The 57,671-nt window shown below is 62.8% G+C and carries 53 protein-coding genes (1 of these 53 running past the window's edge); 41 read left to right on the top strand and 12 right to left on the bottom strand.

Translation table 11 applies throughout. The features are described 5' to 3' along the window. From FZI91_RS05160 to FZI91_RS05030, 27 genes are all read left to right on the top strand, one after another. A protein-coding gene (locus tag FZI91_RS05160; protein WP_155937573.1) for an MlaD family protein crosses the window boundary here: on the top strand, nt 1-611 show its 3' portion. The gene continues 610 nt to the left of window position 1, outside the view; the window shows 611 of its 1,221 coding nt (coding positions 611-1,221); the start codon falls outside the window, past its left edge; it ends in the stop codon at nt 609-611. Next, on the top strand, nt 608-1,861 hold the full coding sequence (locus FZI91_RS05155) for an MlaD family protein (protein WP_155937572.1): 1,254 nt from the start codon (nt 608-610) through the stop codon (nt 1,859-1,861). The genes FZI91_RS05160 and FZI91_RS05155 overlap by 4 nt, the downstream gene beginning before the upstream one ends. A 43-nt stretch (nt 1,862-1,904) precedes the next feature. Then, nucleotides 1,905-2,369 (top strand): SRPBCC family protein, encoded by a 465-nt coding sequence (locus FZI91_RS05150; protein WP_155937571.1) that lies wholly within the window; start codon nt 1,905-1,907, stop codon nt 2,367-2,369. Nucleotides 2,370-2,643: 274 nt separating this feature from the next. Further along, on the top strand, nt 2,644-3,099 hold the full coding sequence (locus FZI91_RS05145; protein WP_155937570.1) for an SRPBCC family protein: 456 nt from the start codon (nt 2,644-2,646) through the stop codon (nt 3,097-3,099). Nucleotides 3,100-3,165: 66 nt separating this feature from the next. Continuing rightward, entirely contained in the window at nt 3,166-4,497 is a 1,332-nt protein-coding gene (gene mshA / locus FZI91_RS05140; RefSeq protein ID WP_162526679.1) for a D-inositol-3-phosphate glycosyltransferase, read from the top strand. Next, nucleotides 4,494-4,997, top strand: a complete 504-nt coding sequence (locus FZI91_RS05135; protein ID WP_155937569.1) for a YbjN domain-containing protein — start codon at nt 4,494-4,496, stop codon at nt 4,995-4,997. The genes mshA and FZI91_RS05135 overlap by 4 nt, the downstream gene beginning before the upstream one ends. Nucleotides 4,998-5,097: 100 nt before the next feature. Then, nucleotides 5,098-6,675, top strand: a complete 1,578-nt coding sequence (locus tag FZI91_RS05130) for an AMP-binding protein (protein WP_155937568.1) — start codon at nt 5,098-5,100, stop codon at nt 6,673-6,675. 53 nt (nt 6,676-6,728) lie between these two features. Next, complete coding sequence (locus tag FZI91_RS05125) at nt 6,729-7,283, top strand: pyridoxamine 5'-phosphate oxidase family protein (protein ID WP_155937567.1); 555 nt, start codon at nt 6,729-6,731, stop codon at nt 7,281-7,283. Nucleotides 7,284-7,409: 126 nt separating this feature from the next. Next, nucleotides 7,410-8,294 carry an SDR family NAD(P)-dependent oxidoreductase gene (locus FZI91_RS05120; protein ID WP_155937566.1) on the top strand — a complete coding sequence of 295 codons (885 nt, stop codon included), beginning with the start codon at nt 7,410-7,412 and terminating at the stop codon, nt 8,292-8,294. Then, nucleotides 8,295-10,316: an alpha/beta hydrolase fold domain-containing protein gene (locus tag FZI91_RS05115; protein WP_155937565.1), complete on the top strand. Its 2,022-nt coding sequence runs from the start codon at nt 8,295-8,297 to the stop codon at nt 10,314-10,316. Nucleotides 10,317-10,328: 12 nt separating this feature from the next. After that, entirely contained in the window at nt 10,329-11,258 is a 930-nt protein-coding gene (locus FZI91_RS05110) for a ferritin-like domain-containing protein (protein WP_155937564.1), read from the top strand. After that, nucleotides 11,255-12,823 carry an NAD(P)/FAD-dependent oxidoreductase gene (locus tag FZI91_RS05105; protein WP_155937563.1) on the top strand — a complete coding sequence of 523 codons (1,569 nt, stop codon included), beginning with the start codon at nt 11,255-11,257 and terminating at the stop codon, nt 12,821-12,823. Before FZI91_RS05110 ends, FZI91_RS05105 begins: the two co-directional genes overlap by 4 nt. 356 nt (nt 12,824-13,179) lie before the next feature. After that, entirely contained in the window at nt 13,180-13,677 is a 498-nt protein-coding gene (locus FZI91_RS05100) for an MmpS family transport accessory protein (RefSeq protein WP_313884531.1), read from the top strand. Between the two features lie 14 nt (nt 13,678-13,691). Further along, nucleotides 13,692-16,577 (top strand): RND family transporter, encoded by a 2,886-nt coding sequence (locus tag FZI91_RS05095; RefSeq protein ID WP_166548228.1) that lies wholly within the window; start codon nt 13,692-13,694, stop codon nt 16,575-16,577. Between the two features lie 21 nt (nt 16,578-16,598). After that, nucleotides 16,599-17,075, top strand: a complete 477-nt coding sequence (locus FZI91_RS05090; RefSeq protein WP_155937562.1) for an SRPBCC family protein — start codon at nt 16,599-16,601, stop codon at nt 17,073-17,075. A gap of 38 nt (nt 17,076-17,113) precedes the next feature. After that, the gene (locus FZI91_RS05085; RefSeq protein ID WP_155937561.1) at nt 17,114-17,884 is read left to right on the top strand and encodes a phosphoglyceromutase; all 771 of its coding nucleotides are present in this window, start codon (nt 17,114-17,116) and stop codon (nt 17,882-17,884) included. 150 nt (nt 17,885-18,034) lie between these two features. Continuing rightward, on the top strand, nt 18,035-19,351 hold the full coding sequence (locus tag FZI91_RS05080) for a cell wall metabolism sensor histidine kinase WalK (protein WP_162526680.1): 1,317 nt from the start codon (nt 18,035-18,037) through the stop codon (nt 19,349-19,351). After that, nucleotides 19,348-20,034: a response regulator transcription factor gene (locus FZI91_RS05075; protein WP_155937560.1), complete on the top strand. Its 687-nt coding sequence runs from the start codon at nt 19,348-19,350 to the stop codon at nt 20,032-20,034. The genes FZI91_RS05080 and FZI91_RS05075 overlap by 4 nt, the downstream gene beginning before the upstream one ends. Nucleotides 20,035-20,156: 122 nt before the next feature. Continuing rightward, complete coding sequence (locus FZI91_RS05070) at nt 20,157-21,485, top strand: TetR/AcrR family transcriptional regulator (RefSeq protein WP_155937559.1); 1,329 nt, start codon at nt 20,157-20,159, stop codon at nt 21,483-21,485. Nucleotides 21,486-21,559: 74 nt separating this feature from the next. Then, nucleotides 21,560-22,915 (top strand): AarF/ABC1/UbiB kinase family protein, encoded by a 1,356-nt coding sequence (locus FZI91_RS05065; RefSeq protein WP_162526681.1) that lies wholly within the window; start codon nt 21,560-21,562, stop codon nt 22,913-22,915. Between the two features lie 98 nt (nt 22,916-23,013). Next, nucleotides 23,014-24,015: an alpha/beta hydrolase gene (locus FZI91_RS05060; RefSeq protein WP_155937558.1), complete on the top strand. Its 1,002-nt coding sequence runs from the start codon at nt 23,014-23,016 to the stop codon at nt 24,013-24,015. A gap of 34 nt (nt 24,016-24,049) precedes the next feature. Then, entirely contained in the window at nt 24,050-24,907 is an 858-nt protein-coding gene (locus FZI91_RS05055) for an SDR family NAD(P)-dependent oxidoreductase (RefSeq protein ID WP_155937557.1), read from the top strand. Then, complete coding sequence (locus tag FZI91_RS05050; protein ID WP_162526717.1) at nt 24,907-26,454, top strand: NAD(P)/FAD-dependent oxidoreductase; 1,548 nt, start codon at nt 24,907-24,909, stop codon at nt 26,452-26,454. The genes FZI91_RS05055 and FZI91_RS05050 overlap by 1 nt, the downstream gene beginning before the upstream one ends. A gap of 22 nt (nt 26,455-26,476) precedes the next feature. Next, complete coding sequence (locus tag FZI91_RS05045; RefSeq protein WP_162526682.1) at nt 26,477-27,040, top strand: SRPBCC family protein; 564 nt, start codon at nt 26,477-26,479, stop codon at nt 27,038-27,040. A 184-nt stretch (nt 27,041-27,224) separates the two neighbouring features. After that, the gene (locus tag FZI91_RS05040; protein WP_155937555.1) at nt 27,225-28,796 is read left to right on the top strand and encodes an NAD(P)/FAD-dependent oxidoreductase; all 1,572 of its coding nucleotides are present in this window, start codon (nt 27,225-27,227) and stop codon (nt 28,794-28,796) included. 14 nt (nt 28,797-28,810) lie between these two features. After that, the gene (locus FZI91_RS05035; RefSeq protein ID WP_155937865.1) at nt 28,811-29,377 is read left to right on the top strand and encodes an SRPBCC family protein; all 567 of its coding nucleotides are present in this window, start codon (nt 28,811-28,813) and stop codon (nt 29,375-29,377) included. Between the two features lie 4 nt (nt 29,378-29,381). Further along, entirely contained in the window at nt 29,382-30,227 is an 846-nt protein-coding gene (locus FZI91_RS05030; RefSeq protein ID WP_155937554.1) for a metal-dependent hydrolase, read from the top strand. Between the two features lie 84 nt (nt 30,228-30,311). On the opposite strand, the gene FZI91_RS05025 is transcribed toward FZI91_RS05030, so the two are convergent. From FZI91_RS05025 to FZI91_RS04980, 10 genes are all read right to left on the bottom strand, one after another. Beyond that, the gene (locus tag FZI91_RS05025) at nt 30,312-30,974 is read right to left on the bottom strand and encodes a hypothetical protein (RefSeq protein ID WP_239001950.1); all 663 of its coding nucleotides are present in this window, start codon (nt 30,972-30,974) and stop codon (nt 30,312-30,314) included. Between the two features lie 154 nt (nt 30,975-31,128). Further along, nucleotides 31,129-31,893, bottom strand: coding sequence for a hypothetical protein (locus FZI91_RS05020; protein WP_155937552.1), 765 nt, complete (start codon nt 31,891-31,893; stop codon nt 31,129-31,131). Next, nucleotides 31,890-32,978, bottom strand: coding sequence for an MlaD family protein (locus FZI91_RS05015; RefSeq protein WP_155937551.1), 1,089 nt, complete (start codon nt 32,976-32,978; stop codon nt 31,890-31,892). Before FZI91_RS05015 ends, FZI91_RS05020 begins: the two co-directional genes overlap by 4 nt. Next, a complete protein-coding gene (locus FZI91_RS05010; RefSeq protein ID WP_155937550.1) occupies nt 32,975-34,012 on the bottom strand; it encodes an MlaD family protein in 1,038 nt (345 codons plus the stop codon). The genes FZI91_RS05015 and FZI91_RS05010 overlap by 4 nt, the downstream gene beginning before the upstream one ends. Beyond that, a complete protein-coding gene (locus tag FZI91_RS05005; protein ID WP_162526684.1) occupies nt 34,009-35,238 on the bottom strand; it encodes an MlaD family protein in 1,230 nt (409 codons plus the stop codon). Before FZI91_RS05005 ends, FZI91_RS05010 begins: the two co-directional genes overlap by 4 nt. 1 nt (nt 35,239) lies before the next feature. Beyond that, nucleotides 35,240-36,265: an MlaD family protein gene (locus tag FZI91_RS05000; RefSeq protein ID WP_162526685.1), complete on the bottom strand. Its 1,026-nt coding sequence runs from the start codon at nt 36,263-36,265 to the stop codon at nt 35,240-35,242. Beyond that, a complete protein-coding gene (locus tag FZI91_RS04995) occupies nt 36,256-37,272 on the bottom strand; it encodes an MlaD family protein (protein WP_239001951.1) in 1,017 nt (338 codons plus the stop codon). Before FZI91_RS04995 ends, FZI91_RS05000 begins: the two co-directional genes overlap by 10 nt. Continuing rightward, nucleotides 37,269-38,363 (bottom strand): MlaD family protein, encoded by a 1,095-nt coding sequence (locus FZI91_RS04990; protein ID WP_155937549.1) that lies wholly within the window; start codon nt 38,361-38,363, stop codon nt 37,269-37,271. The genes FZI91_RS04995 and FZI91_RS04990 overlap by 4 nt, the downstream gene beginning before the upstream one ends. 3 nt (nt 38,364-38,366) lie before the next feature. Further along, on the bottom strand, nt 38,367-39,245 hold the full coding sequence (locus FZI91_RS04985) for an ABC transporter permease (protein ID WP_155937548.1): 879 nt from the start codon (nt 39,243-39,245) through the stop codon (nt 38,367-38,369). 2 nt (nt 39,246-39,247) lie between these two features. Then, nucleotides 39,248-39,982, bottom strand: coding sequence for an ABC transporter permease (locus tag FZI91_RS04980; protein ID WP_375234397.1), 735 nt, complete (start codon nt 39,980-39,982; stop codon nt 39,248-39,250). Nucleotides 39,983-41,225: 1,243 nt separating this feature from the next. Here FZI91_RS04980 and FZI91_RS04975 point away from each other — a divergent pair. Both FZI91_RS04975 and FZI91_RS04970 read left to right on the top strand, forming a co-directional pair. Beyond that, on the top strand, nt 41,226-42,155 hold the full coding sequence (locus FZI91_RS04975; protein ID WP_155937860.1) for a metal-dependent hydrolase: 930 nt from the start codon (nt 41,226-41,228) through the stop codon (nt 42,153-42,155). Between the two features lie 53 nt (nt 42,156-42,208). Continuing rightward, nucleotides 42,209-43,279: a PDR/VanB family oxidoreductase gene (locus FZI91_RS04970; RefSeq protein WP_162526718.1), complete on the top strand. Its 1,071-nt coding sequence runs from the start codon at nt 42,209-42,211 to the stop codon at nt 43,277-43,279. Between the two features lie 16 nt (nt 43,280-43,295). Here FZI91_RS04970 and FZI91_RS04965 read toward each other — a convergent pair whose 3' ends face one another. Beyond that, nucleotides 43,296-44,051, bottom strand: a complete 756-nt coding sequence (locus FZI91_RS04965; RefSeq protein ID WP_309224205.1) for a class I SAM-dependent methyltransferase — start codon at nt 44,049-44,051, stop codon at nt 43,296-43,298. Between the two features lie 254 nt (nt 44,052-44,305). Between FZI91_RS04965 and FZI91_RS04960 the strand changes: the two genes are divergently transcribed. From FZI91_RS04960 to mca, 8 genes are all read left to right on the top strand, one after another. After that, nucleotides 44,306-45,862 (top strand): NAD(P)/FAD-dependent oxidoreductase, encoded by a 1,557-nt coding sequence (locus FZI91_RS04960; RefSeq protein WP_155937546.1) that lies wholly within the window; start codon nt 44,306-44,308, stop codon nt 45,860-45,862. Next, the gene (locus FZI91_RS04955) at nt 45,852-46,397 is read left to right on the top strand and encodes an SRPBCC family protein (protein WP_155937545.1); all 546 of its coding nucleotides are present in this window, start codon (nt 45,852-45,854) and stop codon (nt 46,395-46,397) included. The genes FZI91_RS04960 and FZI91_RS04955 overlap by 11 nt, the downstream gene beginning before the upstream one ends. A 123-nt stretch (nt 46,398-46,520) precedes the next feature. Next, nucleotides 46,521-47,288 (top strand): TetR/AcrR family transcriptional regulator, encoded by a 768-nt coding sequence (locus FZI91_RS04950; protein WP_155937544.1) that lies wholly within the window; start codon nt 46,521-46,523, stop codon nt 47,286-47,288. A gap of 186 nt (nt 47,289-47,474) precedes the next feature. Continuing rightward, nucleotides 47,475-48,356 (top strand): metal-dependent hydrolase, encoded by an 882-nt coding sequence (locus FZI91_RS04945; RefSeq protein ID WP_155937543.1) that lies wholly within the window; start codon nt 47,475-47,477, stop codon nt 48,354-48,356. Nucleotides 48,357-48,398: 42 nt separating this feature from the next. Further along, the gene (locus tag FZI91_RS04940; protein ID WP_155937858.1) at nt 48,399-49,262 is read left to right on the top strand and encodes a metal-dependent hydrolase; all 864 of its coding nucleotides are present in this window, start codon (nt 48,399-48,401) and stop codon (nt 49,260-49,262) included. Between the two features lie 9 nt (nt 49,263-49,271). Further along, nucleotides 49,272-50,849 carry an NAD(P)/FAD-dependent oxidoreductase gene (locus tag FZI91_RS04935; RefSeq protein WP_155937542.1) on the top strand — a complete coding sequence of 526 codons (1,578 nt, stop codon included), beginning with the start codon at nt 49,272-49,274 and terminating at the stop codon, nt 50,847-50,849. Then, a complete protein-coding gene (locus tag FZI91_RS04930) occupies nt 50,846-51,796 on the top strand; it encodes an SDR family NAD(P)-dependent oxidoreductase (RefSeq protein WP_155937541.1) in 951 nt (316 codons plus the stop codon). The genes FZI91_RS04935 and FZI91_RS04930 overlap by 4 nt, the downstream gene beginning before the upstream one ends. A gap of 33 nt (nt 51,797-51,829) precedes the next feature. After that, entirely contained in the window at nt 51,830-52,717 is an 888-nt protein-coding gene (gene mca / locus FZI91_RS04925; RefSeq protein WP_155937540.1) for a mycothiol conjugate amidase Mca, read from the top strand. 58 nt (nt 52,718-52,775) lie between these two features. Here mca and FZI91_RS04920 read toward each other — a convergent pair whose 3' ends face one another. After that, the gene (locus FZI91_RS04920) at nt 52,776-53,591 is read right to left on the bottom strand and encodes a hypothetical protein (protein ID WP_162526687.1); all 816 of its coding nucleotides are present in this window, start codon (nt 53,589-53,591) and stop codon (nt 52,776-52,778) included. Nucleotides 53,592-53,625: 34 nt separating this feature from the next. Between FZI91_RS04920 and FZI91_RS04915 the strand changes: the two genes are divergently transcribed. From FZI91_RS04915 to FZI91_RS04900, 4 genes are all read left to right on the top strand, one after another. Beyond that, nucleotides 53,626-54,573, top strand: coding sequence for a Ppx/GppA phosphatase family protein (locus tag FZI91_RS04915; protein ID WP_162526688.1), 948 nt, complete (start codon nt 53,626-53,628; stop codon nt 54,571-54,573). A gap of 27 nt (nt 54,574-54,600) precedes the next feature. Beyond that, nucleotides 54,601-55,830: a hypothetical protein gene (locus tag FZI91_RS04910; protein ID WP_155937539.1), complete on the top strand. Its 1,230-nt coding sequence runs from the start codon at nt 54,601-54,603 to the stop codon at nt 55,828-55,830. Between the two features lie 16 nt (nt 55,831-55,846). Continuing rightward, a complete protein-coding gene (locus FZI91_RS04905; protein WP_162526689.1) occupies nt 55,847-56,692 on the top strand; it encodes a sugar phosphate isomerase/epimerase in 846 nt (281 codons plus the stop codon). 155 nt (nt 56,693-56,847) lie between these two features. Then, entirely contained in the window at nt 56,848-57,627 is a 780-nt protein-coding gene (locus FZI91_RS04900; protein ID WP_155937854.1) for a thioesterase family protein, read from the top strand. Nucleotides 57,628-57,671: the final 44 nt, after the last annotated feature.

The following is a 57,671-nucleotide window of genomic DNA, read 5'->3' as shown; positions in this document are numbered from 1 at the left end:
TGCGGCAGATATCGCAGCTTGCCACCGAGATCGACGGTCAGCATGTCGAGATCGCTGACCTGCTGGCTGCCGCCGGCCCGGCTACCGACACTTTGGCCACAAACTCCGCTCAGATCGCGGATCTCGCCGACCAGGTGGGCGCGGTCGCCGTACAGCTGTCCAAGTTTCCGTCGATTGCGGGTACCGACAAAGAGTCTCGCAGTGTGTTCGCCGACGTCAATGCGCTCTCAAAATCCCTCAACGACGTCGTGCTCAGCCCGAATGTCAGTCTGCGTGACCTTAACCGGCTCCTGCCCTCCGTCCTCAAAAGCCTGTCCAGCTCGAATGTTCGAGGCAAGGGGTCGATTGACCAGTTGGCGCTCGGGTCTATTCCGGACATCGGATACCAGGGTGACCCGGGATTTCATGGTCCAAAGCGATACGACTGGGCGAAGCTTGTCGGTTCCCTCAAATACCAGCTGTGGCGTCTGCAGGAGCGCGTCGTGGGACAGGGGCCTGATGCCGATCAGCCTCCGATGCACCCCAGCCTGACCGAACCCGGTGTGATCGAGCCGGTTTTACCATCCCCGGCCGCGGCACCGGCATCTGAGGTACCCGGGCAGGGCCGATGATCGAGGTCGTTGCGAGAGGAATTGTCTACGTTGTCAAATTGGGCCATCGCCACAGGGCTTGGCTGTCAGGTTTCGCGATTGCCACCACGCTCGTAATTGCGAGCGCGTATCTGGGTTTCGGCGCATTGCGGATGGGCTCGATGGCCTCGCGCTACCGGGTTTCGGTGCAACTGGCCGAGTCGGGCGGATTGATTCCCAACCAGGATGTCACCTTGCGTGGATTGCGAATCGGGAAGGTGGATTCGGTAACCCCGTCCGACGAGGGACCTGTTGTTGTCGTCCTCGTCGAGTCGGACGCCAAGATCCCGGCATCGAGCGCCGTCAGCGTGTCCGCGCTGTCCGCGGCCGGTGAACAGCATCTCGATTTCGAGCCGGACGGCATGGTCGGGCCATTTCTCGCCGAGGGCGCTGTCGTCGCGCGGGACCGCACCTCGACGCCGGTATCACTTGCCTCCATGCTCGCCGATGCCGACGGTGCACTCGCACAACTGGATCCGAAGAAGCTGGCGACAATTGAGAAGGAACTCAGTCTTTCCCAGGGAGCTCCGCAGAAGCTCACCGATATCGTGGACGGAGGGGTCTTCCTGCTCTCGACTCTGGATTCGGTTCTGCCCGAGACCGTGAGTCTCCTCAAGAACAGTCGAGTGGTCCTGTCGAGTGCCGCGGACATGAATAGTGGGCTGGCAGACACGTCAGCTCGCTTGCGGCGGACTTTGGGGGGAGTGCGCCGGATGGACGGCGGCTATCGCACACTGGTGGATCAGGTTCCGGAGGCGTTGGCCAATGTCGATACGTTGTTCACCGACAACTCCGACACCATGGTTCAGCTTCTCGGCAACCTCACTACCGTCGCCAAACTGTCGTACCTGCGGGTACCGGCACTGAATGCCCTGTTCCCGTCCTATCGAGGGTCGGCCTTGGAACGCCTCAGTGGCATCCTGCGTGACCATGGAGTCTGGGCGATCGCGGACGTCTATCCGCGGTACGGATGCGACTACGGAACGAAGCGACTCGTACCATCGGCGGCGGACTACCCCGAGCCGTACATGTATGGAACCTATTGCCAGGACCAGGATCCCGCGGTCTTGATCAGGGGCGCCAAGAACGCGCCCCGACCGGCCGGAGACGATACGGCGGGGCCGCCTCCGGGCGCGGATCCGGCAGCCGTCACCGATCCGACGCCACGGGGCCGCTACACAATTCCCACGCCATACGGCGGGCCAACCCTTCCGATCGAGCCGCCCAAGTAGCCGGTGACGCCATCGGCTCTTGGTTTGAATTGAGGAGAAAGTAATGGTTCATGTCTGCCATCGCGTCATCGTGGACGTGTCGCTGGAGCATGCGTTTGAATACGTTGCCGACTATCGCAATTTGGCCGACTGGATGTTCGGGATACAGAAAGTACGGCTGGTGGCCGGAACCGCTAATGAGCCAGGCTCCCGATACGACATGGCCGTAAGGCTCGGCACCACGATTCAGAGCACCATCGAAGTGACCAAGCGGGAGCCGAATGCACTCTTTGCAACCGAGTCGCGCGCGGGATTCGTCAGTCGATCAACATGGAACTTCCGTCAAATCTCTGATGACACAACCGAAATCGAATTTAACGTCGAGTATGAGCTTCCAGGGGGGCTGGCAGGCCGCATGCTAGGAAAGGTGATCGAGCCCTTCGTCTCGATCGCGCTCAACCACTCTGAGGAGGCTCTCGGCACCGCGCTGGGGGACAGATACCGTCATACGTTGGGTGAAGGCCGATGATGTCATCTGTGAAATCTCGGGCAACCGTGTGATCGACGACGAGCGCTGACGCAACGCCTACGCGCCGCGGATGGCTTAGGTGGTGCGTGCCCTGCGGCGCATCACGGCATTGCCCGGCGTGCCGAGGGTGAAGCCATTGCGGGTTTCCGGTCGATTTCTCGCAGTTGCTTCACGCTCGGCGAGATGGGAGCGGAGGGTCCGCATCGTCTCGGGTGGCAAACCTGCCATCATGGGGCCCACTGTTGCTGCACCCAATGCGCAAGGAGACTCCGACATGGTTCACGTCCATCACAACGGCGTTGTGGACGCCCCGCTGGCATATGTGTTCGATTACGTCGCCGATTACCAGAATCTCGCCGAGTGGATGTTCGGCATTCAGAAGGTCAAGCTGGTCAGCGGGGATGCGAACGAGGCCGGGTCGCGCTACGACGTCGCCATCAAGATCGGCGCAACGATCAAGTCGACCCTGGAAGTCACGGAGAAGAACGTCAACAGCCTGTTCGCCACCGAGTCGCGGGCCGGATTCTCGAATCAATCCTCGTGGCGGTTTCGCGAGATTTCCGAGGGATCGACCGAGATCACGATCGACGTGGAGTACCAACTCCCGGGAGGTTTGGCGGGCCGGGTCATGGGTAAGGCGATCGAGCCTTTCGTGTCTGTCGCGGTGTCGCATTCGGATGACAAGCTCCGCTCGATCCTGCAGCGTCGGTACCAGGAGTCCATCGCCTAGCCGGACAAAAATGCAGGTGGAGGTGCTGCGCGCCGATCGCTTCGCAGGGGATGACAGTATGGACACGTGCTAGTTGGCGAGGAGTTCGGGCGCCGGGCGGTTGCGGCGTCGAAGCCGCGCCGTATCGCCGTCCTTTCTGTGCATACCTCCCCGTTGGCTCAGCCGGGCACCGGCGATGCCGGCGGCATGAACGTCTACGTGCTGCAGACGGCCCTTCAACTGGCCCGCCGCGGCGTCGCCGTCGATATCTTCACCCGCGCCACCGCGTCATCCGACGCACCGGTGGTGGCCGTCGCGGACGGGGTGACGGTGCGCAACATCGTCGCCGGGCCGTTCGAGGGCCTCGACAAATACGATCTGCCTACACAGCTGTGTGCCTTCACCGCTGGGGTGCTGCGCGCCGAGGCCAACCATGAACCGGGGTACTACAACCTGGTGCACTCGCATTATTGGCTCTCTGGCCAGGCGGGCTGGTTGGCGCGTGACCGCTGGGGCGTTCCGCTGGTGCACACCGCGCACACCCTCGCCGCAGTCAAGAACAAGACCCTCGCCGAGGGAGATCGCCCGGAGCCCGCGCTACGCGCGGTGGGTGAGCAGCAGGTCGTCGACGAGGCCGATCGGCTCATTGTAAATACCGAAGACGAAGCCGAGCAACTGGTTTCGCTCCACCACGCCGACGCGGGACGCATCGACGTGGTGCATCCCGGCGTGGATCTTGACGTGTTCACGCCCGGCGACAAGGCCGCCGCTCGCGCCGAGCTCGGCCTGCGCGCCGAGGAACAGATCGTCGCGTTTGTTGGTCGCATTCAGCCGCTCAAGGCCCCCGATCTGTTGGTCCGCGCGGCCGAAAGGCTGCCCGGAGTACGCGTTCTCATCGTCGGCGGGCCCTCCGGCAGTGGTCTTGACGAGCCGACCGCCCTGCAGGACCTCGCCACGGACCTTGGGATCGCCGACCGGGTCACCTTCCTGCCGCCGCAATCACGCGAGCGCCTGGCGCAGGTGTACCGCGCCGCCGATATCGTTGCCGTGCCGAGCCATTCGGAATCCTTCGGCCTCGTGGCCATCGAGGCACAGGCCTGCGGCACCCCGGTGGTGGCCGCGGCGGTGGGCGGCCTGCCGGTTGCGGTCGTCGATCAGCGCACCGGGCTGCTGGTTCCTACACATCGCACCGAGGACTGGGCGGACGCCATCGGGAAGCTGCTGGCCCGCACCGGATCCGCGCTTAGCCTCGCTGCCGTCGAACATGCCGCCGGGTTCTCTTGGTCGGCCACCGCGGATGCGCTACTGGGCAGCTACGGCCGTGCCATCGCTGATTACCGTGCGCCGCAACGGCCTTCACCGCAGCGCGCCGCGCGCTCGCGCTTCCGTGCGCGTCGCTTGTCCGGACTGCGGCGATGACCACCGCTGCGGAGGCCTACGCCACCATCATGCGGACCCTCGTAGAACGAGACATCACCTTCACCGAGCATCACGGCCCCGACGGTAAGCCCGCACTGATCGTGGAGCTGCCCGGCGAACGCAAACAGAAGATCACCACGATGCTCAGCCCGGGGGAGCATGCCGTGCGTATCGAGGTGTTCGTCTGCCGTCATCCGGACGAGAACACCGAGGGCGTCTACCGGTACATGCTCAAGCGGAACCGCCGTTTGTACGCGGTCGCCTACACGATCGACAACATGGGCGATATCTACCTGGTGGGCCGGGTGCCGCTGCCGGCGATCACGCCGGAGGAGATCGACACCATCCTCGGCCAGGTGTTGGAGGCCGTGGATAACGACTTCAATGTCTTGCTGGAGTTGGGATTTAAGACCTCCATACAGAAGGAATGGGCGTGGCGGACCTCGCGGGGAGAGCCGCTGAAGAATCTCGAGGCGTTCGAGCACCTCATCGAGGACTGACTGCGACGGACCGGTAACAGCGCGGGGTCACATCGATGCCTGCCGAGAATGGGCGCGAAGCCATAACGCTGGGCCGCGGGCGCATGACAAACTATCGGACATGACGTTCAGAAGCCCGCTGGCCGATGTATCCATCCCGGACTGCTCGGTCTACGAGTACGTGTTCGGTGATGATGCGCAAGACGACGATCGCGTTGCGCTGATCGACGGGCTTTCGGGTGCCCAGACCTCGTTTGGCGGGTTGCGTACACAGATCGACGCGTTAGCAGCTGGGCTGGCCGATCGAGGATTCGGACTCGGGGATGTCGCGGGAGTCTTTCTACCCAACTGCTCTTCCTTCGCCGTGGTGCTGCACGGCGTCCTGCGCGCGGGCGGTACCGCCAGCACTGTCAACGTGCTGTACACCGCCGAGGAATTGGCCAAGCAGCTGATCGACTCCAAGGCGCGGCTCATCTTCACGGTATCGCCGCTGCTGCCGCGGGCACTGGAGGCCGCCGAGTTGGCCGGCATCGATCCGGCCAATGTATTCACCGTCGACCCCGTCGAGGGCCGGCTCTCCTTGGCAGACATCACCCGCCCCGACCTGGCGCCGCCACAGGTTTCTTTCGATCCGGCAACGCATTTGGCGGTGCTGCCGTATTCGTCGGGTACCACCGGCAAGGCCAAGGGCGTCATGCTCACCCACCGCAACCTGGTGGCCAACATCGCCCAGGCCAAGCACCTCTACGGAGTGGAGCAAGGGGATCGGGTGCTGGCCGTCCTCCCGTTCTTTCACATCTACGGACTGGTGGTACTGCTCAACGTGCAGCTCAAACTGGGCGCCGAGCTGGTGATCCTGCCGCGGTTCGAACTCGACACTTTCCTGGGCGCCATCGCCAACTACCGGGTGGACCATGTGTTCGTGGCGCCGCCGGTGGCGGTGGTACTCGCCAAGCACCCGGATGTCGACAAGTATGACGTCTCCTGCCTCCGTTCGGTGTTCTCCGGTGCTGCTCCGCTGGACGAGCAGTTGGGCAATGCCGTTGCGGCGCGGCTTAATTGCCGCGTCAGTCAGGGATACGGCATGACCGAACTCAGCCCCGTCAGCCACCTCATCCCGCCGGGTCGCCCCGACATTCCACTCAGCTCGGTCGGTATTCCAGTGCCCAACTCGGAGAACAAACTCATCGACACCGAGACCGGGGCCGAGATCGAAATCCCGGACGAGGGGGAGAGTGCGCCAGGAGAGTTGCTGGTGCGCGGCCCCAATGTGATGGCCGGGTATCTCGGCAACGCGGAGGCCACCGCCGCCACCATCGAACCCGACGGGTTCCTGCACACCGGTGATATCGCCGTCGTGCGGGCCGACGGGGTGGTGACGATCGTGGACCGGCTCAAGGAGCTGATCAAGTACAAGGGCTACCAGGTGCCGCCCGCCGAGCTGGAGGCGCTGCTGCTGACGCATCCCGGTATCGGTGACGTCGCCGTGATCGGGGTGCCCGACCCGTCCAGTGGTGAGATCCCCAAGGCCTTCGTGGTGCGTACCGACGACAGCCTGACCGATGAGGCCGTGATGAGCTTCGTTGAGCAGAAGGTGGCTCCGCATAAGCGGATTCGCCTGGTGGAGTTCATCGACGCGATTCCCAAGAGTGCGGCCGGGAAGATCCTGCGCAAGGACCTGCGGGCTCGCATCATCTAGGTGCACCGAAATCGGGTGGCGGGTTGTCGGTCCCGAGTGGCAACCTGGACCGTATGGGTCAGGTGTATGAGGAGATCGACGACAAGCTCGCCCATTGGCTGATCGAGCAGCCGGTGTTCTTTGTGGGCACGGCGCCGAGTGGTTCGGACGGGCACGTCAACGTCTCCCCCAAGGGGATGGCCGGGACATTCGCGGTGCTCGGGCCCAACCAGGTGGGCTACCTGGACTACTTCGGCAGTGGCGCGGAAACCATTGCGCACGCGCGAGATAACGGCCGCATCGTGCTGATGTTCTGCTCGTTCGACAAGCGGTGCCGCATCATCCGGCTGCACGGCCGCGCCAGGGTGGTGCAATTCAACGAGCCGGAGTATCTGCCGCTGCGCTGTCATTTCTCGAAAGAGCTCGAAAAGGGAGTCCGCTCAATCATTTTGGTTGACGTGACCCGGGTGGCGGACTCCTGCGGGTACTCGGTCCCGCTCATGGAATTTGTGGAACACCGCGACGTGTACGACAAGCACGTCGAGAAGGCGCCGCCGGAGAAGCTCACCTTTGAGAGCGCGCTGGACAAGAACGGCACGTCCATCGACGGTCTGCCCGCGATTCAGTAGCTCGCGGCGTGGGACGACTCCCCTGACATTGATCTCACGCATGCCTTGACAACCGGCGGGCCATGTCACACCCTTGTTTTACGTTTTCGTATGATGCGTAAGCGGAAACCCAGAAGGGTGATGCCAATGACGGCACCCGACGCGGGAGCCTACCCGCGCCGACGTCCGAAGATCAGCCACGGGGCAAGCGCGGTGGTGACCGGCGCAGGCAGCGGAATTGGCCGGGCCTTCGCCGAGACTCTTGCTTCCCGGGGCGGACGGGTCGTGTGCGCGGATATCGACCTCACCCGTGCGCAGGAAACCGTTGACATCATCGGTGGCGGCAAGGCACGCGCCGTGGCCTGCGACGTTACCTCCTACGAGCAGGTCAGCGCGCTGGCCACGGTATCCGAGGAGTGGCTGCGCCAACCTGCCGACCTGGTGATCAACAACGCCGGCATCGGCACCGGCGGCCTCCCAGTCGGCACCATGTCGATGGCCGACTGGGAGAGCACCCTGGCCATCAATTTGTGGGGCGTCATTTACGGCTGCCAGGTGTTTACCCCGATCCTGCGCGAGCAGCGGTTCGGCGGCATCATCAATGTCGCCTCGGCCGCCAGTTTCGCGGCGGCCCCGATGATGGCCGCCTACAACGTCAGCAAGGCCGGGGTGCTTGCGCTCTCGGAGACCCTGTCCGCCGAGCTGAGCGGCTCTGGGATCAAGGTGACGGTGCTATGCCCCACCTTCGTCAAGACCAATATCGTCGCCGACGGACGTATCCCGGGCTCCACCGGAAGCCTGGCGGCTTCGGTGATGAAGTACACCGGCGTATCACCCGAACGGATCGCCCGCGGCACCCTCGACGCGCACGACCGGGGACGTTTCTACGTCGTGCCGCAGCTCGACGCCAAGCTCGTCTGGCAACTTAAGCGGCACGCTCCGAACCCATACCGCTGGGGCGCCGGGCTCATCGGTCGGATGCTGCCGACGCCGGTGGACGCGAGAGAACTCTTGGAACCGGAGGTGCGGTGAATGCGCACGCATACGGATGTCGCGATCATCGGAGCCGGGTTCACGGGGTTGAGCCTGGCGGCCCGCCTTAAGCGGTCGGGTGTACACAACTTCGTGCTTCTCGACACGACCGTCCCGGAAGTCGGAACGTGGCGCGAGGACACCATCCGACTCTTTCATCTCGGAAAGCATCTGCGCCTCGGGCACGAGGTCGCCGGCGTCGCCTACGACGAGGTAGAGGGCCGGTGGAACGTTGACATCGTTGGGGGAGAAGACCTGTCCGTGAAATCGGTGGTATTGGCCACCGGCTCGCGATCGGACGCAGATCCAGACGTTCCCGGTGTGGAGGCCTATACCGGGAACGTCGTGCGGGGCCAGGAATACAGGGATGTTGCCCTGGCCGGCAAGCGGGTAGCTGTGGTCGGCAACGGCGCCGCCGCAGCTACCCTGCTTCCCGAAATTGTGCGGGAAGCCTTCTCCGTCAAGCTGTTTCAGAGCTCTCCCGACTGGGTGCTGCCGCGTGAATCGAGTCGGATCGGACGATTCCTTGAGGGAGTTCCGATGGTGCGGGACGCCGCCCGGCAGGCCTGGTTTGCCGGACGCCGTCCTCGACGAGCCGGGATTCTGGAGCTGCTCGCGCGTAACAACCTGCGCCGTCACGTGGAGGACCCGTGGACCCGGCGCCAACTGACGCCGTTGCCGTTGACCGGTCGGCCGAATGTGGTGGTGACCGACGAGTTCTACACCGCACTGCAGGCGCCGAACTGCAAGCTCGTCACCTGGCCGATCGCGAGATTCAGCCCGATGGGTATTCGCACCGTCGAGGGCATCGAACACCAATGCGACATCATCGTTTTCGCCTCGGCCCCGGACGAATCCGACGCGCGACAGATTCCGGTGACGGGTGTCGGAGGCGCGGTACTGCCCGAGTCGGCCGCGATTTCGGTGGCCGGATTCCCACATCTGTTCCAGGCGGATCCGCCGACCGGTCGCCCCGGACGCGATGCGGTGCATCGTGCGCACAGCCGGGTGCAGAAGGTGGCGGTGCGGGTCACAGACGAGGTACGGGGTGGGCCGCTTGGCGGAGTCCAGCCGGCCTCCGGCCGAACCAAGGCCGTGGCCGCGATCAGCGCTGCCGGACTGCGCCCGGTATTCAACCGGGTGCGGCTCAACCAGTTTGGGGTCAGGGCGTCACGTCAGGTGGTCGCCGGCGTGATGGCGGCAGGCAGCCCGATGCCCGCCGACATCAGGATCGCGCGCATCCGCGAGCGGGATGTGCGCGGTGAATGGGTGCACACCGCAAACGGCGACCCCGAGGGCCCGATCATCTTCTACATTCACGGCAGCGGGTACGTGGTGTGCTCACCCCGGACACATCGTCGGCTGGTGGCGCGGCTGTCCGAGGCGGTTGGGCTTCCCGCGTTCTCGCTGGACTATCGGTTGGCTCCCGAACACCCGTTCCCGGCTGCGGCCGAGGATGTGCGCGCCGCATATTCGTGGCTGCTGAAAAGCGGTCGCGACGCCAAGGACATTGTGATCGCGGGTGATTCGGCGGGCGGTCACCTGGCCGTGGATCTTATCGCCGAGAACCATCGGCTGGGTGTGCCTCAGCCGGGCGCGCTGGTGGTGTTCTCACCGCTGATAGACCTGACGCTCGGGCTGTCGGCCGAGCGTGAACGGGACGCCCCGGACCCGCTCATCTCGGCAGCCGCGGCCCGGCGCCTCGTCGACCAGTACACCCGCGGAGTTCCCGAGGGCGACCCCCGGCTTCGGGTGACTCTTGACCCAGGAACAGTGGTGCCGCCCACGCTGATTCAAGTCGGCGGACGGGAAATGATGGTCGCCGACGCCGAGCACCTGGAACTCATGATCGCCCGCGCCGGCGGTGCCTGTGAGCTGCAGGTGTGGCCCGGACAGGTGCATGTATTCCAGGCGTTGCCTCGGTTCAGCACTGAGGCTTCGGCGGCCGTGCGAGAAGCAGCACGGTTTGTCACCCGAGCTCTCGCCAACCAATCACACACCACCGCAGCGCAGTCCGCATAGGGAGGAAAGACCATGGCTGTCGTTCTGGAAGACATGTTGCAGACCATCAAGGACAAGCAGTGGGCGCTGGCCGACGTCGATTGGGAGGCGCCAGGAGCCGACACCATCAGCGCCGAGCTGTGGCCCAAACTCAAGGACTTCATGGCCGACCTGGTGTGGATCGAGAACATCGGCGCTCGGGGATTCTCCGCGCTGGCCAAGAAGGCGCCGGACCCTACGCTCGCCGAGATCTACCGGTACTTCCACGCCGAGGAGCAGAAACACGCCAATGCCGAGCTGGCGCTGATGCGGCGCTGGGGAATGCTCAAAGAAGATGAGATCCCGGAACCGAACATCAACGTGCGTCTGGCCATCGAATGGCTGGACAGGTATTCGGACGGATTGTCGCTGACCGTGTTGGGGACCGTGATCCCTCTCCTAGAGGTGGCACTGGACGGCGCGCTGCTCAAGTTCCTGTTGGAAGAGGTGCAGGACCCCATCTGCCATGAGGCGTTCCGGCACATCAACTCCGATGAATCACGACACCTGGCAGTCGATTTCCACGTACTGGACATGATGGGTCAGGGGCCGGTTCGCCGTGCCGTCATCGAGAACGTCGGCACGCTGCTCAGCCCGGGCTTCCTGCTCGCCGGACTGGTGGGGCTGGGCACCGGTATTCCGCTGATCAACCGGATCCGTAACAACATCGTCGCGATGGGCCTCAGCGAGCAACGGTTGTACGACGCGATGAATCGGTTCTCGAACATCGGCGATCGCGGCAAGGGCACCCGGCTCCTCATCTACCGGTTCCTCAAGAAGGGTTCCAAGTGGGTGGTCAACCCCGATCATCCGTACCACTATCTGGCCAACTCGATGGTCAAGGCATCCGACTACATTCCGCGCACATGGCTTCCGTCGCAGCCGAGTTGGACCAAGGAACTTACCTACGAGGCGACCGCATGAGCAGTCGCCGCCGCAAGGCCCCGTTGGGACCCGATCATCAGGTCGTCATCATCGGTGCCGGGCTCTCCGGCATCGGCGTCGCCCGCGATCTGTCGCGAGCCGGCGTCCAAGACGTCACCATCTTCGAGCGCGCTTCCGGGGTGGGCGGAACCTGGCGGGACAACACGTATCCGGGTATCGGCGTTGATGTTCCGGCCCAGGCCTACCAGTTTCGCGATGCCTGCAACCCGGACTGGTCCCGGTTCTACGCCAAGGGGCCGGAGGTGCTCGCCTACGTCGAGCGGCTCACCGACGAATTCGGAGTTCGTGACCTCATTCGGTTCAACAGCGAAGTGGGCGAGCGTCATTGGGATGACGAAGCCGACGTTTGGCGGCTCAAGGTTAACGGTAGGGACGTGACGGCGCGTTTCGTCATCGTCGCCGCCGGGCCGTTCCCCGAGCCCAAACCCGCCGAGCTTCCGGGTCTCGATGACTTCACCGGCACCGTCGTGAAGTCGGCATCCTGGGACCAGACCGTTGACCTCAAGGGTCAGCGGGTCGCCATCATCGGCACCGGAGCCAGTGCCGTACAGATCATTCCGGAGATCGCGCGCGAGGTGGGCCACCTCGATGTGTACCAGCGCACCCCGATCTGGATCTTCCCAAAGTTTGACCCGACCACACCCGGCCCCGTCAAGAGCTTCTTTCGGCGGGTGCCGTTCGCGCAGCGCGTGTTGCAGGAGAGTTTGGAACTGGTCTACGCCGGGGTGCTGGTCTATGGAGTCATGTACTACGCCAACGTCAAGGTCATCCCGCAGGCCGTCTCCGGGTTCCTGCGCAACGTCACTTATCGGATGGCGGTGCCGGACAAGGAGCTTCGGGCCAAGCTCACCCCCGACTACGACTTCGGGTGCAAACGTCCCGCCGTGTCGAGTGCGTATCTGCAGACCTTCAACCGCGACAACGTGGACCTGATCACCGACCCCATCGAGACCATCACCGCGACCGGGATCCGAACGCGCAGCGGCACCGAGCGGAAGATCGACGTCCTGGTGCTTGCGACCGGGTTCCGGTTGTTCTTCGACCCGCAGATCTACCGGGACACGCCGGTGATCGGACGCGACGGGTTCAACCTCGCAGATTTCTACCAAGACCATCAGCCGTGGAGCTATCACGGCATCTCCACTCCGGGGCTGCCCAACTACTTCCAGGTGTTTGGGCAGTACGGGTGGACCGGCGGCACCTGGCACAGCGTCGTGGACACCGCAGCTGCCCACATCAGCCGCGTCATCGCCGAGGCGCAGCGCCTGGGTGCTACTGATGTCGAGGTGCGTAAGGACGCCACCGACGCCTGGACCGAGAAGGTCCGCGGCAGGTACGCCACCTCGCTGTTCCAAGTAGGCAACTGCTCGACCGCCAACAGCTACTACTTCGACCACAACGGCGAGTCGGCGTACATCCGGCCGATGACCACCCAGGCGGCCCGGCGATCGTCCCGCACCTTCCCGCTGCACGACTACGCGTTCGAGGGACACGTGACGCCGGGGCCGAGGCTCGCCGGGTTGGTCGACAGCCGATTTGGGTGACCGCCATGGGGTAGGGCAGCTCAGCGGAGAGACCCGCGGAGATGCCCTGTTGGTGCTCGCAAAGATGCCAATGTCCGGGTGGACGGCCTCCCGGCGCGGCTAGATCGCTTGCGGTGCGGTGCATGGCGTTGCCCCTGAGGCGACTTGCCGTAACACTAAGTACTAGTTACACTCAGTAACGCATCGAGTCACCTGTGCTGGTGGGGCTAGGTCAGGGGCCCACCAGCACAAGTGAAGTCGGTTTCGGCCGCGCTCGATGGATCGGTCAACGTCGATGCGAGGAGCGAAGTGCCAATGGTTGCTGCGGCCTCGAACTGGGAAGTCGCCGCGGTATCCGGGCGGGTGCGGTCTCGGGCGTGAGGACGAGTAACAACCGCTTGTCCGGACCCTCCCTGTCGCGAAGGTTCTGGGATGTGTTCGTGGAGCGGCAGGGATGGGTTTTCGCACTCATCGCGGTGTTGTGGATGGCCACGGGAACGTATGTGCTCGGCTCGCCGAAGCTGGCGCTGCCGAACAGGTCCGAAACGCCCAAACCCGCCGTCAATGCCGGGTTTTCGATGCCCAAACCCAAAACGGTCACCTACCAGGTGACCAGTACGGGCGGCGCTCCGGTGACGGTGTCGTACCTGGACGACGCCGGGCAGTCGCGTCTGTATTCGGGCGACGCGCCATGGCAGACGACGGTCACCACGAATGACTTTGCTTTCGCCGCTGGCGTCACCGCCATATCGGCGAACAACAAGGTCACCTGCCGTATCGATGTCGAGGGAGAAGTGGCCGACGAGAAGTCCGAGTCTGGCTCGCACCCGACCGTCAGCTGCAATCTGCTCGCATTCCGGAAAATCGTTAGGTAGGGCTCCGGTGGACCGTGCATAACAGCGCTGTATTTGGCAGGCTGGCGGGGCTGATCAGCCGGTACGCCTTCTTGGTTATCGGGGCATGGTGCCTTGTCGGTGCTTGTCTGGCAGCGGTCGCTCCCAATCCCCAAGAGCTGATCCTGACCCACAGCCGACCCATGATGCCCACCGACAGCAAGTCCGGTGAGGCTGCCAGGAGGATCGCCGCGGCGTTCGACGAGTCCTCGAGCAACAACAACAGCGTGATCATCGTCGAGAAGGACACGCGTTTCGACGACTCGGACCGGCAATTCCGGGCCGAGCTGCTGAGCAGACTGCAGGCCGACAAAAAGAATGTCGAGTCGATTTTCGATACCTGGTCAGACCCGCAGATGAGCGCCATGGCCGAAAGCCCCGACAAACAACTGACATTCCTGCAGCTGCAGTTGGCCGGTGACATCGGCACACCACAAGGCATGGAATCGGTTAAGGCCCTGAAGAACATTCTGGACTCGGCGAATAAACCTGCAGGAACCCATATTTACGCCACCGGAACCAGCCAGGCGATAGTGGATCAGCTCTCGGCCATCATGCAGGACGAGGTGGTTATCGGCTCGGTCTCGATCTTCCTCGTCGGCGCATTGCTGCTGCTCGTCTACCGCTCTATGTTCGTGGCATTGCTGCCCCTGCTCACGGTGGGGCTCGCGTTTTCCGTTGCCACACCGCTCGTGGGATACCTGGTGCAGGCCGACTTAGCGCCTATGACCATGATGACCACCGCCCTGATGGCTGCGCTCATGCTGGGAGCAGGCACCGATTACTCGGTCTTCTTTATCGGCCGTTACCAGGAAGGCAGGCGCAGCGGCCTCTCGATCGAAGAAGCGTTCACGGCGAGCTACCGGGGAGTGGCTCCGGTGGTCATCGCCTCAGGGCTTACCGTCGCGGGTGCATTGCTGTGCATGAACTTCACGCAACTGGACATGTTCCAGGCGATGGGCACACCCGCGGCGCTGGGAATGGTCTTTACCGTTTTTTCGGCGGTCACCGTGACACCGTCGGTGCTGCTCATCGGTGCGCGCCGCTTCGGATTATTCGAACCGAGAAGATCCGCCGCCAGCAGTACATTCTGGCGGCGGATCGGGATCCGTGTTGCGCGGTGGCCTAAGCCGCTCTTCGTCAGCAGCTTCGTGCTGTTGCTGCTGTGCATGCTCGCGCTCCCCACGGCGCAGTACAACTACGACGAGCTCCAGTTCGTCCCTCAGAAGCTGCCGAGTTCTGCCGGGCTTGCCGCGGCCAACAGGCACTTTCCGCAAGGCCAGATGTACCCGGACATGGTCTTGATCGAATCAGACCACGATCTGCGCAACTCGACCGATATCGCCATCCTGGAGCGCGCCGCCCAGCACCTCAGCCGGCTGTCGGACGTCAACGCGGTTCAGTGGCTGACCCGTCCCCTCGGTACACCACTCGACCAGGCCTCGCTGAGCTACGGGGTGGGCTACGCCGGCACCATGGCCTCGCAGAACTCTGTCGTGTTCAGCGAGCGGGCCGGCCGGTTGCACACACTGACCAGCAACCTCGGCACGATGATTTCGACGATCGAGGGGCTCCAGGGGCAACTCAAGGCCGCGCAGCAAGGGGCCCAGCAACTCAACGCGGCCTCGGTGCCCATCCAGCGCGGCTTACAACAACTCAATTCCGGTATGAAAGACCTGAATGCCGTCATCGCGCCGGTTCGGGCATCCGTGAGCGCCGGCCGCGAATGCGCGCCGGAGCCTGTGTGCGCCAGCACGCGTACCGCGCTGTCGAACTTCGACAGCCTCGGATCGCTCACTACGGGTATGCACCAGATCGTTCGCACCACCACCAACCTGAGTGCCAGTCTGGCAAAGTCCGCCGACAGCATCCCGCTTATGGTGGACTCGCTGACCCAAATGCATGACATGGCCATAGAGACCGACCGCATGCTGTCGCAGATGACAACCCAAATGGACACGTTGACCGCATTTATGCAGGATTTCAGCAAAAGCACAGCCGGCTCGGGGGAGTACTTCTACTTTCCGGCACGTCTGCTGTCCGATCCACAGTTCGAGCCGTTCATACACCTACTGTTCTCGAAGGACGGCACTAAAACTCGCATGATCGTGATGGGTGCCACCAGCAGTTTTGACGTATCGGGGCAACAGCGGGCTCGGGATTTGGCGGTCGCCATGAAAGCCGCGCTCAAAGGCACCGCGCTGGCCGGCAGTGTCGTCAGCATTGGCGGGCCGGGCGCGATGATTGACGATATGCACACCATCTTGGGCCGCGACGAGCAAATCGTTGCGATCACTGCGCTGACCCTAATATTCACCGTGGTGCTGCTGTTGCTTCGCAGTCTGGTCGCATCGGTTGTAGTGGTTGCCTCGGTGCTGGTGTCCTTAGGGTCCACGCTTGGCCTGAGCCTGCTGATCTGGCAACACCTGTTAGGCACTCAGCTGCACTGGTCGATCCCCGCCGCGGTGTTCGCCATCCTGATATCCGTCGGCGCCGACTACAACCTGCTGGTGGCTGCCCGCTTCAAAGAGGAGATGGGGGCCGGGATCAAGACCGGTGTCATCCGGGCGATCGCCGGCACCGGCGGTGTCGTCACCACTGCAGGCATGGTGTTCGCGATGACCATGTTCGCCATGATGGGCGGCAGCTTGCTCAACACTGCGCAGCTCGGTTCCACGATCGGGCTGGGTCTGGTACTGGACACGCTTGTCGTCCGCACCTTCACCGTGCCGACACTGGCGGTGATCCTCGGCAAAACGTTCTGGTGGCCCATCAAACCCGCCACGCTTGGCCGGCGGACACAGGTTGTCGCCCCATTGCCCCACACCACATGCGACATCCGCCAGGTTCAGGACCGTCAAGAACAGCCTGTTCACGCATAAGAATCGCTGGAAAGGGCGGATATGCCAGAAGAGCGCCACGTTTTCGATATCGCTGCACGGCCAGAGACCGTCTACGAAGTGTTGACAGACGTCGAGTCCATCAACGATTGGTTGTCGCCCCACCTGCCGGCGTGGCCGACGATTACGAGCCGGACCACCATCGTTGAGACGTACGACGACGGTATGCCGTTGCTGGTCAGGACAAGGAGCTCAGTTCTCGGTATCTCCGATGACATTCTCACCGAATACAACTGGTCGCCGACTGGGTGCACCACAACCCTGCGCCGTAGTAGTGCGCTTCGGCACCATGTCGCGCGATACACCGTGGTTCCTCGCCCACCCGGAACACAGCTCATCGTCGATTCGGATGTCGACCTCAAGATCAAATTGCCATGGCTCCTCGAACGGCACTTGCTGCGAGCGCAAACCCTCGTCCTGCGCGGGATACAGCGGGCGCTGGCCGTCGAATCGGCGCGGCGGGAAGCCGCGCCTGGCTAGCGCCGCCGCACCGGCACCCGCGTGAGAGACTTGCGCCCATGAGCGGCGAGACCTCCCGTCAGACAAACGGAGCCACCCTGATCCTGCTGCGCCACGGCGAGAGCCAGTGGAACGCGAAGAACCTCTTTACCGGCTGGGTCGACGTCGATTTGACCGAAAAGGGCAGGTCAGAGGCGCAGCGTGGTGGCGAGCTGATGGCCCAGCAGGGCGTGCTGCCGGACATTCTGTTTACCTCGCTGCTGCGTCGCGCCATCAACACCGCACATCTGGCCCTGGACACCGCCGACCGGCTGTGGATCCCGGTGGTGCGCGACTGGCGGCTCAATGAGCGGCACTACGGCGCGCTGCAGGGCCTCGATAAGGCCGAAACCAAGGCCAAGTACGGCGAGGACCAGTTCATGGCCTGGCGGCGCAGCTACGACACCCCGCCGCCCCCCATCGAGCGGGGCAGCCACTACAGCCAGGACCAGGACCCGCGGTACGCCGATATCGACGGCGGCCCGCTCACCGAATGCTTGGCCGACGTGGTGGCGCGGTTCGTGCCGTACTACGAAGAGGCAATCGTGCCGGAGCTTCGCGCGGGTAAGACGGTTCTGGTTGCCGCCCACGGCAATTCGCTGCGTGCTCTGGTGAAGTATCTCGACGGGATCTCCGATGAGGAGATCGTCGGCCTCAACATCCCCACCGGCATTCCGTTGCGGTACGACCTCGATGAGAACCTCAAACCGGTAGCCAAGGGCGGGGTTTACCTGGACCCCGAGGCCGCGGCCGCTGGAGCCGCCGCGGTGGCTAGCCAGGGTGCGAAATAACGCCGTATTGGTCTGCTCGCCACTAAGAGTTCGCCAATTGGCGAATACTCGGTGAACTCAGGCCTAACTCCTGTGCTGGACTATGTGACTTGCTCGGCTTTTAGCCGCACGCTGCTGGGGTGACGTTCACCGAATGCGTACGCTTTTCGCGTGACCGTCGCATCGGCCCTTCTTGTCGCGACCGCCGCAGTCGCGGCGCTTGCTGTGGGCGCTGCGCTCGGGGCGTGGCTTTCGCGTCGCTCCTCCGGGAGTCGCGCGGCCCGGAAAACTTCGCAGGTAGCCCAGACCGGTCTGACCGTTGCGCAGATGCTGGACCTCATCGTCTCCATCGCACCGACCGGAATCGTCGTCGTCGACAAGCACCAGGACGTGGTCCTGGTCAACGCGCGTGCCAGGGAACTGGGACTGGTCCGCGACCGTCAGCTCGACGAGCGCGCATGGAATGCCGCGCAGCGGACCCTGGCCACCGGTGAGGACGTCGAAGTGGACCTGACCACCAAGCCGAAGGCGCCCGGCCGCGCGGGATTTTCGCTGCGCGGGCACGTTCGCAGACTCAGTGATGCCGACACCCGCTGGGTGGTCATTTACGTCGACGACGACTCCGAGCACGTCAAGATGGAAGCGACTCGGCGGGATTTCGTGGCCAACGTCAGCCATGAACTCAAGACACCCGTCGGCGCCATGGGGGTTCTCGCGGAGGCGCTGCTGGAGTCCTCGGATGACCCGGACACCGTGCAGCACTTCGGTGAGCAGGTGCTCGCCGAATCACGGCGCCTGGGCAATATGGTCACCGAACTCATCGCGCTATCGCGCCTGCAGGGCGCTGAGAAGCTACCGGACCTGGACGTCGTCGACGTCGACCATGTGGTGTCCGAGGCGTTGACTCGCTCCAAGGTGGTCGCCGAAAACGCTGACATCGCCGTCACTACCGACGCCCCCAGCGGATTAGAGGTCCGCGGCGACGCCACCCTGCTCATCACTGCCATCACCAACCTGGTGGCCAACGCCATCGCCTACTCGCCGCCGGGATCGCCGGTGTCGATCAGCAGACGCCGCCGGGGCGACCAGATCGAGATCGCTGTCACCGACCGCGGGATCGGGATCGCCAAAGAGCATCAGGAACGTGTCTTCGAACGGTTCTTCCGGGTCGACAAGGCGCGCTCCCGCGACACCGGCGGCACTGGCCTGGGGCTGGCGATCGTCAAGCACGTCGCTGCCAACCACAATGGCGTCATCAAGCTGTGGAGCCAGCCAGGCACGGGATCGACCTTCACGCTGTCCGTGCCGGTCTACGAAGACGACGACACGGAAACACCGACCGAACAGTCCAGAACCCGCAACGGTGCGGCCAACGAGACCGCACCATTAGCCGATGGGCTTCGCGCCAGCGGTTCATCCCCAGTACCTACCAGCCGCTTACGTGAAGAGCACAAAGCGACTACTCGAGAGGAACATGTACGTCGATGACCAGTGTCTTGATTGTTGAGGACGAAGACTCGCTGGCCGATCCACTGGCCTTCCTGCTACGTAAGGAGGGCTTCGAGGCGACCATCGTCAACGACGGTCCCTCGGCACTCGCCGAATTCGAACGGTCCGGCGCCGATATCGTGCTGCTGGATCTCATGCTGCCGGGCATGAGCGGCACCGACGTCTGTAAGCAGCTGCGCGCCAAGTCCAGCGTTCCGGTCATCATGGTGACCGCGCGCGACAGCGAGATCGACAAGGTCGTCGGGCTTGAGCTGGGTGCCGACGACTATGTGACCAAGCCCTACTCGGCACGTGAGCTCATCGCGCGCATTCGGGCGGTGCTGCGCCGCGGATCGGACGGCGAGGAGACCAGCGCCGGTGACGGGGTGCTTGAGGCCGGGCCCGTCCGCATGGACGTCGACCGGCACATCGTGTCGGTGAACGGCGATGCCATCACCCTGCCGCTCAAGGAATTCGACCTTCTGGAATACCTGATCCGCAACAGCGGCCGGGTGCTTACTCGCGGCCAGTTGATCGATCGGGTCTGGGGCGCGGACTACGTCGGCGACACCAAGACCCTCGACGTGCATGTCAAACGTCTTCGTTCGAAGATCGAGGCTGATCCCGCCAACCCCGTGCACCTGGTTACCGTGCGTGGATTGGGCTACAAGCTCGAGGGATAGTCATGAGGCGCGGGCACGAAATCCGAGGATAGGTCGGCCCGGATCCTCGGCGACGTGTTTACACTCAACCGTCAACGAGGCGTGTGCACCCGCGCGCGCCGTCTAACCGGTCAGGCCCGTCGATGGAGCAGCTAGTGGCGCAGGAGACTCCTCGCCGTGGGCGGCCACCGGTATCCGGGCTTGCCGACAAACGACGTCAGCAGATTGTGGACGCGGCGTTCGCGGCGTTCACCGAGAACGGCTACGAACAGACCAGCATGGCCGACATCGCGACTCGGGCCGGGATGGGGCAGGGCACCGTCTACCGATACGTCGAGGGGAAGCGTGAGGTGCTCGACCTGGTCTTCGACACTGCCGTCGAAAGACTCTTCGAAACCCTCGCGCTCGACGACCTGCTCGACGTTGTCGGAGGGAATGCCGGTATCGATGAGCGAAACGACATCATCATGGAGGGCGGTCGCCGACTCTACGCTCTGGTGGACCGCGAACCCGCGCTGTTAAAGCTCCTCACTGTCCAGTCTGCCGCTGCCGACAAGGAACTCAAGCAGCGCGTCGTCGGTATCCAGGCGATGCTCGACTCGTATGTCCAGCGTGGCCTTGAACTCGGCCGCGAGGCCGGATGGATGCCCGAGGATTCCCAGGACTATGCCGTACTGGCCCGACTGCTGCCCTCTTTGGTGGTCCCTGGGTTCGTACTTTCGTTGAGTCGACACGATAATCCCAGTACCAGAGAGCGATTCGTGAGTTCGGCCTCCCAGATCGCTATGGCGGGAATCCTGCGGGAGGGGGTTAGTGCGGACAACGGCCCGGAACGCGTGGCGGACGAATCGGTTGAACTGCAACGTGTTCCAGTGGCAACTGTGGCTGATCGGCGTAACGAACTGCTCGACGCGGCGCTCGAGTGCTTTATGCGTGACGGCTACCATGCCGTCGGCGTGCATGAGATCGTGGAAAAGCTCGGAGTCAGTCACGGCACCTTCTACAACTATTACCAGAACAAGCGGGACTTGCTTGATGCATTGATCGTCCGCGAAGTTTCGTCGTTGGAACCGGCGCTTCCCCGGTCAGTCGCCAGAATCGAGAGTTTTCAGGGCGTCGAATCCGCACTCGTGCAAGGGTTTCAAGGCGCGTTAGAGGCTGTGGCGGGGCGGCTGCCTGTGTTGATCTTCGTCAGTACTGAGGCATCCGGCGTGGATCCGGAAGCGCTGCAATCGATTACCCAGTTCTTCCGGTACGCGGCCGTGCGGTGCGAACAGAATGTGTATTCGATGATCGGTGCTGATCGGATCAATCCGGCCATCGACACCGAGTTCCTCGGTCAGGCCTTTGTATCGCTTTTGGTCGGTGCTGTCACGTTGATGGTTGACGACGAGGAGCGGGTCGACAATATTGGCGAGTACGCACGGACCATTACCCGATTTTTGCTCTACGGCGTCAACTCGGCGTCGTAAAGCCGCGGGGGAGACGAAGGAGCACGTCCATCGGTGATCCAGTTGATAACGAGATCAACGTAACTCGAGGTGGCGTGCCCTTGCGCGCCAAGCGGGCAACGGCACTCGGAAAGGTCGTTGCCAGTCACGCCGTGCGTTCGGCGATCACGACGGCCATCAAGCCCCTCTCGGCGGATATTGCCGCCCGGCGCGATGCCGACATCCTTCGTTTCGCCGACCAATTGGTCACCGTCGCCGGATCCATGAAAGGTGCCGCGCAGAAATTGGGGCAGATGCTGTCAGTCGTAGACGTGGGTATCACATCCGCCTCGGCCAGGGATGAGTTCACCAGACGGCTCGCACCGCTATTTGACAGCGCACCAACGTTTCCCGACGAAACCATGCATGCCGCGTTGGAACAGGAGCTGGGCAGTCTGCGTGATCGGATCGTGAGCATCGAGGACGGCGCCATCGCCTCGGCGTCGATAGGGCAGGTGTATCGCGCCCGCCTCGATGACGGCAGGCTCGTCGCGGTCAAGATCCAGTACCCGGGCATCGGGTCCAAGGTCCGTGCGGACCTGAAGAATCTACAGCTGGTTGCCAAGCTGGCCGCCAAGAAGCTACCGGCAAGCAACACCCAGGCCATCGTCGCGGAAGTTCAGCGGCAGATACTCAAAGAAGTGGACTACCGAACGGAGCTGGCCAACCATCGGCGGCTGGCTGACGAGTTCCGTCACCATCCGGTGTGGCGCATCCCCGAGCCCGTGACCGAGTTGTGCACCGAACACGTCCTGGTCACCGAGTATCTCGATGGCCTGCCCTTCGACACCATTGCCGCCGACCAGGATCAGGCGGTCCGCGATTACGTTGGCGAGGCGATCTATCGTTTCTATTGCGGAGAGATGTACCGCACCGGGTTTTTTTGCGCCGACCCCCATCCCGGCAACATCATGCTGCTTACCGACGGCCGGATCGGGTTCATCGACTTCGGATTGTGCGCCGACATGCCACCGGAGGATGCGGAAGTTCAGCGTGCGGTGTTCCGTGCACTGCTGAACGGGGAGGATGATGCCGCCTACGATCTCGCACAGGCGGCGGGATTCGTGGAAGACCCCGAGAGCCTCGGCAGGCGAGAGGGTGTCGAATACATCCGGGCGGTGAGTAGTTGGCACCTCGGGGAGGGATATCTGCGGATGACGCCGGAGATTGCCAGGCTGTCCGTGGCCAATGCGGTATTGCCCGGTTCCAGGTTCTATGACGGAATTCGGAACCAGCGGTTGGTGGAGACGCACACGATGGCGCGCCGTACCGAGATGTGCGTGGCCGCGCTCCTCGGCCGGATAGGGTCCGGGGCTCCCTGGTCGGATATCGCTCGTCAATACCTTGGCTTGTCTGCTGTCACCACCCCGATGGGCGAGGCCATAGAAAGCTGGTATCACCAGCAACAATAGTGCTTTTCACACTCTTGATGGTCGACTGTTGCAATTTACCGAATGGCATGTCAGTCTATTAAAGACAGTCCCGTGTTCGAGATCGCCGAGGAGTGCTGATGACGGCCAACGTGGTGCCGCTACATCCGAACCGTGTGGAAGTCACGCGCGTCGAGCGGGGATCGCCGACGGTGCTGCTGCGTTTGGCGAGGTTGGTCATTCGGACCTTTGCGTACCCGACGATTGCCTTGTGGGCACGATTCCCGTATTTGCCGTGGCCGTACCGGGTTGTTGACCTCGCGGCCGTCGTGTTGCGACCCGTCCGGGGCATGCGTCGTTCGCGCGTTCAATTCGCACATTGTGTGGCCGAGTTGATGGCCCCCGCCCGGGGCCGATCCAGTGGTGCTGTCCTGTACCTCCATGGCGGGGCGTTCGTGGTTGGGGGTCTGAATTCGCACCGCCGACTGGTCTCCCGCATTGTCGCGACCGCCAACGTCACGTCTCTTGCTGTCAATTACCGCAAGCTGCCTGGCCACCCGGTTTCGGCGGCGGTCGAAGATGCGCTGGATGGATACCGGCACCTCATTGACATGGGTTACCAGCCCTCGGAGATCGCCATCGCGGGAGATTCGGCGGGAGGCTTTCTCGCCTTGGTTGCGGCCCTCGTCGCGCAGGAACGTGGGCTGGGCGCACCGGGTGCACTGGTATGTCTTGCGCCCCTGGTCCAGCGCGACCCAGCGGCCAAGCTCAGGGTCGCCACGCAATCCAACGACCCGCTCTTCCCTCGGTCAGCATTGACGGCCATGGAGCGGCTGATCCTGTCCGCGGAAACGGGACCGGCAGGGCTTGCATGCCTCGACAAATTTGTCGAGGCATGCCCAGCCGCTCTGGCTTGCCTGCCCCCGACGCTGATCCAGGTGGGTAGCGACGAGATCCTGCGCCCCGACGCCGAATTCGCCGCTACCCGGCTGGCCGAGGCCGGGGTGCCGGTCGAACTGCAGATCTGGAGGAATCAGGTGCACGTATTCCAAATCGCCGCTGACGTGCTCTTCGATGCGGCGGACGCTGTTGCCGAGATCTCGGCGTTTGTCAGAGCTCATGTTAATCAGCGGGCCGCATGAAGGGCGCGCACAAATACTCGTTGGGAATGCACATATGAAATTCGCAGAGATTCACGTCGATGGCGCGATCGCATTGGTCACCGGCGGCGCTCGGGGCATCGGGCTGGCCATCGTGCGCCAACTTGCGCATAAGGGTGCGCGGGTGGTGATCGCCGATCTCGATGGTGATGCTGCCGGCCGGGCGGCTAACGAGATCGGTTTAGGTGCAATAGGTATCGCTTTGGATGTGACCGATTCCGACGAGTATCTGCGTGTTGTGACTGAGATTGAGGAGTCTGCCGGGCCGATCGACATCGTGGTGAACAACGCGGGGATCATGCCCGTGGGCGCGCTGCTGGAAGAGTCCCGCGGCGTGGCGGAGGCCACGATGCGCGTCAACTTCTGGAGTCATTACATCTCGTACCAGGTGCTCGCACCACGGATGATCGCCAGGGGCAGAGGGCATTTCATTAACGTGACATCGGCTGCCGGGGCCATACATTCGCCCGGCCTGGCGAGTTATGTTGCATCGAAGCATGCTGCTACCGGATTCGCACGCAGCGCTCGCGAGGAACTGGTAGGCACCGGTGTGACGATCTCGACCGTTATGCCGGCGGCTGTCAGGACTCAACTCGTCGACGGAATTCCCTTCAAATGGTGGGAAAAACTGGGGATCATCCCGCCCGAGTGGGTCGCACGCAATGCCGTGGGGACCTTGCGGCACCGGCCGGCCGTGGTCGGCTCTCCGAGGGGGACGGTCCTCGCGCTCCGACTGCAGCATCTTGTGCCTGAATGGCTGTGGCTCCTTAGCAGGCGAATCGTGAATGCCGACAGGACCGTTGGCCCCGTGGACCGGCGGGCGCGCAGCGAGTATGACGGCCGGATCGATCAGCAGGTGCAGGAAGTCTCATGATCACTCCCGAACACGAAACCGTCATCATCGGCGCCGGGATCGGTGGTCTGGGTGCCGCCATCGGGTTGAAGCGGGCCGGGTTGACCGACTTTGTGATCCTCGAGAGATCGTCGGGTATCGGTGGTACCTGGTACAACAACCACTACCCCGATGTCGCTGTGGATGTCCCGGGGATCGTGTACCAGTTCTCCTTCGCGAAGAACCCAAACTGGTCCCGTACTTTCCCGAAGGGGCGTGAAGTACAGCAGTACATCGCTGGACTGGTGGATCAGTACCACCTGAACGATCATCTCCGGTTGGAGCATGAGGTCATGAAGCGGGTGTGGGACGAGGACAACCACCTATGGTGGCTTACCCTCGCCGACGGTCGGGTCATCACTTCGCGCTTTGTTATCACCGCGCTCGGCGCTTTCGTAGAGCCTAAGGTTCCGGACATCGCAGGTTTGGATTCGTTTGGCGGCAAGGTCATTCAATCCCAGAACTGGGACCACGACTACGACCTGAAAGGCAAGCGGATCGCCGTAATCGGCACGGGTGCAACCTCGGTGCAGCTGATTCCGCAAATGGCACGCGTAGCCTCGCGCTTGGACGTATACCAGCGCCGAGCCATTTGGGTGTTCGCAAAACCTGACTTCCCGATACCGCGTATCGCGCGGCTGGCCATGAAGTACCTTCCGGGCTTGCAATCACTGATTCGCGGTGTTGCCGCGGCGGCGGTCGAGGTAGGTCTGGTGGCGATCACGGTGTACGGCAAGCAGATAGCGCCAATAACGCTGATACCGAACTGGGCGTGTCGGGCCTTTCTGTTCACGCAGGTTCGCGATCGCGAGCTGCGTAAGAAGTTGACACCGTCGTACGGGTTCGGATGTAAGCGTCCAAGTGTCTCGAACGCCTACTATCGAACCTTCACCCAGCCGCATGTGGATTTGGTGACCGATCCGATTGCTGAGATCACCCCGACGGGGATCGTTACCAAGGATGGCGTGCATCGCGAGATTGACGTTCTCGTACTCGCCACCGGGTTTGCGATGTCTCAAAGCCCCGAGGTGTATCGTGCACGCCCCGTCAAGGGACGCAACGGGTTCGACCTCGCCGACTATTATGAGAACAATCGCGCCAAGGCGTATGAGGGCGTGACGATGCCTCAACTGCCGAACACCTTCATGGTCTTTGGCCCATTCGCGTGGAGCGGCAGCTCTTGGCACGTCATGGTGGAGAACGCAACTCGTATCGCAGTGCGGGTCATCACCGAGGCGCGTAAGCGAGGTGCGACGGCCTTCGCGGTGACCGAGGAGGCCAACGACAGGTTTTTCGACTTCATTGCGCCCAAAGCGGAGTCGACGCTCATGCACGGGCGGGCGTGCGTCAACGCCAACTCCTATTACATCGACCGCCACGGTGACTTCTCGTTCTTGCGCCCCACCACGGCCTACCAGTCGACGCGGGCCAGTAAGCGCTTCCCGCTCGATGACTTCCGCTTCGACCAGCCGCCGGCATTGGGTAAGGGCGCTTCATCTATGAAAACCACTGTCGGCAAGGCGAACTAGTCAGCTATAAAAGGGGAGATACGTGTCCAATTCGCTGCTGCTCGGGATCGCTGCAGTACTGGTCATCGTCGGTGGCGGTGTTACGGCGGTGGTGTTGGGTGCCCTGGCATCTGGGGCAAGAGGGCCGCGGCGGTTCGAGGTGTCGGGAGTTGGACCCGACGTCGACAAATACTTTGACAGCGGTTCTGCCTGGGCCGCGACGGTCGAGACCACGGTTTCCGTTCCCGCCGAGCATGTGTGGCGGCAGCTCAGCGCGGGCGACTATCTCGGTGTGGTGCCCTTCGTCACCGGGCCCCGGATCGTGGGTCTCGACCTGAGCTATCGCGCAGTCCTCATCGCGCTCAGTGAACGTATCGTCCGTAACGACCCGGCCAAGGAACTCATCGCCGTCGGCACGGGTTTATCGATTCCGCTGTTGCTGAGATCTTTCGCGGAGCGCTGGGTCCTGATTGCGGACGGCCCCAAGGTGAAGGTGCAGTGGACGGTGGCCTTCACGCCGCAGTGGATCGGGTGGTTCCCGTTGCGCTGGACCGCTTTCGCAGTCCGACCGTTCATGAAAGCGGTTCTCAAGATGGCGATCCGTTGAGCGATGCCACGAGGTTGCTCGGCGATCTGACCCGATCGGCTCGGTCAGATCCGGATCTTGTCGACCAACTGACGTGGCCGTGGCGCGGCGAACTGGGTAGGGCGAAGAATCTCGCGGAGCCATCGTCGCCATCGAACGAAACATCGATCAGCTATCCATCCTGGATATCGAGTGAGGAGTCCCCATGACGAGATCAATTCCCGACCATCACGTTGTCGTGATCGGTGCGGGTATCGGAGGCATATGCGCCGGTGTACGTCTTCAGCAGGCAGGTATTGAGGACTACGTCATCCTCGACCGGGCGACGGACCTGGGCGGAACGTGGCGTGACAACGTATATCCGGGCATTGCGGTCGACATCCCGTCGGTGATCTACCAGTTCCCGTTCTTCCGTAACCCGCAGTGGTCCCGCGTGTTCGCCCCGGGCGCCGAGGTGCAGGCCTATCACCAGCGGACCGCCGAAAAGTTCAATCTGCGGAAGCACTTCCGCTTCGGCGTCGAGGTGCGCACCGAGGAGTGGGACGAGGAAAACCATTACTGGCGGCTGAACCTCGCGGACGGATCGGTGCTTACCGCGAGATTTGTGATCTCCGCGATCGGCCCCTTCTTCGACCCGAAGCAACCCAGCATCAAGGGCCTCGAGAACTTCGCCGGTACCAGGGTTACGCCGGTGCAGTGGCTGCCGGAGCACGACGTACGCGGCAAGCGGGTGGCGGTGATCGGCACCGGAGCGACCGGCGTGCAGTTGTGCGGAGCGATAGCGGATGACACCGAATCGCTCGTGGTGTTCCAACGGACGCCCGTCTATTGCATCCCCAAACCCGACTTCCGGATTCCTGTCTTCGTCCAACGGGCACTGCGCATTCCGGGGCTGTTCTCGGTGATCGAGTGGGGTGCCCTGGTAGGTGGGAGCCTGGGGCTGTGGTTCTTGATCAATACCCCGGGGGCCGTCATGCGCCCGCTGATGCGGCTATTCGATAGGGCCGGGCGGGCGTTGTACGGGGCTTACCTGCGCGCGGTGGTCAAGGACAAGCAGGCGGCGAGAGACCTGCTTCCGGCCTTCGGGCCGATGGGGAACCGGCCGACCCTCAATTCCGCTTTCCCCCGGGTATTCAACAGGGCGCATTGCTCACTGGTCACCACCCCGATCTCGGAGGTGGTTCCCGAAGGGGTCAGGACCACGGACGGCACCGTTCACGAGGCCGACTTCCTCATCACGGCAACAGGATTCGACCTATTCTCGGAGCCCGCATCATACAAGCGGGGGCGGGTCGTCGGGGCCGGCGGTCGGGATCTGGGCGACTTCTTCAACACCGTCGGTATGCAGGCATACGAAAGCGTTTCGATCACGGGGTTCCCCAACCGCTGGATCATCGTCGGGCCATACTCTTGGACGGGTAATGGAGGATGGCACGGGTTGGCAGACACTGCCGTGACCCATATCGTCCGGGCCATCTCTTTAGCGGGTGAACAGCGTGCCACCCGTATGGAAGTACGGCAGGAAGCATTGGACAGGTTCCACCAGAGCATGCTGCGCAATGGCCGCAACCTGAAGTACTACTTCACCGAGCTCAATCACGATGTGCGGTCGTACTGGAAGAACGCCGATGACGATGTTCCCCTGCTGCGACCGACCACAACCCTGCAAGCGCGCCGGGCGGCGAAGAAGTTCCCCGCCGATGACTACCGGTACGCGAGCCATGTAGGCAATGCTGATTCGGTTGTCGCCGAAGAACGCTCGCAGGCGGTCGGCTAATGACGCGATGGCCGATGCTTGCGCCTCGGTTCGCCGTGCCCATGGCGGACGACTCTGCGTTCGATTCGGCGGCCATCGTGCTGCGCACGCGCCATACCTTTGATGCGCCCATCGGGCAGGTGTGGGCGGCGCTCGATAGCGACCGTGCCTGGTCCTGGCTACCGTTCGGTTGCGGTGTGCGGTATGACGAACCAGTCCGGCGTGCCGGCATGGAGCGGGAGATGGGTACGGTCTCGGCGCCTTGGCGATTTCTGTGGATCCAGCGGGAGAGGTTCTGGCGGTACGAACCACCCCATCGCATCACCTACTCCGCGGTGGCGGGCACCTGGCCCCTGTTGAAGCTGTGGGCCGAAGACTATGTACTCACCAGTGTTCCCGGCGGTTGCACGCTCGACTGGACCGTTGCACTGACCCCGCGCTTCTTCTCCTGGATGCCATTGCGGTGGCTGCAGCCATTCCTGCGGGTGGCATTCTCCTGGGGGATACGGCCCGGCCTGCGGTCGCACATCGAGCGCCTGGACGGCCCGGACCGTGGCCGTACGTACGTTCCGGATGCGACCGGCGACACCGGGGAGCGGTAAGGCCATGAAGAATCAGATACAGGTTCGGCGCATCTCGTTTCAGTACCCGGTGGGCTCACTGAATCGTCATTATGTGCAGGGTGATCTGATCCTGAGCCACATGCTTGCCGTGTTGTCTGCGGTCTTTCCGGAGGGCGAGGAGTTCTTCGTCCAGTCGGTGCGTCACTTCTCTGATCGGGTCACCGATCCGGAGTTGCAAGCCGAGGTCCGTGGATTCACTGGCCAGGAGGTTACCCACGGGCGAGAACACCGGATTTTGAATGATCGCTTGCATGAGATGGGCTATCCGACGCACGGCATCGAATGGCTTGTGCAGCGCTATCTCGGGCGAGTTTTCCGGCACGGGCCCAAGCTGTACTCCCTAGCGCTAACGGCGGCGTTGGAACACTTCACGGCTACTGTCGCCGAAACACTGTTGGATGACCCGAAGGTTCAGGAACTGTTGGGCGACACCGAGGTCCGCTCGATACTGTTGTGGCATGCGTTGGAGGAAAGCGAACACAAAGCGGTGGCCTTCGATGTGTACCGCACCGCCGGGGGAACCGAAAGGATGCGCATCTGGACCATGCGGTCGCTGATCGTCGGCGGCCTCGTGGCGCTGCTTGGTGCGACCGCGGTGTCCATGCTGAGGGATCGCGCAACCTACAACCCGATTCGGGTCGTACGAAGCATCAACACGGTTCGGCGCTCCCCGTTCTTCACTCGCCAGTTCTTGCAGCGGATCCGCGAATACAACCGGATTGGCTTCCATCCCAGCGATATTGACCATGCCGAGCTCATTCAGACATGGCAGGAGAAGCTCTTCGGTGAGGAAGGCGCACTCGTCGACCACCTCAAAAGGTCTTCCTGACGCCCCGCGTGCGAGTCTGGTGTGGATTTCTCAGCCGATTCCTCGAAACCCCATGATGGTGAGAGTCGTAGAACCTGGCGCCGGCTAGCGGCCCTTTACCCGGCGGTTGGTCTCCACTCGCTCGGCATCCGGCCAAATTGACCGGGCCGCAGGAGAATCGCAGAAGACTGGTGAGTCTTGCCAGTCCATGTCGATGGCACCTAAACCGGACTGTTTGTGGACCATGCAGCTTGCCGTGAGTACCTTGCGGGTGTTCAGGTCCACTTCTTCGGCGGTCATCGTCAGTGTGACGATCTGGGTATAGCCCGCCGCGGTCGGCAGGTAGAAGTCGAGATCGCGGCTGGAAAATGCGCCACTGTTGACCACTATGTAGCCGTCCCCGCTGGGATAGATGGCCTGGCCGAACATCTGAATCCGCTCGAAATGGGTGTTCTGTTTCTCGGCACGCCACACTGAAAAGCGGGTGTTCACAGCGCCATTCATCACACGGGTTGACATGGGGATGATCATCTCGTCCCGGCCGTCGCCGTCGATATCCTGCAGCCCGACAGGGGAGGGGCTGGAAGGCTCTAACAGTTCGTTGACCTCCTGGACCTTCTTGCCTGCGCGGTCGCTGATGGTGACCCGCACGGAGAGCGGCGGATAGTCGGGCCCCTCGCCGTTGTACGCGGCCGGTCGCCAGTACTGGACGTCGAAGGTGATCCCACTACCGTCGGTCGCGGACAGCCGGCAATCCGGGTGGGCCATAGGACTTTCCGGCACGATCGTGGTCGCCCGACCGGGACAGGGGGGTAGTGCAGCGTCCGCCAACGCTACTGGATGGACGGTCTGCAGCAGCGACAGGAATGCTCCCGCCGCAACTCCCGCTGCGACGGGAACAAGCGCTCGCCCTCCCACAGCGCTACCGCTGGCCTTGCACAGGGGGCTTTCCCGGCGCCGGTAGTGGGGCCGGTGCCTCGGGGAGAATCTTCTGGTCGCCCGGATGCATGATGGATGTCGCCGCGCCGCTGCCGTTCATGGGTCCGATATCCGATACCTGCCAGGTTTCGCCCTGCTTGTTCATGGTTACCTGCAGAACCAGGGTGGTCACCCGCGGCTCCGGGTTTTGAACATTGCGCGTGGTCTGGCGGGTGGTCAGTACCAGCTGGTACACATCGCCCGGCTGAAGCTTTGCTTCGGTGGCCAGAATCTCGCCCTTCGAGGTCACCTGTGCCTGCAGCATGATCGCCTTCAGCAGCTTCTCGGCATCGGTGTACTTGTTTTTGAGCGGCTCAGAGACTCCGTCCTTGACATTCTTAAAGAACGCGTCGGGGTCCTCGTAGCTGTAGGTCAGCGACTTCATCGCGTATGTGGAGGCGACCTGGGTGGCCGCCGCTCGTTCTGCCTCCGCGTGCCGCGTGGCCGCCAGCACGCCGGCAGTCTTGTGGTACTGCCAGAAGCCGGCCACAGCACCGGCGATACCCAGTATCAGGAGCGCGATGGCTATCGGCTTCCAGATGTTGCGTCCGGCTTGTTCGGGATCTACTTCGCGCGCACTTGGTGTGACCGGCGCCGCCTTCTTGTCCATAGGCTTGGACTCGGGAGTCGGGTCGACATCTGCCATCTCCGTGAGCTCGTCGGGATCGGCGTCATCCAGGGTGAGTGCGCGCTCCTTGATATCGCTCATGGCGCTGGCCTTTCTGCTGTTGTCGGTTGCGGTGTGTGGGTATTTGGTGGGACGGGCGACGCTTGGCGTGCCACACCGGGATTCGTTCTCGACTGGGGAGGGCCGGGCTGAGCCGGATCTTGCTGGGGCCACTCCGGCACGCCAAGGTGGACGCGGACGCCACCCTGGTTGTTGAAGGTCGAGTCCCAGAAGTCCAGCCAATGACCGGCATCGATCTTCAGTTCACGCATCGGGGCGACGACAGGCTCCAGGACGGTGACGAACTCGCCCAGCGGCACCGACAAGTTGTCGATGTACTCGAAGACCTTGGCCACGAGTTCGCTCGTCGGTTTGTTGTCCCCGAAGGCGGACTCGCTCAGTGGCTCCAGCCTCTCGATTGCCTTGACCATCAACGCCAGTCCCTCGATGCTGCCCGGAATCGTCTTGGAACTCTGTTTCAGGATCCCGCCCGCGTCAATGTCGCCGAGGCCGTTGGTAATCCTCGACGTGTTGCCGATGAGTGTGGTCAGCGAGTCCTTGTCGTCCTGCACCATCTGCGCGAATAGCCGAGTCGTGGTGGCGAGTCTGTCGATGGTGGCGGTGTTGTCGACCACTCCCGCGGCGACATTCTTCAAGATCGTGTTGACGTCATCGGGATTTAGCGTCGACAACAGGGCATTGCCCTTGGCCAGCAGCTCACTCACCGTGTAGGTGGGCGCCACCTTCGCCGCGGGGATCACCGCGCCGTCGCTGTAGTACGGGGGTTCGATACGGGCAGGGTTGAATTCGACGTACTGTTCGCCGGCCGCGGACAGGTTCTGCACGCTGACTGCGCTGTCTACCGGTATGGGGTAGGTGCTGTCGAGGTTCATCGACACCGCCAGACCTGTTGGGGTGGCCTGAATGTCGGTTACCCGGCCCACCTTGATACCTCGCAGTGTCACCTGCGAGGTATTCATCAGCCCGCCGGAGCTGTTCAGCATCAATGTCATTCGTTGTGTCTTGTTAGTTGAGGCAATACCCAGAACGCCGAATGACATGTATGCCGCGCCGGACAACGAGATGACGGAGAGCACGACGAGGGTGACAATTACGCTGAGCTTCATCGGACCAACCCCAGGGTCTGCATGGTCCGGATCACCGAATCGGCCCGCTCACCCGGGCTCACGCCGAGAGTTCCGTCGGGAGTCTGGATGTCGGTCACCGTGTACTTGGGCCCGCCGTCCTTGAAGAACGGGAGGATGCGGTCGCGGATGGTGCGCACCGTCTTGTCTCCCAGCACCGGGATGGTGGTGTCGGCCGTGGACACCGTCTGGATGAACGGAGTTACGTAAGACAATATTTGCATCAAGTTGGGGTAGTCCAGCAGCATTGAAATCTGTCGACCAAGTTCGCCGGCGACGGCAATCAGATCGGTGACCGTGAGTATCACCTTGGCCAGGGAGGGCAGTTTTTCGGGCCCTTCGTCCAGAAGCCGCCGGAACGTGTGTTTGTTGTCCCGGAAGTTCTTGGTGATCGTCTGCATGTTGGTCAGGATCGATCCGATGGTGTCCTGGTTTGTCGCGAGGTCGTGCAGGATCCCAGTCAGTTGCCGATGAATGCGGTCTAGCTCCTCAGGCTGCGGGAACGCCTTGTTCATGTTGAGCACCGTGGTCTGCATCGTGCTGAGACTGCCGCCGCCAACGAGATTGGACATCGACCGCATGAGGTCCTCGACATTGCTCGCGGGGACCGTGTTGGCTTGGACGATGGTGTCGCCGTCCTTCAGTCGTTCCGATGAGGGTTCTTTCGGCGGGATCATCGCGATGTAGATATCGCCGAGCACGGTGGCCTGACGTAGTTCCGCGGTGACGTTCTGGGGTAGCTTGCTTCCGCCCTCGATCTCGACGTAGACGACGGGCATGGTGCCGCGCAGTTCTACTCGGTCCAGCACTCCGATTTGTATGCCGCCTGAATCGACCTTGGCCCGTCCCGGCAGGTTGAGCACACTGGAGAACTCGATCTTGACGGTGTACTTGTCCTTGGGCAGGAATGCGCCCGGAATTGGCATTCGGGTGGGATCCAGTGCCTCGGTTGAACATCCCGCAAGCAAACCGCCGGTGATCAGCAGGGCCGTTAGGCGCGTGAAGTAACGGCTCATGACAGCGCCCCTCCCATGATGAGGTTGGTCAGGCCCAGGGTGACGGGATCTGATGCCGCCCCTGGTGCGCAGGCAGCGTCCGCGCCGGGTGTGTTGCGCTCGCGCAGGCCCTGGCAGATCGCGCTGGCCTGTGAGGGTGAAATAGCAACGCGCGGTGGTATATAGGTGACGTTATGGGTCTTCGTGATGGGCAGGTAGATATCGTCGGCCAGCCAGTTGACCAGCGGTGGCAATGACGAGAAGAAAGTCAGGATATGCGGTGTGTACGCATTGAGGATGTCGCGTAACCAGGGGAAGAGCTTGTCGGTGAGGTTCTTGTAGACGCGCCCGGATGCGCGCTGGATTATCCCGGTGAGTACCGGTAGCAGGCCGTTAAGTTGGTCTAGGGCATCAGCGAAGTTGGCGGACAGGCCTGCCAACAGTCGTGCTACATCGGGCAATGTGGTGAGGAGCGTGGAGAACTCGGGCCAGCTTTGCAGCCAGTTCTCGGTGACAATCGAGCTGTTCTCGAATAGTTGGCGGTAGTCGGCATCAGCCTTGTAGGGGTCTCCGACCATTACCGTGAGGTTGTTGAGCATCTCGCGGAACGGCGCCCCGGTGTCCTTGAGTGAATAGGCCGCCGACTTGAGGGACTCGTTGATGGCCTGCACACCGGGCGCCTTGGCGGGATCCTCGCCGGGCTGAGTCTGCATGATGGTATCTGCGAGTTTGCTTATCGCACCGAAGGATTCGGTGACCGAGACGGGTGTGCGGGTGTTCTCCAGTGGGATGCACGTCGTGCCGTTGAACTTGGGTCCGCCACCGTACGGCTTGCTGAGTTCGACACTGTGGTTGGTGATCACCGACTGGGTGTAGCTCGCGGCGCCCACATCGGCTGGCAGGTCGACATCGGAAGGAATGGTGAGGTCGACCTGCACGTGGTCGGTCTTGTTGGTGACGGCGGTGACGGTGCCTATCTCCACGCCGAGTAGCAGTACCTTGTTGCCCGGGTAGAGCCCGGCGGCGTTGTTGAAATCCGCGCACAGCGCTCGGGTGTTCTCCAGGAACGGCAATTTGGTGTTGTTGAGGTACGGACTCACCAGATTCTTGGCCGCCGGGTAGGCAAAACGCACGCCGAAGAGGGCCGCCGCAGCGACGGCCGCCACCAGCAGCACAGTGAGACCGGCACGCGCACTGGGCCGCATCCCGGCGAGGGCGGTGCGTAGAGATGTGAGAGGTGATGTCATATCAGCAGAGCCTGAAGAAGTGCGGTAGGCAGATGTCTTGCCCGGGGATAACTCGGTCGTCGGTAATGGTGATGCCGTTTCCGCTGAGCATCGGCAGCACGACGCCGACGAGCTGGCCCCACTGCTCCGCGGCCTTGCCCAGCTTGTCTGGATACTTGGTCAGCGCGTCGACGATGTCGTCAAGGCCATTGAGCATGGGCTCATAGTCTCGGGCGTAGGCCGTGAAGAGTCTGTTGAAGAGTCGTGCAAGTTCCTTGAGAAGCACGAAAACCTCGATGATGTCGGTTGTTGGCTTCGCATATTTGGAACCGAGCCGCGAGAGCATCCCGACGATCTGGATGAGGTCCTGCTTGCCGTTGGCAAATGCGCGCAGGTATTCGTTGGCGTAGTTGACGGTGTCGTGGAAATCATCGGAGGTGGGCGTCAGCGTCTGGATGAGCGCGGTGCTCTGGTCGAAGAAGTCGCGCAGCCCCTCCGGGTACTTCTTGGCGGCGTTCGCCACCTCCATGAAGGTGTCATGGATGACCTTGCCGTCCACCTTCTTGACGATCGGTGTGAACTTCTGGAATATCTGGTTGATCTCGAACGGGATTGTGGTGTGCTCTGGTGGAATTGCCTTCTGCCCCAGGGGAATATCGCCGAGTGGGTCGAGTGCCAGGAAGTGCCCACCTAGTGGGGTGAGCAACTTGATATCGGCCCGGGAATCGGCGCCGACCTCCACCGTGCGGTCCACGGTGAACCTCGTCTCGACAAGAGTCCGGTCCACCCGCACGCTGGACACCTTTCCGACGGATATGCCGGCGACCCGCACATCGTCGCCGGCACGTAAACCGCCGGAACTGCGGAGATTCGCGGTGTATGTGATCCTGCTGCCAGTGTTGACGAAGGCGACGCCGGTCGCGGCAAGTAGCGCGCCGATGATCAGCACACCGATAATCCCGTTGCGGCGATTGCGGTTCTCCTCGGCTTTTCCATCCAGGATCGCGCGGTTCCGGTTGAAGATCTTCTTGACGATATTCACTTGCACACCACCAGATCCTGATTCGCGAAGGACACTTCACCGACACCCGGAAGCTTGGCTACACCGTTCGTGCATTCGAAGGACGGCGTCGTCTGCTTCTCCTCCAACAGCGAATCCCTCATGCCCTGAATCAGATCGGGAATGAGCGACAGTCCTGCGAGAATTGTGGGGTTTTGGGGCGACGTGCGGCTCATTACGTCGTAGAGCGGATGCTGAGCTCCGTCGACCAGGTTCTCCAGATATCGGAGTAACTCGACAGCGTTGCGCAGGACGGGAAGACCGTCGGTGACTGCTCGGAGTACGCGCTCGGACTGCTTCTCTAGGGGTTCAAGGACGTCGTTGAGATCGTTGATGAGGAAGAACAACTGCTGGGAGGTGCCCTTTAGGTCTCGGGAGATGTCACCGAGATTGTTGATGATGGTGGTCAGAGCCGCTTTGCGGTCGACGGCCAGCGCGAGGACGCTGTCGATATCCCGTAAGACCGGCCCGATTCCGCGCTCGTCCCCTTGGATGATCTGCAGCAGGTTCTCGCCGAACTGGTTGAACTGTGCGGGGTCAAGCGTCTCGAACACCGGCCGGAACCCGTTGAACAGCTTGGCGATATCGAATGACGGAATGGTCTGTCCTAGCCCGATGGTGGTCCCCGCCGCGAGCTGCGCGCCCGCAGCTGCAGGTTGTCCGATTTCCACGTACCGCTGACCGACAAGTGACTGGTACCGGATTGCGACGGTGGTGTTCTGGAAGAGCGGGTGCTCGTTAAGGACGTTGAAGGTGATCTTGGCGTACTTGCCGGCAAGGTGGATGCCCTCTACCTTGCCCACCTGGACCCCGGAGATGCGGACGTCGTTGCCCACGATCAGCCCGGAGGCATCGGTGAATAGCGCGCTGTAATGCCGAGTCGGCCCGTCGACGGGTGTACGCAAGGCGTTGACGATGATGAGGGCGAGCACCACGGCCACCGCGATCACTGCCGCCAGTCCGGCCATCATGACGTAGGTCTTCTTCTTGTTCATCGCGGGCCTCCGTTCATAGAAGTCGCGGTGGACGGGCCGGAGTGGACGGGCCCCGGGGCAGAGGGGAGCGCGTTGATCAATCCTGGAGGGGCGCTGGCCAACTCGGGGGCGGGGTCCATGATCAGCTGGACATTCATGCGGACCTTGCCGTTGTCCACAGGGAACGCCGCAGTGGTGCGGTCCAGCAGGCCGTTCAGCCGGTCATAGGCGGGTGCCAGGCTGCCCAGGAAATAGGTAGCGGGAATGGCCAGATCAAGGATCGATTTGACCAGCGGCACGAGCAAGTCCTGGTGCCTACCGAGTCCGTCTCCGATGCTCTTGAGCAGGAGCGTAATTTTGTCGATCGCGGCTTGTGCCCGCTCGGTTTGGCCTGGCCCAGCCATAAATCCGAGGCTGTCCAGTAGCTGATTGACGAGGCCGATGGTGGGCACGAATTCGTTGACCCCATCGATGAACTTGCTGAAGACCGCCAGCGTCTGGGATGCGGGCACGGTCTGTGCGTCGGCCATCATCTTGAACAGGTCCCAGAATGCTTTCACCGTCGGGGATGTGAGATCGGCGTGGCGTTCCAGTGTTTGGACGATGGCGTTGAACTCGGGGGTGTCGAGAATCGCGCCCAGCTGTTGGCCCTGCCGCATGAAGCCGGTGATGGAGGCCGCTTGGATATCGCTGTTGATCTCCAGTACGCCACCGGGTTTGAGCCGTTCGCCGATTCCCTTGCTGACGAGCTCGACCGCGGCGGTCCCGAAGATGTTCGACGAGGTGAACTGGGCCTTGGTATCCGACGTGAGGGCCCGTGCCTGTCGCGCGTCCAGGATGACCGTCATGCTCTGTTGGTTGTAGCCGATGGCTTGAAGAGTCTTGACGGACCCGATGTTTAGGCCACGGAACTTCACCTCGGCGCCGGGTGCCATACCCTCGCCGATGGTGCGGGTAACCAGAGTGAGCTGGAACGGCTCGCCATAGCTGCCGATGCCGGACTGATAGAGGCCGTATCCACTGGCCGCCACCACAAGTGCAAGCGCAAGCCCGCGGATCTTCAGCGCGCCCGGGCCTGCCGAGCGCCCGCTTTCGTCTTTATAAATAGGCATCCATTACCCCGATAGTTGGATTCCGGGATTGTTGCCCCAGAAGAGCAACGTGAGCAGCATGTCGCAGAGCACCACCGCAACCAGCGAGGCCCGGATGGCACGCCCGGATGCCATACCGACACCCTCGGGTCCGCCGCCCGCGTAGTAGCCCTGGTAGCACTGGATCGCGATGATGAGGACGACGAACACGACGGCCTTGATCACCGAGTAGAGGACGTCGATGGGATGGACAAACGAGTCGAAGTAATGCTTGTAGACACCCGAGGACTGGTTGTTCACGATGTTGACCATGAATGCGCAGGAGCCGTAGGCCAGTAGCAGCGTCAGCACGTACAGCGGAACGATGATGATGACCCCGGCGATGACGCGGGTGGTGACGACGAACGGTATCGAGCGGATGCCCTGGGCTTCCAGGGCATCGATTTCCTCGGAGATCCGCATCGCTCCGATTTCGGCGGTCATCCGGCAGCCGGCCTGGGCGGCGAACCCGATGGCAGCGATCATCGGGGCCATTTCGCGGGTGTTCGCGTAGGCGGAGATGAATCCGGTGAGTGAACCCATGCCCACCATGTCCAGCGTGGAGAAGCCGATGATGCCGACGGAGGCGCCGACCGCGATACCCATGAACACCAGGACGCCGATGACACCGCCACCCACGATGATGGCGCCGTTGCCCCAGGTCATATCGACGAGCAAGGCGCCGGTCTGGCGGCGGTATCGCTTGAGGGTCTGCGGTACCGCGGCCAAAACCAGTCCGATGAAGGTGATTTGGTGACCGAGACGTTCGGCGGTGCCGCCGGTTCCCTTGGTGAAGTTCCAGATTGACCGCGCGACGCTAGGTAGCTCGTCCGGGAAGTACCGGGCGGGACGGGACGTGGCCATTGTCAGCCCACCTTCGAGGGCATGAACATGGACACGACCTGGGTGATCACCGCGTTGAGCACCATGACGGTGACGACACCGATCACCACGGTGGCGTTGACGGCGTCGGCGACTCCGCGTGCACCGCCCCGGGCTTCGAGGCCCCGTTGGCAGGCCACCAGGATGACCACGACGCCGAAGAGCCAGGTTTTCAGCACCGCCAGCAGCACATCGCCGACGTTGGCGAAGGCCGCGAACGAGGACAGATAGCTGCCTGGTGTGCCGTTCTGGAAGCCGACGTTCATGAAGTAGCCGGCGAAGATCCCCACGAAGATGATGAAGACGCAGAGCACCGGTGACACGATCAGGATTGCCGCCAGCCGCGGGGTGACCAGGCGCTGAACGGGATTGACCCCCATGACTCGCATTGCGTCGACTTCTTCTCGGATACTGCGTGCGCCTAGGTCGGTGGCCACGGCCGAGCCCGCGGCACCGCCCAGCAGCAGTGCCGCGACGATCGGTGCACCCTGTTGGATGACACCCAATCCACCTGCTGCACCGGAAATGGACGAGGCTCCCACCTGTTGGATGATGCTTCCGGCTTGCACTGCCACGATGACGCCGAAGGGAATCGAGACGAGCAGTGCCGGGACGACAGTGACGGTGAGGATGAACCAGGACTGTGCCACGGTGTCCCGCCACGGATGGCGGAGCCGGATCAGATCTGTGGCCAGGAGTGCGAACGATTGAGCCGCCATGTCCACATATCGGCCGAGTGTCTTAAGTGCCGAATCTGTTTGTGAGATCACGTACTTGGTGGGCTGCCCGACGATCGCCCGTACTTGGTCGGGCAGTGACGGGCGGACCCGAGGTGTGGTGGCGGTGAAACTACCCGTCTCGGATTTGCTGTCGGGTTGAATTGGCGTGGATTGCAGCGAGAAGTCGTCAGTCGCGGTTTCGTGTTCGGGCACCGCCACGTTACTCAGGGCTGAGTTCAACGGCGCGTCCTTCGTTTGCACACCATGGCTCTGACCACGATGGATGTTTTCGGTGATGGATGTCCAAGTAACAACGGGTAACTAGTACCAAGTGTCACATTTGGTGGGTCAGTGTGGTGTAAGTCATGCCCTTCAGTCAAGTGCGGGTCTCAACATCGCCAAGATCGCCATGTACGCCTGCCGGTAGCGGTGTGACGCCGTGTCCGGTTGGGGCATGGCGATGCAGAGGCCGTCGGAGGTCCCCCGACCTGCTCTGGCAATAATATGACTGACTTATCAGTCCGTTTATTGACTGGAGTAGACACTAGCGGAGATTCGCCATCTTGGGGGGCGATTTTGTCGGGAACTTACGCGCGAGGCCGCATCGGTCATGGTGGTGCTCACGAGCTCAATGAGTGATCGGACATATGTTTCGCGCGCGCGGGCGGGCGGTTCGCCGCGGACTGTCGGATCGGGCGCGCGGCCCAACCCTCTCCGCTGGCTATCGGAGGTAGCTGCGAGCATTGCAGTAGCCACTATCGGGCAATGGATGGGGGAGCATCAAAGGTTGCTGATCTGCCATTCGTCTCGTGTCGGGCGGCTGTTTATTAGCTAAATTATCGGTGGGGCGAATATTGCCTGGTCTTGTGGCGGAAGCCTGGAATACGGCGTTTCGCGCGCCGCATGCTGTGCAGTTCAAGTTTGCTGAAGGGAAGTCGCATCTACCGGGGCTGCCGGGAGGGGCATCTCCTGCCTGACGCTCTACCGGTTCCTCGGCGACAAGGAAGGTCCTGTTTCGCGGTCTTATTGCGTAGGTCCATTTCGTATGTCCGGAGGTATTGCGTGGTAACACGTCGGCCTTCTAGGGTGTACCAAAATACGATACTTAAAGTACTAGTAACTCTGTGTAACGGCTGTTCGTCGGTGGCCGAATCTGCCCGAGACTCCGCGAATCGCGGCAGGTTCACATCCCGTTCGACCAGGCCGCATAGACACCACATCGAGTAAGGGAGCCGCCGTGAAAATGAATCAGTTGGACCGTCACCTGGGTGTGGCCGTGGTGGAGCAGCGCCGAGATGTCGCAGATATCGGGGACATCGCACTACATGCTCGCAACGTCGCGTTCGATTTCTCGAGCTCCCCGTTGCAATGGATACCGGGCGAGTCGGTGGCATCGCATTCGCTCTCGGCGCTCAACTTCCTGCTCCCCGCAGGGGAGCAGGTGTTCGTTGACGTGTTCAGCCGGGCGCTGCCGCATATCAAGGACGAGAAGCTGCGTGAGGCGGTTGTCGGGTTCATCGGGCAGGAGCAAATACACTCCGACACGCACGATCATGCGCTGCTGGAGTTCTTCGGTCAGCACGGTATCGATGTGCGACCGCTGCGTGACCTCACTGACCGTGCGCTCGCCACCTTCAAACAGCAGATGAACCAGCTCCCACCGAAAGTGCAGTACCGAGTGATGGTCGAAGGCGTTGCCATCATTGCGGGCATAGAGCACCTCACGGCCACCGCTGGGGACTGGCTACTCAACCATGATTTCGAGAAGTTCGGCGCCGATCCGGTGATCACGGACATGTTCCGCTGGCATGGCGCTGAGGAAGTTGAACACCGCAGTGTTGCTTGGGATCTTGCCCGGCACCTCGGGGTCGGGCGGGTGCGGATGATGGCGTACTTCATCGGCTCCTGCGCGACGATACCCGTGGGCCTTGTCTTCCTCAGCTGGCTGCTCGCGCGCGCCGATCCGGCATTGCCGAAGATGGGCATGGTGCGCTGGATCTTCGAGACCAACAGGGCAATGAAGCGCGGGTCCGCCTTGAGTTGGAGTGTGATGGGGGAGGGTTTCAGGAGTTTCTTACGGCCTGGCTTTACTCCGGAATCCATTGGGGATAGTGCGCAGGCAGTTGCCTATCTGGCCAAGTCCCCGGCGGCCAAGGCTGCGACCGCGGTATGACACGGGAGGTTGTGATGGCGGCCCCGGCGGACCGCCATCCCCTTGGCTGGGGCATGAAGGTTCTCGACGTGGTGGGGCCGTCGGCTGTCACAGCCATGGGCAAGGCCTTGCCCGTCGTATTACGGCTGAGCTCGCTGCTGGGACCTGTTCGTGAACTCGAATGGGTTGACCGGTCATTGAATCTGGTTGTGGGGGAACGGTCGGTGGTCGCCGCCGACCAGGACGTCGTTGCGTTCATGCTCGGCGCACCGGACGGGCGGGAACTACCAAGGTGGCGCCCGGGCGCACATGTGGATGTGTCGATGCCTTCGGGGGCCGTGCGTCAATATTCGCTGTGCGGAGATCCGCACGACCGGACGCACTATCGAATTGCAGTGCGGCGCATACCGGGCGGCAACGGAGGATCCATCGAGTTGCACGACAGCGTGCACGTCGGCGACACGCTTGGGATTCGGGGGCCCCGAAATGCTTTCCCGCTGGCCACATCCGGTCACCGGAATACCGAAATCCGCCAGTTCCATTTTGTGGCAGGCGGAATCGGGATCACGCCGATCCTGCCCATGCTGGCAGTCGCAACGGATCTGGGGCTGCCCTGGACGATGACGTACACCGGGCGCAGCAAGGAGTCTCTTCCCTTCGGCGACGAGCTGGCCCGGTATGGCGAACGGATCACCATCCGCACCGACGATGAGGGAGGGTTACCAACACCCGCCGATCTACTGCCGCCGCTGCATCCCGATTTGGCGGTGTACTGCTGCGGCCCCGGCCCCATGCTGAAAGTGGTCCGCGACGCTGTCGTCGGGTACCCGGGTGCTGAGCTGCATTTCGAGCGATTCTCGGCACCACCGATCGAGAATGGGGTGCAGTTCCAAGTGCAGCTGGGTGCGGGTGGTCCCGTGCTGGATGTCGGGCCTGAGCGCAGCGCGCTCGAGACGGTACTCGCCGCCAGACCGGGCACACCGCATTCTTGCCGTCAGGGCTTCTGCGGCACATGCAAAGTCAGGGTGCTCGCGGGCAACCCTGATCATCGAGACACCGTTTTAGCGGAAACTCAGCGTGCGGACGGCCAGATGCTCCTCTGTGTATCTCGTGCCAACGGCGGACGCCTAGTGCTGGACATCTGACTTCGCCCGTAGGGAGCTAGCGCCGAGCTCGAATGAATTGCCCCTGGCCGGTGAGTGTTTGGTCGATATCGGTCCAGCCGTAGATACGCAGCCAGTCGGTAATTTCGTCGCGCCCGAATGCGCGAAAGCCGCCGACGCGCATGGCCGCGGCGGCGCCGGGCAGGGTCGTCAACTGGGTTTGTAGCGATGTAAAGATCGCTATCTGTCCTGCGGGGCCGGCAACCCGGCAGAGTTCACGTACAGCCTGTTCTGGATCAGGGATCAGGTACAGAGCCGCCAGGCAGACCACGGTGTCGAATGTCCCGTCGGCGAAGGGCAGTGCGTGTGCGCTCCCGCGGACGTAATCCACGCGATCGCCCGCGTTGTCACGTACGGCCCGCCGCAACATGGGTTCGGATAGATCGAGCCCGATACAGGCTCCACCGTCAGCCAGGCTGGTAGCCAACTGCCGTGTGTACAGCCCGGGTCCGCAAGCGACATCCAGAATCTTCTGGCCGCCCCCGGTCGCGATATCGCGCATGAGCTCGCTGTGTACGGTGGCGGTGCCGCGACCGCCGTAGCTGAACATCCGGGTGAACATCGGGCGCCAGGCGCGTTCATACACCGCGGCGAGCAGGGGACTCTGCATCAACCGGTTGGCCAGGGATACGGGCTCCTCGGTGGCGGGCGCGAGGACATCGAGGTATCCGTGGGTGGTGCGCACCGGCGGGTGCGTCACCCGGGTGGGGTCGACGAATGCCTCGGCCAGCCCTAGATCCGACAGTTTGCCCACAATGCCTCCAGTTCACACCACTACCTCGAAATTGATGAAACGGATAGTACTGGATACTTTGCATAACGTATAGATCCGCTTCTGGCCCGAATGTGCAGGCGAGCGGTCTTGTTTTTAATAGAATGGTGTGTCAGTCTGGTAAATATTCCCGGCTTGGCCGGGTGGGGAATTCGTTGTGCGGCGGGCCGCCGCCGCGAGTCGAAGGTCAGCGAGATGTGTTGCGGAAGCGGAAGGGCGGTGTCGTGGGTCGACCCATGGAACTGCGTGATGAACCTGACTACGAAGTTGCGATCGTCGGAGCGGGACTGGGCGGCATCTGCGCGGCAATCAAGTTGCGCGAGATCGGCATCGAGAATTTCGTCATCATCGATCGTGACGAGGATTTCGGTGGCACGTGGTTGCGCAACACCTACCCCGGAGTCGGCGCGGATATCCCGGCCGTCGCGTATCAGTTCACCTTCGCCCCCAAGGGGGACTGGAAGAACTTCTTCGCCGATGGCGCGGAGATCCAGCAGTACATCATGGACCTGGTCGTACAACATGGGTTGCGGGCTCGTGCCAGGTTCGGAACGTGCATCGAGCGCGAGGTGTTCGACGAGGACAATCACTGCTGGCAGTTGCATACACCCGACGGTGCATTCATCACGGCGCGTTTCGTGATCAGTGCCGTCGGCGCATACATCAATCCGCGGACCGCACCAGACATTCCGGGTCTGGAGACCTTCGCGGGGCCGATCCAAATCCCGTCGCGATGGCAACACGATATCGACCTCAGAGGAAAGCGCGTCGGCATCGTCGGGGTCGGTAGTTCCACTGTGCAGATCGCCCCATCGATCGCCGGCGAGGTTGCGCACTTGGACGTGTATCAGCGCACCCCGCAGTGGTACTTCCCGAAGCCTGATTTCCGTATCCCCAAGGTTTTGCAGCGAATGCTGGCGGGCCGTCGATTCGCCAACGCCGTCAACGGGATTGCGTTGGGGGGTATCGAGCTTGGCCTGCGTGTTCTCATCTACACGCCCAAGCCGCTGTTCCGGGTGGGCGCCGGTATCTTCGACCGGTTGGCGTTGTGGGCATATCTGGGCTGGATCAGGTACAAGGTGCGCGATCCTGAAGTGCGGCGGCAGTTGCGACCGCGCTTCGGTGCAGGATGCACTCGAGGAACCCTCGGGGCCGACTACCTGCCGACGTTCAACCGGACGAATGTCACGTTGGTGTCGAACGGAATCGACCGCATCACGCGGACGGGCATCGTGGACAACGAGGGCACAGAACGACCCATCGACGTGCTGGTACTCGCCACCGGATACGAGATGTTCTCTGACGCTGAGACGTACCGCGTGGGAACTGTGCTGGGTACCAATGGGTTCGACCTCGGCACGTTCTTTCAGGAGCGGGGATTGCAAGCGTACCAAAGCAATACGGTGCCCGGACTGCCAAACCGGTTCATGCTCGTCGGCCCCTACTCGTGGACCGGAACGAGCTTCCACTACATCCTGGAAAACTCGATGCGGCACATCGAGGCAGTGCTTAAGCTGGCACGCGCCAAGCGGGCGACCTGGGTGGAGGTCACCCAGGAAGCGTTAGATGAGTTTCAGGCGAGCATCACGCGCAGCGGCGCCAACCTCAACAGGTACTTCACGGTGAACTGCGCCGGATCCAATAGCTATTTCGTCAATTCGCAGGGTGATACGCCGTACGTACGACCGTGGACGGTGTTGCAGTCCTACCGGCGCAGTGTCCGCTTCCCATCGGGCGCATACGAATTCAGGCGAATCGACAGCGCCGTGAAGGAGGCCGAGCATGCGATTTGACGGGGTACCCATCGCGGCGGACGGAGTTGAAGACTTTTTCGCCGTCTCACCCTTCATCACTCGGGTCCGCCGGACTTTCGATGCCTCGCCGGAGGAGGTCTGGCGCGTGGTATCAGGGGACCGGATGTGGTCGTGGCTTCCTTCCGTATGGGGGTGCCGGTACCCGATGGATGCAGAACCCGCGGTAGGCACCGTGCGCGACTTCCAGATGTACATCCACTCCTGGATGGTCTTCGCCCAACACGAACAGATCATTCATTTCGATGCCCCTCGAGTCATGCGGTACACGGCGCTGGACGCGACCCTGCCGGTATTCGGCTCATGGTGTGAGGAGTACCGGGTGCTTCCCGAAAAAGATCCGGGTCGTGCGACCGTCGACTGGACGCTCGCCTGCGCACCCCGCTATCTGACCAACCTTCCAGGTTCCCGGATCGTGGGCAGATCATTATCTGCCGTGCTCAAACCGGTCTTCTGGTTTGGCCTGGGGGGCCTCAACCGCGAGCTACCTACCCGGGGGCCAAGCCGCGTGGGATGACACGGACCCCTTCCGGCCGACGCGAAGCATGCATGCAATCCAAAGTATCTAGTACTGTTGGTTACATCAGTGCGGGCGGAGGGTAGTCTGCTGGTATCGCGTCGGGCGGGAAGGGAATTACTCATGGCCGATGTCCCGACGTTATCGACCCGTAGTCCTGGAGTTAAGGACTACGATGGCGGCGTGTCGACTGATGTGCTCCCGGGTAGCGGAAAGCTTCCGGAACTCACGGGCGATGCCAGGGTCGACAGGTGGCGTGAACATCGCGCGACGGTCCGCGCGGAAATCATCGAGGCCACCCTTCGGGCGATCGAGGAGAACGGGCCCGATGTCTCGATCGACGACATTCTGAAGGCTGCCGGTGTTTCGCGGCCCAAGCTGTACCGATTCTTCGACGACAAGGATGCACTGTTCTACGCAGTCGCGGAGCGCCTGCAGGAGATCGTGATCGAGCGCATCACGCCGCATCTCACCCTCAGCGGCACGTTGCGCGATTTCGTCCGGTCGTCGCTCGTGGCCTACGTCGACCTTGTCGATGCGCGCCCCAACACCCTGCGATTCCTCATCGGATCGCATTTCACCGACGGGCGTTCCCCGGCAAGCCTGATCGATAGTGGGCGTCCGCTCGCCGACGCGATGGTCGAGTTTCTCGCCGGCGTGATCCGGATGTACGGCGGTAACGGCGAAAACCTGCAGTATGCCGTCGACGCCATGCTTGGCGCCGTCTCTCTCGGGGTGCTGCGCTGGGTCAATGAGCCGACTATCCCCAAGGATGCGCTGGTCGAAGAGCTGACGATGCTCGTCTGGGGAGCGTTCGCGGCTGCCACTGCGGCCCGGGGCGTGATTCTGGACCCCGAGGGCCGAGTGCTCTCGGTACCCGTCAGCGACTAATCGAAAGCCGGGCCTTTCGATGCCCTCCGTGCGCTAAAGCCGTTCTCTCAGTGCTGTTTCGGTGTCGTCGCGGCTCCGTGCCGATTAGGCGTGGAGTCTTGCGCAGATACTGCGCGGCGTTTATGGTGTAACTCACCAGTAACCTTTAGTACCAGGTACTAGCCGTCTCGACAAAGGAGTCGTGAAATGGCACGTCGTCAGAGTGCAGTGGCCGCTACACCGCAGGCCAACGCCTATCCCAAGACCCGACGGATTCGCTTCCGGTTCGGCGAAGAGGGTCGGGCGGGGAAGTACTTCATCGAGGACGACATTGTGTACAGCCACTTTGTTGCCGGACTCTCGGGAGGTTTCCCGCCCGGCGAGGAGGGATTCATCCGCTCGGTGCGCAAGTTCTCCGACCGGATCACCGATCCCGAGCTCAAGAAGCGCGTGGCCGGTTTCATTGGGCAGGAATCGGTACACGGCCAGGAGCATCGTCGCGTGAACGAGAAGCTCGTCGAGCTGGGTTACCCGATCGCCTGGTGGGATTCCGCGAAGCAGGTCAGGCGTCTCGTCCGGTTTGAGAACAGGCTCCCACCTCGCGCGCATCTGGCCATGACCGCCATGGCCGAACACATGACCGCGATCCTTGCCGAGCGCATGCTGGGAAGTGAAGAGGTGCAAGCTATTCCGGGTGACCCCGAGGTGTGGCACCTGCTCAACTGGCACGCCTTGGAGGAGCTGGAGCACAAATCGGTAGCCTTCGACGTATACCGCGCGGTGGGCGGTACCGAGGCCACGAGGATCGGCCTGATGATGCTGGCGATGGCCGTAGTGCCGCCGTTGACTCTCACGATTCTCGCGGGTTCACTGCTATCCGATCCGGTGGCGAGACGCCAACCGCTGCGCTTGATCAAGGAAGCCAGGGGGCTGTTTCGCGGTCCGCTCTTCCGGGGTCTCGCGGGTGACGTACGCAAGTATCTGCGGCCGGGATTCCATCCCGATGATATCGATACCGATGCGCTGCTACAGCGTTGGCAGACAGAGCTTTTCGGTTCCGATGGCGTCCTCGTCGACCACCTGAAGTAATTCCATTCGTCAGAGGAGACGATTGTCATGACCGCTGCAGCGATGATTCCCCCGGTCGGCAGATATCCGAAGGTGCGGCGCATCCGGTTCCGTTTCGGTGAACCCGATCCGATGAGCCGCCACTTCGTTGAGGGCGACATCGTGATGAGCCATCTCGTCGCGGTGCTGTCGGGGGCGTTCCCGCCCGGTGAGGAGTCCTTCATCCGGTCGGTGCGTCGATTCAACGACGAGATCACCGATTCGGAGCTCAAAAAGAGGGTGGCCGGGTTCATCGGGCAGGAGTCGGTGCATGGCCAGGAGCACCGCAAGCTCAACGACAGGCTCATTGAGCTGGGCTATCCCGCGGTGCGGATCTTCATGTTCAAGCCCAACACCTGGCGCGAGAAGCTGGTACAGCGGGTGGAGAACACCGCACACCCGATGGTGCATTTGGCGATGACGGCGGCGGCCGAGCATTACACCGCCATTCTGGGCGAGCGGGTGCTCTCCAGCGATGAATTGCAGAACATCCCAGGCGATCCCGAGGTTTGGCACCTGCTCAACTGGCACGCCACCGAGGAGTTGGAGCACAAGTCGGTGGCCTTCGACGTGTACCGGTCGGTGGGAGGACCCGAGTGGATTCGCATCGGCGTGATGGGCGTGATGTGGGCCGGGACCCTCCCGGTGGTGACGCTCGGTGTGCTGGGCTCCATCCTCACCGATCCGAAGGGCTGGAAGCCGATCACGGTGCTGCGGCAGACCTATGACGTCTTCCGGGGGCCACTGGTGCGCGGGCTGTTGCGCGATGTCGCCAAGTACATGCGACCGGGGTTCCATCCCGACGATATCGACACCGGTCCGCTGCTAGAGCGTTGGCAACAGGAGCTTTTCGGTGACCAGGGCGCCCTTACCGGGCACGGAAAGTAGGGGCCGTCAATGACAACAGGTGTCGCGCCGCGGCGGGTCAAGGCAGCCGAACGAAAGAATCCCGACCACGAGGTGGTCGTTGTCGGTGCCGGTTTCGGCGGCATCGGTACGGGGGTTGCCTTGCAACGCAAGGGTATCCACGACTTCATCATCGTCGACAAATGGGATCACGTGGGCGGAACCTGGCATGCCAACACCTATCCGGGTGTGGCCGTGGATATCCCGTCGTTCGTCTACAGCTTCTCCTACGAACAGCGCGGAGATTGGTCCCGAGTGTTCGCGCCCGGGAATGAGCTGCGTGACTACGCCGACGACATGGTGGACAAGTACGGTCTGCGCGACAAGCTGCGGCTCAACACCACCATCATGGGTGCGACGTTCGATGAACGAAACAGCATGTGGCGGTTGACCACGGACGGCGGCCAGGAGATTACCGCCAGGCATTGCGTGATGGCCATTGGCGGTCTGGAGCGCCCCAAGATGCCCGATATCCCCGGTGTCGACGATTTCGCAGGCACGCTGATTCACACCGCACTGTGGGATCACGACGTATCGCTCAAGGATAAGCGGGTCGCCGTGATCGGCACCGGCGCCACCTCGCTGCAACTGGTGCCCGCCATCGTCGAGGACACCCGGCACCTGACGGTGTTTCAGCGGACCCCGATCTGGGTGTTCCCGAAGGTTGACTCCGCGGTGGGACCGATGGGGCGCCGGATTCTGGAGAACAAGCGCTTGCGCTCCGCCATAAGGCTTCTCGGCACCGTCGGCACCGAGCTCGGGATGAGCGGTCAGCTGGTCGGTCCGCCCGTCGTGGTGGAGACCATCCGCAAGCTGGCCGAGATTCCGGTGCGCCGCTGGATGCGTAACCAAGTGAAAGATCCTGCGATCCGGGAGAAACTCATCCCGCACTACGGTTTGGGCTGCAAGCGGCCATCGATGTCTAACGATTACCTGGCGACGTTCAACCGCCCCGATGTCAGCCTGATCACCGACTCGATCGAATGCGTCACGCCCACCGGGGTGCGGACGTTGGACGGTGTCGAACACGAGGTCGACGTGTTGATCTGTGCGACCGGATTCAAGCTGTGGGACAAGGGTTCCACGCCGCCGTTCCCGGTGATCGGGCGCGACGGCCAAGAACTTGGCGCGTATTGGGATGCAGAAAGATTCCAGGCATACCAAGGTGTTTCCGTGCCGGGCTATCCCAACATGTTCACCATCACTGGGCCGTACGGCTTCGTGTTGGGGTCCTATCTATGGATGATCGAAGCGACCTCGGCGCATTTGAGCCGGGCCATCGCGGAGACCAAGCGACGGGGTGCCGACGTGTGCGAGATCCGTCAGGAGGCGCACGAGGAGTATTTCCAGAAGTGTCTCAAACGGCAGGAGAAGAATTTCCTGTTCACTCCCACCTGTGCCGGTTCGAACACGTACTACATCGACAACCACGGCGACTCGCCGTTCCGTCCCTCGACGCACGGTGAAATGTATTGGCAAAACCGACACTTCAACCTCGACGTCTACGAGTACAGCTCGGTTCCGACGACCGTCACATCGGTTGAGGCACAGTCAAAGGAGACCGTATGAAGCTCAACAGATTGCAACCTCAATTGGTGGTGGTGACCGGCGCGGGTAGCGGGATCGGTCGGGCCACCGCCATCCGATTTGCCAAACACGGTGCGCACGTGGTGGTCTCGGATATGGATCTGGATGCCGCCAATGCCACGGCGGCGATGATCCGCGCCACCGCGAACACGGCGACCGCAATGCGGCTCGATGTCACGGACCCCGACGCCTGGGCGACCTTCGCCCGCGATGTGCTGGCGGACCACGGAGTTGCCGACGTGCTCGTCAACAATGCGGGCATTGCCCTTGGCGGACCGTTCCTGAAACTGGAGCCGGCGGACTGGGACAAGCTACTCAGCGTCAACCTGATGGGCGTGGTGTACGGCTGCAGGGCCTTTGGGGAACAGATGACCGAACGCGGATCGGGGCACATCGTCAACATCGCCTCGGCGGCGGCCTTCACACCCACGCCGGTGATGGCGCCCTATTCGGTGTCCAAGGCTGGCGTCAAGATGCTCACCGAATGTCTGCGGCTTGAGTTGGGGGCCAAGGGTGTTGGGGTCAGTGCGATCTGCCCGGGATTCATCAACACCAATATCGGCCTCAATGGGACGATGATCGGCTCCGATGAGGCGATGATGGATCGTGGCAAACAGATCATGCGGCAGGCGCAGGAGTTCGCCGAGAAGCTGCCGTTCTCGCCGATGAGCCCCGACCTGGTGGCACGCGCTGTGGTGCGGTCGGTGCGCTACGACCTGGCCGTGGTACCGGTGCGGACCGAGGCATGGTTGGGCTACTTCATGGGCCGCATCGCGCCGGGCATCAATCGTCGTACCACGCAGGCATTCTCGATCGAGCGCGCCGAGAAGTGGGGTGCCTGGGCGTTTAATCAGCTAGACCGTTTCAACCTGCTGCCGCCGGTGCCGGAAGTACTGGACACTCGGAACCCGGTGACCTCCCGGAAGTAGCCACGCGCGCCGTCGTGTGATGCACTGACGGGCATGCGGCTGCTGGCGGTGCACGCGCACCCGGACGATGAGTCCAGTAGGGGAGCGGCCACCCTGGCCATGTATGCGGCTGAGGGGCATGAGGTCCTGGTGGTGACGGCCACCGGCGGCGAACGCGGCGACATCCTCAATCCGGCGATGGATCTGCCGGGTGTGCGGGAGAACCTGACCCAGGTACGGCGCGACGAGATGGCGGCGGCGGCCAGTGCCCTTGGCGTTCAACATCGTTGGCTGGGCTATATGGACTCCGGGCTGCATCTCGATCCGGCGGGGGTCCCCGATGATGGGTTCGCGCGCATGCCTTTGGCGGACGTGGTGGGCCGCCTGGTCGAGGTGATTCGGGACTTCAAACCCGATGTGCTGCTCACCTACAACGAATGCGGCGGCTATCCGCACCCCGACCACCTCCGCTGTCATGAGATGACGATCGCGGCGTACGAGCGTTGTCCGGAGGTATCGAAGCTGTACTACATCCATGAACCGGTGCGGGTGACGCCGCGGATGGTCAGGAACTTCGAACGCGCGGAGCGGTTGCGGCGCAGAGTGACGCGTAAGCGTGCGGGGCGACCCCAGCGCGATAGGCCGGTCATCGAACGGTCGTTGGTCGTGCCGCGGTGGGTGAAGGCTGCGGGCGTCCTCACCAGATCGCTGCGGCGAGCGGTGGGCTCGCGCCAGGTCACCTCCGAGATCGCGTGCAGTGACTACTTCGAGCTGCGCGATAAGGCATTGCGCGCGCACGCAAGCCAGCTCGATCCGGGCGGGCACTTTCTGGTGCTGCCCTGGACGTGGCGTCAGCAGTTGTGGCCGACGGAGCGCTACGAGCTTGTGTACACGCGCGTCGCGTCGGAAACTCCCGAAACGGACCTGTTCGCCGGACTCTAGACGTGACCCCGTGGCGACCACGTACGAGACGAATCCACCGTGAGGGGGCGTGTCGGCGTTAGTGCGGGGCGGCGGCGCGGGTGGCCGGGTGCACCGCGATCAGCCCCAGGCCCCTGCGGCGTTTGCACATCGCGGCCAACTCCGCGTAGGCCTTCTCGCCCAGCAGCTCGGTCAGTTCCGGGCCGTACGACTGCCACACCTGTTTCTTGCCGACATGCGCGGCCGGGTCGCCGGTGCAGTACCAGTGCAGGTCGGCGCCGCCCTCGCCCCAGCCGCGCCGGTCGTACTCGGTAATCGTCGTCTTGAGAATCTGCGAACCGTCGGGTCGATCCACCCAGGTCTGGGTGCGTCGGATCGGCAACTGCCAGCACACCTCGGGTTTCATCGTCAGCGGCTCGACGCCCAGCTTGAGGGCCTTGGAATGCAGGGCGCAGCCGATGCCGCCGTCGAACCCGGGCCTGTTCAAGAAGATGCACGCACCCTTGTACTTGCGTGTGCGCCACTGCTTTTCCCCGTCGAGCTCATCCTTCTCCAGGTAGCCCTTGCGGCCCAGCCCCTTGTCATGGAATTGCCAGTCCAGCGCGGTGAGTTGTTTGACCGCGTCGTCCAGCTTCGCCCGATCGTCGGCGTCCGAGAGGAAGGCCCCGTGGGAGCAGCAACCGTCATCGGGGCGTCCAGCAACGGTGCCCTGGCATGCCGGGGTGCCGAAGACGCATGTCCAATGCGATAGCAGCCACGTCATGTCGGCCTTGATCAAATGCTCGGGGTTCTCCGGGTCGTAGAACTCCACCCACTCGCGGGCGAAGTCCAGCTCCACCTCTTGTCCGTCGAGGGAGGCGTCACGTCCAAAGGGCTGTTTTGGCAGCGTCGTCACAGATGTAAACGGTAGACCCACTAACGTGTGCTCCGTGCGATTAGGCGTGCTGGATGTCGGCAGCAACACGGTGCACCTGTTGGTGGTCGATGCCCGACGGGGTGGTCACCCCACACCCATGAGTTCCACCAAGGCGGCGCTGCGCCTGGCAGAGGCCATCGACGAATCCGGCAAGCTCACCCGCAAGGGCTCCGACAGCCTCGTCCACACCATTGCGGAGTTCTCCAAGATTGCCCACAGCTCGGGCTGCTCCGAGATCATGGCGTTCGCCACCTCCGCGGTGCGCGATGCCACGAACTCCGATGAGGTGCTGGTTCGCGTCAAGAAGGAAACCGGCGTGGACCTCGCCGTTCTCTCCGGGGTCAACGAGTCGAGGCTGACTTTCCTGGCAGTTCGGCGTTGGTACGGCTGGAGCGCGGGACGCATCATCAACCTCGATATCGGCGGCGGCTCGCTGGAGCTGTCCTGCGGTGTCGACGAGGAACCCGATATCGCCTTGTCCCTGCCACTGGGCGCGGGCCGGCTGACCCGGGAGTGGTTGGCCGAAGATCCGCCGGGCCGTCGCCGCGTCGCTATGCTGCGTGACTGGCTGGAATCGGAATTGGTGGACGCTGTCAAACAGGTGTCGGCGGCGGGGGTGCCCGACCTGGCGGTTGCGTCCTCGAAGACGTTCCGGTCACTCGCGCGACTCACCGGTGCTGCACCTTCCGGCTCAGGACCGCGAGTTAAGAGGACACTTACAGCAAGCGGACTGCGTCAGTTGATCGCGTTCATCTCGCGAATGACGACCGCAGACCGTGCGGAGTTGGAGGGAGTCAGTGTCGACAGAGCGCCTCAGATCGTCGCGGGAGCACTCGTTGCGGAGGCAAGTATGCGTGCTCTGTCGTTAGAGGCGGTCGACATCTGTCCGTGGGCCCTGCGTGAAGGGCTGATTCTGCGCAAGTTGGATAGCGAAGCCGATGGCACCGCACTCGTTGACTGAACCCGTCCCCGGACGGTAGGAGAGGACATGACCGAGTCAGCAGACGAGGCCCAGCGGCCGGTGTCGGTTGCCGAGCTGCTGGCGCGCAACGGCGCCGGCGAAGGCAAGATCAGCGGCCACCGGCGACGGATGCGCGGCAACGCCGACGCCATTCCGGTCGCCGAGCTCACCGGTGAGATACCGGTCATTCGCGATAAGAAGGGCGGTCGGGCGCGCCCCAATCCGGCGCCGACGCCCGCTCCCGCGCAGGCTCCCGAGGCGCCCGAAGTGGGAGCTCGTTCCTACCTGCGCTCCAACGAGGACGCGTTGTTCGGCGGAGACAGCATGGCCGATGAAGCCGCGCGCCGCGGGCCGAGTGCATCGCAACCCCCGGCACCGACTCCCATGGCGTCGTCGCTGCGCAGCATTTTCCCGCCGACCCCCACGCCCGCAGTCCGGCCGGGAGAACCGCGTAAGTCGATCGACTTCAACGACGCCACCGGGGTCATCTCGCCGGTTACCGATGAGCCCACGCAGGCACCCGCGCCACAGCCCGTCTCGGTCGCTCCTACCCCGCCGGTCCCGGTACCGACCCCGACGCCTCCCGTGGCGCCCCCGCCGGTGTCTCGCCCTGCGCCCGTCGAGCCGGAGCCCGTCGCACAGCCCGAACCCGAACCCGAACTCGAGCCCGAACCCGTAGCCGTCGTGCAGCCGGAACCCGAGCCGGAGCAGGACGTCCAGAAGGACGAGCATGCGGGCTACGAAGAGGATGACGAATACGGCGAGTACAGCCGCGGCGCCGGCGTTGAGTGGACTTCCCACGATGCCGAGCAGGATGTCGAGGACGACGAGTTCGAGGATGACGAGGACGACTACGAGCTCGAGAACGAGCTTGCCGAACTCGTGGGCGGGCACGGAGACCCGGGCGAATCCGAGGTCAATCAGCTAGCCCACGCCGAAACCAACACCAAGTCCGACGCCGCGACCAAGTCCGAGCGCCGCGAGAAGATCAAGACCTACCTGCGCGGCACCTGGATCGCGTCGCAGTATCTGCTGGCCGTCGCCGTGGGTGCGGGCTTGTTCCTCGGATTCCGGGAATTGTGGGGCTGGAACCAGGGGCTCGCCCTGCTTCTGGGTGTGTTGTTTATCGCGATTCTGGTCGCCTCACTGTGGGTGATTCGCAAGACGGTGGACCTGACCAGCATTCTTATCGCGATCGTGGTGGGAGCTCTGATCGCGTTCGGACCTCTTGTGCTCATGCTGCAATCGGTTGATTAGGTAGCGTTACCGAACCGTGCGCCCTGCGATCAAGATTGGTCTGTCGACGGCCTCGGTGTATCCGCTCAAAACCGAAGCGGCCTTCGAGTATGCGGCCCGACTCGGGTACGACGGAGTCGAGCTCATGGTGTGGGCCGAGGCGGTCAGCCAGGATGAAAATGCCGTCGCGAATCTCTCTCGCAAGTACGACATGCCGGTGCTGTCCGTGCATGCCCCGTGTCTGCTGGTGTCACAGCGCGTCTGGGGGGCCAACCCGATATCCAAGCTTGAACGCAGCGTGCGCGTCGCCGAAAGGCTGGGCGCGAGCACTGTGGTGGTGCATCCGCCGTTTCGCTGGCAGCGTCGGTACGCCGAGGGATTCGCTGAACAGGTTGCATCGCTGGAGGATTCGAGCAATGTTCACGTGGCGGTGGAGAACATGTTCCCGCTGCGCGCCGACCGCCTGTTCGGCGCCGGGCAGACGTCGGTGGAGCGGATGAAGCGCCGCGGCGGCAGGCCGGGTGTCGGCGTCTCGGCCTTTGCGCCGTCCTTCGACCCCACCGATGCCAATCATGCGCACTACACGCTGGACCTCTCGCACACCGCGACCGCCGGTACCGATGCGCTGGACATGATGCACCGGATGGGATCGGGGCTGACGCACCTGCATCTCACCGATGGAACGGGTGCCTCCGTCGACGAACATCTGGTGCCCGGCAAGGGAACTCAGCCCGTCGCTCAGGTGTGTCGGGAGCTGGCCGCCGGCGATTTCTCCGGCCAGGTGGTGCTGGAGGTGCACACCTCATATGCGCGCACCGAGGACCAGCGCGAAGCCATTCTCAGGGAGTCTCTGCAGTTCGCCCGAACGCATCTGGTGCGATAGGGCCGTTGTGCCGAGTGTGCGGATTGCGGTGGTTTTCGGGCTAATTTCACCGAAAACCGCACACTCGCGGGCATTGGACGCGGCCCGATCGCGCCCTCCGTCGGAGCATCTGGTGCGATAGACGGGTGACGAGTAACGCCCCGTTCGCGCAAGCCATGTCCCTCGCCTCGTCGGGGGACGGACTGTTTGACGCGCATCTCAGCGACATCTGGACCATCGGACCCAAGCTGCACGGCGGCGTCATGCTGGCCCTGCTCGCCGGGGCGGCACGACAAACTCTCGGAGAATCTGAGCCGATCGCAGTCAGCGCAAGCTATCTGTTCGCGCCCTCGCCGGGGGATATGCAGGTACGCACAACGGTGCGCAAGCGCGGCCGGCAGATTTCACTCGTCGATGCTGAGCTGATTCAGGGTGATCGCACCGCGGTGCACGCCATCGTCACGCTGGGCACTCCCGAGCAGCATGTGGGCCCGCTGTTGACGGCGCTGCCGCCGGCGTTGACCCAGCTGCCCGCCGAACCGCCGCCGGGAGTGGCCCCGATCGGCGAGGGCCATCCGATGGGCGACATCTTCCACCTCTTCGGCGGGTTCGACGTGCGGCCCTCGTTGCGGTCGATGAGCGATCTGAGTGAGCGCGGCAAGCCAGAGATCGTGCTGTGGGCACGGCCCCGCGATATGGCGCCCGACGGGCTGTTTGCGTTGGTGTGCGGCGATATCTCGGTGCCGGTGACGTTCCCGTTGGGGCGCTTCGGCTGGGCCCCTACTGTGCAGCTGACGACGTACCTGCGCACGCTGCCGTCGGACGGCTGGTTGCGGGTGCTGTGCAGCACCAACCAGATCGGCCAGCATTGGTTTGATTCTGAACACACCGTCATTGACTCCGAGGGCGCCCTCGTGGTGCAGTCGCGTCAGCTTGCAATGGTGCCCTCAAACTGATCGGTGTACCTTTCCGTAGGGGACCTCGTCAAAGGAGTAAACAG

It is taken from the genome of Mycobacteroides sp. CBMA 271 (genome assembly GCF_009729205.1).
Lineage (GTDB): Bacteria > Actinomycetota > Actinomycetes > Mycobacteriales > Mycobacteriaceae > Mycobacterium.
Note: the sequence above shows the minus strand (reverse complement) of the source record. Positions and strands in the feature narration are given on the sequence as shown.

Coding starts and splice junctions, on each gene's coding strand:
- FZI91_RS04960 (WP_155937546.1), top strand. CDS start 44,306: ATGGAACTGCGTGATGAACCTGACTACGAAGTTGCGATCGTCGGAGCG.
- FZI91_RS05150 (WP_155937571.1), top strand. CDS start 1,905: ATGGTTCATGTCTGCCATCGCGTCATCGTGGACGTGTCGCTGGAGCAT.
- FZI91_RS04950 (WP_155937544.1), top strand. CDS start 46,521: ATGGCCGATGTCCCGACGTTATCGACCCGTAGTCCTGGAGTTAAGGAC.
- FZI91_RS05055 (WP_155937557.1), top strand. CDS start 24,050: ATGAAATTCGCAGAGATTCACGTCGATGGCGCGATCGCATTGGTCACC.
- FZI91_RS05145 (WP_155937570.1), top strand. CDS start 2,644: ATGGTTCACGTCCATCACAACGGCGTTGTGGACGCCCCGCTGGCATAT.
- FZI91_RS04940 (WP_155937858.1), top strand. CDS start 48,399: ATGATTCCCCCGGTCGGCAGATATCCGAAGGTGCGGCGCATCCGGTTC.
- FZI91_RS04990 (WP_155937549.1), bottom strand. CDS start 38,363: ATGCCTATTTATAAAGACGAAAGCGGGCGCTCGGCAGGCCCGGGCGCG.
- FZI91_RS05075 (WP_155937560.1), top strand. CDS start 19,348: ATGACCAGTGTCTTGATTGTTGAGGACGAAGACTCGCTGGCCGATCCA.
- FZI91_RS05130 (WP_155937568.1), top strand. CDS start 5,098: ATGACGTTCAGAAGCCCGCTGGCCGATGTATCCATCCCGGACTGCTCG.
- FZI91_RS05070 (WP_155937559.1), top strand. CDS start 20,157: ATGGAGCAGCTAGTGGCGCAGGAGACTCCTCGCCGTGGGCGGCCACCG.
- FZI91_RS04995 (WP_239001951.1), bottom strand. CDS start 37,272: ATGAACAAGAAGAAGACCTACGTCATGATGGCCGGACTGGCGGCAGTG.
- FZI91_RS05135 (WP_155937569.1), top strand. CDS start 4,494: ATGACCACCGCTGCGGAGGCCTACGCCACCATCATGCGGACCCTCGTA.
- FZI91_RS05040 (WP_155937555.1), top strand. CDS start 27,225: ATGACGAGATCAATTCCCGACCATCACGTTGTCGTGATCGGTGCGGGT.
- FZI91_RS05060 (WP_155937558.1), top strand. CDS start 23,014: ATGACGGCCAACGTGGTGCCGCTACATCCGAACCGTGTGGAAGTCACG.
- FZI91_RS05005 (WP_162526684.1), bottom strand. CDS start 35,238: ATGACATCACCTCTCACATCTCTACGCACCGCCCTCGCCGGGATGCGG.
- mca (WP_155937540.1), top strand. CDS start 51,830: ATGCGGCTGCTGGCGGTGCACGCGCACCCGGACGATGAGTCCAGTAGG.
- FZI91_RS05110 (WP_155937564.1), top strand. CDS start 10,329: ATGGCTGTCGTTCTGGAAGACATGTTGCAGACCATCAAGGACAAGCAG.
- FZI91_RS05015 (WP_155937551.1), bottom strand. CDS start 32,978: ATGAAGCTCAGCGTAATTGTCACCCTCGTCGTGCTCTCCGTCATCTCG.
- FZI91_RS04955 (WP_155937545.1), top strand. CDS start 45,852: ATGCGATTTGACGGGGTACCCATCGCGGCGGACGGAGTTGAAGACTTT.
- FZI91_RS05085 (WP_155937561.1), top strand. CDS start 17,114: ATGAGCGGCGAGACCTCCCGTCAGACAAACGGAGCCACCCTGATCCTG.
- FZI91_RS04985 (WP_155937548.1), bottom strand. CDS start 39,245: ATGGCCACGTCCCGTCCCGCCCGGTACTTCCCGGACGAGCTACCTAGC.
- FZI91_RS05125 (WP_155937567.1), top strand. CDS start 6,729: ATGGGTCAGGTGTATGAGGAGATCGACGACAAGCTCGCCCATTGGCTG.
- FZI91_RS05035 (WP_155937865.1), top strand. CDS start 28,811: ATGCTTGCGCCTCGGTTCGCCGTGCCCATGGCGGACGACTCTGCGTTC.
- FZI91_RS05115 (WP_155937565.1), top strand. CDS start 8,295: ATGCGCACGCATACGGATGTCGCGATCATCGGAGCCGGGTTCACGGGG.
- FZI91_RS05090 (WP_155937562.1), top strand. CDS start 16,599: ATGCCAGAAGAGCGCCACGTTTTCGATATCGCTGCACGGCCAGAGACC.
- FZI91_RS04910 (WP_155937539.1), top strand. CDS start 54,601: ATGACCGAGTCAGCAGACGAGGCCCAGCGGCCGGTGTCGGTTGCCGAG.
- FZI91_RS05020 (WP_155937552.1), bottom strand. CDS start 31,893: ATGAGCGATATCAAGGAGCGCGCACTCACCCTGGATGACGCCGATCCC.
- FZI91_RS05105 (WP_155937563.1), top strand. CDS start 11,255: ATGAGCAGTCGCCGCCGCAAGGCCCCGTTGGGACCCGATCATCAGGTC.
- FZI91_RS04970 (WP_162526718.1), top strand. CDS start 42,209: ATGAAGGTTCTCGACGTGGTGGGGCCGTCGGCTGTCACAGCCATGGGC.
- FZI91_RS04980 (WP_375234397.1), bottom strand. CDS start 39,982: ATGGCGGCTCAATCGTTCGCACTCCTGGCCACAGATCTGATCCGGCTC.
- FZI91_RS05010 (WP_155937550.1), bottom strand. CDS start 34,012: ATGAGCCGTTACTTCACGCGCCTAACGGCCCTGCTGATCACCGGCGGT.
- FZI91_RS04900 (WP_155937854.1), top strand. CDS start 56,848: ATGTCCCTCGCCTCGTCGGGGGACGGACTGTTTGACGCGCATCTCAGC.
- FZI91_RS04975 (WP_155937860.1), top strand. CDS start 41,226: ATGAATCAGTTGGACCGTCACCTGGGTGTGGCCGTGGTGGAGCAGCGC.
- FZI91_RS05120 (WP_155937566.1), top strand. CDS start 7,410: ATGACGGCACCCGACGCGGGAGCCTACCCGCGCCGACGTCCGAAGATC.
- FZI91_RS05030 (WP_155937554.1), top strand. CDS start 29,382: ATGAAGAATCAGATACAGGTTCGGCGCATCTCGTTTCAGTACCCGGTG.
- FZI91_RS04930 (WP_155937541.1), top strand. CDS start 50,846: ATGAAGCTCAACAGATTGCAACCTCAATTGGTGGTGGTGACCGGCGCG.
- FZI91_RS05025 (WP_239001950.1), bottom strand. CDS start 30,974: ATGGCCCACCCGGATTGCCGGCTGTCCGCGACCGACGGTAGTGGGATC.
- FZI91_RS04935 (WP_155937542.1), top strand. CDS start 49,272: ATGACAACAGGTGTCGCGCCGCGGCGGGTCAAGGCAGCCGAACGAAAG.
- FZI91_RS05155 (WP_155937572.1), top strand. CDS start 608: ATGATCGAGGTCGTTGCGAGAGGAATTGTCTACGTTGTCAAATTGGGC.
- FZI91_RS04945 (WP_155937543.1), top strand. CDS start 47,475: ATGGCACGTCGTCAGAGTGCAGTGGCCGCTACACCGCAGGCCAACGCC.